The sequence below is a fragment of the Xanthomonas sp. NCPPB 2933 genome (assembly GCF_056725225.1).
In genome coordinates, this window is sequence record NZ_CM161518.1 from 4,900,001 (window position 1) to 4,956,893 (window position 56,893).

A 56,893-nucleotide genomic window follows, 5' to 3' on the forward strand; every position below is an offset into this window, starting at 1 on the left:
TGCTCCTCATAGGTATGCGCGTTGGCCAGCACGTCTTCGCGGCTGAGCGGCTTGCGGGTGACGTTCTTGCCGCTGGGGTCGCCGATCATTCCGGTGAAGTCGCCGATCAGGAAGATCACCTGGTGCCCGAGCTGCTGGAACTGCCGCATCTTGTTGAGCAGCACGGTGTGGCCCAGATGCAGATCCGGCGCGGTGGGATCGAACCCGGCCTTTACTCGCAGTGGCACGCCCGACTTCAGGCGCGCTTCGAGCTGATCGAGCTTGAGGATCTCTTCGGCGCCGCGGCCGATGAGTGCGAGGGATTCTTCGATAGTGGCCAACCACAGACTCCAGCGGCGCTTGCCGTCAAAAACGTGAACGATGTTAAACGCGGGTTAATTCCGCGCCAAATGAAAATGTTGAACAGGCTCAATGGTTTGACGCGCTGTTACAGGCTGTCTATGGTACCGGCGATTGGGCTCGCACTTCGAGCCAGCGAGGAATTTGAACGATGCAGAACTCAGAGCAGGGCCGTGCACGCAAGCGGCGCTTTCAAGAACGCCTCCACGTCCTCCACGACACTGCCCTGCATCGCAAGCTCAAGGCCCATCTTCCGGCCGCGTTCAACGATCAATGGACGCGCCGTCACTGGATCCACGCCAGCCTGTTCGCCACCATCGGTGCGCTGGTGGCCACGATCGTGCCGGGCTTCTCCAATGCCATCGATACGCCGCTGTCCAGCCATTCCACACTGGCTTTGCCGCTGCCGCCGTTGGTGCCGAGCCGCAAGCAGCTGGCGCCGAGTACCGATTGGGAAATCGTGCAGGTCAAGTCGGGCCAGACGCTGAGCACCCTGTTCGGCGAGTTGGGAATCCCGACCACGGTGATGTACCAGGTGCTGGCGCATCCGGGCACCAAGGAGGCGCTGACCAAGCTGCGCCCGGGCGCCGAGATCGCCTTCGATATGCCCACGCCAGGCGAGCTGCGCGCATTGCGCTTCGACCGCGACGACAGCCACCGTGTGGAGCTGCGTCTGCTGGGCGACAGCGTGCGCGAGAACGTCACCGAGCGAGCGACGACCACGCGCACAGTGGTGGCAAGCGGGGAGATCAGCAGCTCGCTGTACGCCTCGGCCGGCAAGTCGGGCCTGTCGCCGGCGGCAGTGGCGATCATGACCGACGAGATCTTCAAATACGACATCGACTTCGACAAGGATCTGCAGCCGGGCGATCGCTTCAGCGTGGTGATGGACGAGACCTGGCGCGAGGGCGAGCGGATCAACACCGGCGACATCCTGGCGGCGACCTTTACCACCGGCGGCAAGACCTACACCGGCTTCCGCTTCGAGCGTGCTGGCAAGCCGGCCGAGTATTTCGACATCACCGGCCGGCCGCTCAAAAAGAGCTTCATTCGTATGCCGGTGGCTTACAGCCGCATCAGTTCGACCTTCGGCGCACGCAGGCATCCGGTGCTGGGCACGATGCGCATGCATAAAGGTGTGGATTACGCGGCAGCGTCGGGGACGCCGATCATGGCGGCCGGCGATGCGCGGGTGGTGTTTGTCGGCACCCAGCGCGGCTACGGCAATGTGGTGATCCTGGATCACGGCAGGAATTTCAGCACGCTGTACGGGCACATGTCGCGCTTCGGCAAGGTCAAGGCGGGGCAGCGCATCAACCAGGGCACGGTGATCGGCTATGTCGGCATGACCGGTCTTGCGACCGGCCCGCATCTGCATTACGAATTCCGCGTAGCCGGGCAGCAGCGCAACCCGATGTCGGTGACCATGCCGCCGCCGGAACCGTTGCAAGGCGCCGAGCTGGCCGCATTCCGTGCGCAGACGGCGCCGGCGCTGGCGCGTATCGAAGGCATGGAGAAGTTGATCTACGCCGACGCCGCCAAGCCTGCCAAGGGCAAGCCGCGCGGTTGAGTGGGTGCGGGGCCGGTTGACGGCCCCTGCCCCGGCTGCACAAGCTGCTGGATCGCTGCGCAACTGGCTCTGGCATGTCTGCTCTGGAACACCTGGAATCCCCGCTTTACCTGGGCCTGATGTCGGGCACCAGTGCCGACGGCATCGATGCCGCGCTGGTGCGCTTCGAAGACGACAGCCACCGCCGCTGCGAACTGGTTGCCGGCACGACGGTGGCCTGGGAGCCGCAGCTGCGCGAGACGCTGGTGATGCTGGGCCAGGGCGCCGAAGTGATCGCCATCGATGCGCTTGGGCAACTGGATGCGCAGGTGGGGCTGGCGTTTGCGGCCGCCGCCAATCAATTGATCCGCCAGAGCGGTATTGCGCGTGGGCGTATTCGGGCGATCGGCTCGCATGGGCAGACCATTCGGCATCGACCCAAGGCCGATCCGGCCTTCACCTGGCAGATTGGCGATGCCAGCCGGATTGCCGAGCACACCGGCATTACCACGGTGGCCGATTTCCGCCGTCGCGATGTGGCTGCCGGTGGTCAGGGCGCGCCGTTGATGCCGGCGTTTCATCTGGCCATGCTGGGCGTGGGCGACGAAGACCGTGCAGTGCTCAATCTGGGCGGCATCGGCAACCTGACATTGATCCCGCGCAATGGCGCGGTGCTGGGCTTCGATACCGGCCCGGCTAACGCGTTGCTGGATAGCTGGTGCCAGCAGCAGCACGGCACGCCGTTCGATGCCGATGGGGTATTTGCTGCCAGTGGGCAGGTCGATGCCGCGCTGCTGCAGGCGTTGTTGGCCGACCCGTGGTTTGCGCTGGCGCCGCCCAAGAGCACTGGGCGCGAGCAGTTTCATCTGGCCTGGGCGTTGCAGGCGATGCAGTCCTTAGGAAACGTGGCGCTGGCTGCGGCCGATGTGCAGGCGACGCTGCTCGAACTCACTGCGGCCAGCATCGCCGATGCGTTGTTGCGGCTGCAGCCCGACACCCGCCGGGTGCTGGTGTGCGGTGGCGGGGTGCGCAATCCGGTGTTGATGGCGCGATTGGCGGCACGGTTGCCGGGCGTGGTGGTGGAATCCAGCGCGCAGCATGGGCTGGATCCGGATTATCTGGAGGCGATGGGGTTTGCGTGGTTGGCGGCGGAGCTGATCGCGGGGCGTGCGGCAAATCTACCGTCGGTAACCGGGGCGGCGGGGCCGCGATTGTTGGGGGCGATTTATCCGGCGTAAGCGGCTTGCATCGGCTCGATCCGGATGCCACCGGCCTCGCTTCTTTAAATGCTCTCCCTTGCGTCTGGCGACTCTCATCAGCGCTCAACTAATCAGGTGTGGCGATGATGTGTGCGGTCTAGCCGGCGAGTGCGCCGTAGCCTGAGCCCTTCTCGGCAATGTGCATGGCTTTTGACCGAGCCATCCGCACTTGCACACCATCGTCGATCGTCGCTCCGGGTGGATTCACACGCGAGGCAGCGCTGGCGGAGCGACGTGCAGCGCTAGGGATGATTTCCCGCCGGCAGCGCCTTGAGGGCAGCGATCGCTTCGGCCAGGGCATCGACTTCCGGGTGTTGCAGGCCGCCGGTGACTTCGTATTCGCTGGCGAACAGGCCTTGTTCGAGCAGATGCATCACGGCCTGGTGCTGGGTCCAGCCGCGTGCAACGGAGATGCGACGGATCCTGTCTACCAGCAATGGATCGATGTCACGTAATACCAGATCGGTCATGCCTTGCCTCGCACATTGCGCTGCCCCGCGGGCATCATCGGAAACCTTGGCGGACGTTTCAATCCGGCCGCCCATCGTGCGCCAGCAGGCGCGGCCACAGCCAGGCCAGTAGTGCCAGGGTGGGGATCACGGTCAGGGCGCTGAGAATGAAAAAGGTGCTGTACGAGGTTGCCTCGACCAGAAAACCGGAAACGCCACCGGCGAACTTGCCCGGCAGGTTTGCCAGCGAGACCAGCAAGGCGTACTGGGTAGCGGTGAAGTTGCGGTCGGTCAGCGAGGACATGAAAGCCACCAGCACGGTGGCGGCGAAGCCCTGAAACAGATTGTCTGCGCTGAGCGCGGCATAGAACGCCCACAGCTTGCCGGGATTGTGCGCCATCAGCAGGAAGGCCAGGTTGGAAAGCGCCACGCCCAAGGCCGCGACCAGCAGCATGCGACGGAAACCGAACGCAGCCAACGCCGCACCGCCGGCGAAGGCGCCGACAATACCCATCCAGACGCCGAACAGTTTGGAGACGGTGGCAATATCGGCCTTGGTGAAACCCGAGTCCAAATAGAACGGCCCGGCCATCACGCCGATGACTTGGTCGGGGAACTTGTACAAGCCCACGAACAGCAGCAGCACGATCCCAAGCGTCAGGCCATTGCTGGAAAAGAAACTGGAAATCGGCTGCCAGAACGCACCGGCGACATCGACGCGGCGCACCACCGTGGCCTCGGGGTGGTCGGGCTCACGGCACAGCAAGGTGGTGGCGATCGGCAGCAGCATCAGCGCCGCCATGCCTACGTACGCCCATGTCCAACCGAGATATTCGGCCATGTACAGCGCGCCCGCGCCGCCGAGGATCAGGCCGATGCGATAGCCCAGCGTGTAGGTTGCCGCGAGCGCGGCTTGCGCAGCATCCGGGGCGATTTCGATGCGGTAGGCATCCACGACCGAGTCCTGGGTGGCACCCCAGAACGAGGCGAACAAGACCCAGCCAATCAGACCAGTCACGCTCAGGTCCGGGCGCGAGAATGCCAGCGCAAACAGGCCAATGGTGACGCCGATCTGCGCCACCAGCAGCCAGGAGCGACGACGCCCCAGAAACGCGGTGAGCGGGAACGCATAGCGGTCGATCAACGGAGCCCACAGGAATTTGAGCAAGTAGAAGAAGCTGGCCAGACTGATCAGGCCGATGCTGCCCAGGTCCAGGCCAACATCGCGCAGTCGGGTCGAGAGGGTCTGCGAGGCGATCAACAAAAACGGCAAGCCGCTGCCGAAACCGAGCAGCGCCATGGTCGCCGCCGATGGCGTGGCGAAGGCGTGCCGGATGCCACGCCAGCCTTTGTAATTGGATGCAGACTTGGTCATGGGTGCAGGCCCGGAGCGGTGCCGGCGAGACGCCGGCCTTGCCTTTCGGAAGCCAATGTTGGTTTCTGGCTCACTCCGCGTAATCCACGATGTAAGGGGCGTGGTCGGAGAAGCGCTGTTCGCGGTAGATCGCGCAGCGTTGCAGCTTGTCGCGCATCCAGGGGGTGACCAGCTGGTAGTCGATGCGCCACCCGACGTTGTTGGCGCGCGCGGCGCCGCGGTTGCTCCACCAAGTGTAATCCTCGCCTTGGGGGTGCAGCACGCGGTACGTGTCGACCCAGCCGCGGCCGTTGGCGGCGTTGGCTTCTTCCGGGGCGTCGGCGCACAGGCCATTGAGCCAGTCGCGCTCGGGAGGCAGGCAGCCGGAATTCTTCTGGTTGGACTTCCAGTTCTTGATGTCCAAAGCGGTGCGCACAATGTTCCAGTCGCCGCACAGCACGTACTGCCTGCCGCTGGCCAGCCACTCGTCCAGGATCGGCCGCAGCCATTCCATCACCTGGAACTTGTAGCCCTGGCGCAACTCGCCCGACGAACCGGACGGAATATAGAAGGACACCACGCTGAGGTTGCCGAAGCGGGCCTCAATATAGCGGCCTTCTTCGTCGAACTCGGGCCAGCCCAGCGCGGTGCGCACTTCGTCGGGCTCATGCCTGCTGTAGATCGCCACGCCGCTGTAGCCCTTCTTGGTGCTGGCGTCGCGGAACCAGGCCTTGTAGCCGGTGGGCAGGAATTTCGGCCCGGCCAGCTGATGCTCCTGAGCCTTGGTCTCCTGCACGCATAGCACGTCGGCGTCCTGGGTGGCGAACCACTCGAAGAAGCCCTTGGTCGTGGCCGAGCGCAGGCCGTTGGCGTTGAAACTGATGATGCGCATAGATGAAGAGCCGGGATTCGGGAATGGACATTGGAGATGCGTGAAAGCGTACCGCATCAGCGGATGATGCAAGGTAGGACCCGCTATGCTTTCCAATCCCGAATTGCCAGTCCCCAATCTCCTAACCATGACCGACCACCGCACCCGTTTCCTGCAGCTGGCCTTGGGCGCCGATGCCCTGCGCTTTGGCGAGTTCACGCTCAAGTCCGGGCGGCTCAGCCCGTATTTCTTCAATGCCGGTCGCTTCGATTCGGGCGCCAAGACTGCGCAGCTGGCGCAGTGCTATGCCGATGCGATCGATGCGGCCGGGGTGGGATTCGATCTGTTGTTCGGGCCGGCCTACAAGGGCATCCCGTTGGCGACCGCGCTCGCCTGCGCCTATGCCGGGCGCGGGCGCGATCTGCCGATGGCGTTCAACCGCAAGGAAGCCAAGGCGCATGGCGAGGGCGGCAGCCTGATCGGTGCGCCGCTTGAGGGGCGCAAGGTCTTGATCGTCGACGATGTGATCACCGCCGGCACCGCAATCCGTGAGGCCTTGGGCATCATCCGCGGCGCGGGCGGCACTCCGTCCGGGATCGTGGTGGCGCTGGACCGGCAGGAGATCGCCTCCGAACAGGATCGCCGCTCGGCCGCACAGGCGGTGGCAGCCGAGGCCGGCATCCCGGTGATTGCGGTGGCCAACCTGGGCGACTTGCTTGCTTTTGCGGCAGGAAACGCCGACCTTGTGGGCTTCCGGGAACCGCTGCTGGCCTATCGTGGCCGCTACGGCACCGACACCACAGGCTGACGGCAGGCGACAGGGGGCTGCGATGATGCCGATACACATCCGTTTGGCGTTACTCGCCGCTGCGGCGGCAGCTGTCGTTGCGACAACGATCGCCGCCGCGCCCGCCAGTGCGCAGGACAAACCGGCCGCGAAAAAGCTGTATTGCTGGAACCAGAACGGCGCCCGCGTATGCAGCGACACGCTGCCGCCGGAGGCGGTGAACCAGGCGCGCGACGAATTCAACGTCAAGAGCGGCATGCGCAGCGCCGAGGTGCAGCGCGCGATGAGCAGCGACGAGCGTGCCGCCGCCGCGGCCAGCGAGCAGCAACGCCAGGCCGATCTGGCCGCCGAGCAGATGCGCCAGCGTACCGATCAGGCGATGTTGATGTCTTACCAAAACGAGGACGACCTGCGCCGTGTCTTCAATGAGCGCATCGCCATCGTGGACAACAACATCCACACCGCGCGCTTCAATGTGACCAGCCTGCGCGAGGGGCTGGCCAGCATGCTGCGCACTGCCGGTGATCGCGAACTGGCCGGTCAAGCCGTTGCCGACAAGCTGGCCGGCGATATCCAGCAGCGCCATCGCGAGCTGATGGCGCAATTGCGGTTGCAGACCAGCTTCGAGCAGCAACGGGTGGCACTGGACGGCGAAATCGCCGACATCCTGCTGCGCTACCGGGCCATGAAGGAGCCGCCGGCCGGCACTTCGCCGAGCGGCTGACTGGCGCAGCCGTCATTCCCGCCGGTGCGGCGCGCTGCTGCGGGCGGCATTTCCCGATCCGACGCCCTGCCCGCATAATGGCCGGTCTTACTCCTTGCCCACGAGGCTCTCCCGCATGGCCCGGATCATCGCCATTGCCAACCAGAAAGGCGGCGTCGGCAAGACCACGACGGCAGTCAATCTGGCGGCCGGCCTGGCGCGCGCGCCCAAGCGTGTGTTGCTGGTGGATCTGGACTCGCAGGGCAATGCCACCATGGGAAGCGGCATCGACAAGCGCGATGTGGCCGCCTCGACCTGCGACCTGCTGCTGGGCGAAAACACCGCTGCCGAGATCCGGGTGACCGCGCCGGAAGGCTTCGACCTGCTGCCGGGCAACATCGACCTGACCGCCGCCGAGATCCAGCTGATGGATCAGAGCGAGCGCGAACAGCGGCTCAAGCGCGCCCTGGCGCCGATCCGCGACGAGTACGACTTCATCCTGATCGACTGCCCGCCGGCGTTGTCGCTGCTCACGCTCAATGCGTTGACCGCCGCCGACTCGATCATCGTGCCGATGCAGTGCGAGTACTACGCGCTGGAAGGACTCACTGCCTTGCTGGAAACCATCGAGGCGCTGCGCGCCAACCTCAATCCGGCGCTGGAAATCGAAGGCGTGCTGCGCACGATGTTCGACATCCGCAACAACCTAGCCAATGCGGTGTCGGCCGAGTTGACCCAGCATTTCGGCGACAAGGTGTTCCGCACCATCGTGCCGCGCAACGTGCGCCTGGCCGAGGCGCCCAGCCATGGCCAGAGCATCCTCGGGTACGACCGCACCTCGCGCGGTGGCGTGGCGTACCTGGGGCTGGCCGGCGAGATCGTGCGCCGCCAGAACGATCGCAACAAGGCCTACCGGCCCGTGGAGACCGTTTGATGAGCAAGCCGATCCCCGCAAAGAAGCGTGGTCTGGGCCGCGGCCTGGAAGCGCTGTTGGGACCGAAGGGCGCAGCAGCCGCAGCGGCGCCGAGCGCAGCCAGCGAAGACGCCTTGCAGCCGGGCGACAGCTTGCGACAGTTGCCGGTCACCCAGTTGCAGCCGGGCAAGTACCAGCCGCGTAAGGAGATGGACGAGGTCAAGCTGGCCGAGCTGGCCGAATCGATCAAGGCCCAGGGCGTGATCCAGCCGATCGTGGCGCGCGAGCTGGCGCCGGGGCAGTTCGAGATCGTGGCCGGCGAACGCCGCTGGCGCGCCTCGCAACTGGCCGGGCTGACCGAGGTGCCGGTGGTGGTGCGCGAGCTGGACGACCGCACCGTCATCGCGATGGCGCTGATCGAGAACATCCAGCGCGAAGATCTCAACCCGCTGGAAGAAGCGCAGGCGCTGCAGCGGCTGATCGACGAATTTTCGCTGACCCATGCCGAGGCCGCCGGTGCGGTGGGCCGCTCGCGTGCGTCTGTGTCCAACCTGCTGCGGTTGCTGGAATTGCCGGTGGCGATCCGGGTGCTGCTGGAAACCCGCCGTCTGGAAATGGGCCATGCGCGTGCGCTGCTCACCCTGGCGCCGGAACTGGCCAGCAAGCTGGCGCAGGAAGCAGCCGACCAGGGGTGGTCGGTGCGTGAGGTGGAACACCGTGCGCAGCAGTTCGCCGCCGGCAAGGTGCCCGGATCGTTGCGCAAGGGCAAACCAGCAGCCGCCGCACCGCAGGCCGACATCGCCTCGCTGGAAACCGAGCTGTCCGAGTCGCTGGGCACCAAGGTGGTGTTCAACCACGGCCGCGGCGGCAAGGGCAAGCTGGTGATCCACTACACCGACCTGGACACGCTGGATGGCGTGCTGGAACGTTTACGCGCCCAGCGCAGCTGAGTTCCTGCGCCCGCGCAAGAGGATCATTCCGGCTATGCATCCCGCCAAGGTCGATCGCAATCATCTGCTGTGTCTGACCGACCTGCCGAACGTCGGGCCGGCCTGCGAAAAGGATCTGCGTCTGATCGGCATCCGTGTGCCCGCGCAGCTGCGCGGCCGCGATGCCTACGACATGTACGCGCAGCTATGCCTGCGCACCGGTGTGCTGCACGATCCGTGCGTGATCGATGTGTTCCTGTCGATCGTGCGTTTCATGGAAGGCGAGGCACCGGGCCCGTGGTGGTCGTTCAGTGCCGAACGCAAAGCCAAACTGGCCAGCGAAGCACCGCTCAGCATGGGGTGAGTGCGATGGGTGAGCGAACGTCGCCAGGAAGCGCTTCAGAGTGGTCTAGCGTCGCCTTTCGCCTCCCTTTTGCCACTAAAAATCTCCAGGACAACTTCCATGACCATTCTCGTGACCGGCGCTGCCGGTTTCATCGGTGCCTACACCTGCCGCGCGCTGGCTGCGCGTGGTGAGACGGTGGTGGGCCTGGACAACTACAACAGCTACTACGACCCGCAGCTCAAGCGCGACCGGGTGGCGGTGCTGTGCCCGGACATCGACATCCGCACGCGGGATCTGACCGACCGTGATGGCTTGGCCGCGTTGTTCGATGAGATCCAGCCCACGCGCGTGGTGCATCTGGCCGCGCAGGCCGGGGTGCGTTACTCGCTGGAAAATCCATCCGCCTACGTCGACAGCAACCTGGTCGGTTTCGTCAACATGCTGGAGCTGTGCCGGCATCGGGGCGTGCAGCATCTGGTGTATGCGTCGAGCAGCTCGGTGTATGGCGACTCGGCGACCCCGCCGTTCTCCGAAGACCAGCGCGTGGACCAGCCACGCTCGCTGTATGCGGCGACCAAGGCCGCCAATGAGCTGATGGGCTACACCTACGCGCAGTTGTACGGCCTGCGCGCGACGGGCCTGCGCTTCTTCACCGTGTATGGGCCGTGGGGCCGGCCCGACATGGCGCCGCTGATCTTCAGCCGCGCGGTGCTGGCGGGGCGGCCGATCGAGGTGTTCAACCACGGCAAGATGCAGCGCGATTTCACCTTCGTCGACGACATCGTGGCCGGCGTGCTGGGCGCCCTGGACACGCCCAGCGGCGAGCCGGTGCCGCACCGGGTGTTCAACCTGGGCAACCACACCCCGGTGGAGCTGGAATACTTTATCGACGTGATCGCGCAGGCGGCCGGCCGCCCGGCCGAGAAGGTCTACCGGCCGATGCAGCCGGGCGACATGGTCCGCACCATGGCCGATACGCAGCGCGCGCAGGCCGCGTTCGGCTTCGAGCCGGCCACCCCGGTGGAGCGCGGCTTGCCGCAGGTGGTGGACTGGTGCCGCCGCTATTTCGGCGATCGCGCTTAGCATCCAACACGCTACAGGCCGCTTTCCATTCGCTCCACCGCGCACAACGCACGTTCGCTTCATGCCTGACTCAGACAGTCAGGGCACAATGCGCGATCTTTTTCGCTCAGCCTTCATCTGGCCACCACGAATCCATGAGCCAACCTCAGCTTTCCGTTGTCGTCCCGGTGTTCAATGAGCGCGATAACGTCGCCGCGCTGGTTGGCGAAATCGTCGCTGCGTTGCGCGGGCTGGTGGCGTTCGAAATCGTCTATGTCGACGACCACTCGCGCGACGATACGCTGGCGGTGCTGCAAGGCCTGAAGACCACCACGCCGGAACTGCGCGTGCTGCATCACGTCACCCAGAGCGGCCAGAGCACGGCGGTGCGCAACGGCGTCAAGGCGGCGCGCGCAAGCTGGATCGCCACGCTCGATGGCGACGGCCAGAACGACCCGGCCGACATTCCCAAACTGCTGACCGCGCGTGCCAGCGCCGAGACACAGGTGAAGCTGTTCGCCGGCTGGCGGGTCAATCGCCAGGATTCGGGGTCCAAGCGCTGGGCCAGCAAGTGGGCCAATGCGATCCGCTCGCGCATGCTGCACGACAACACCCCCGACACCGGCTGCGGCATCAAGCTGTTCGAGCGCGAGACGTTTCTGGACCTGCCCTACTTCGACCATATGCACCGCTATCTGCCTGCGCTGATGCAGCGCGCCGGCTGGCGCACGGTGAGCGTGCCGGTGCATCACCGCCATCGCACTGCCGGCGTGTCCAAGTACAACAACCTCAATCGCGCGCTGGTCGGCATCCGCGACCTGCGCGGCGTGGCCTGGTTGATCACCCGCAGCAAGCGCACCGTGGTGCAGGAGCGCTGATGGAACTGCATTGGCTGGACCAACCGCTGACCTGGCTGTACTGGACCGGGCTGCATGTCACCGGCTGGAAGCTGATCGGCTATGTGGGCGCGCTGATGTTCGGCGGCCGCTGGCTGGTGCAGTTCGTCGCCTCCAAGCGCGCCGGCAAGCCGGTGATTCCGCGCATGTTCTGGTACATGAGCGTGGTCGGCAGCCTGATGACGCTGAGCTACTTCGTGTTCTCGGCCAAGCAGGATTCGGTGGGCGTGCTGCAGAACCTGTTTCCGGCGTTTACCGCGTTTTACAGCCTGTATCTGGATGTGAAGCATCGCGGCTGGAAGCGGGATCGGGCGGTGCATTGAGCGGGGATTGGGGAGTCGGGATTGGGAGTCGCTAGTGCGGCACTGGTGCTCCAGTCTTCAGGCGTTTGAGGTGATGCTGGCTGCGCAACTGAGCTGATGGAGCATGCTGCATCGGCTTTACTCTGCAGTGGATAATGCCAGGCGCGCGATATCCGAGAGTCAATGCGTTTGTTCGTACATCGCGCTGCGATGGTTACCGACCTGAGATGACGCGCATCGCCGATGCCGCTCCGCTAACGCCATCGGCATGCTTGGGGTCATGTCCAGCGCCTTGCTTCATCGCCCCGTCTCCATGCCAGCGCCCACTGCGGCGCATTGGCATCTGCGTTTGCAGACGCATCAACAGGTTCCGCTGTTTGCGGACTGGCGCTGCGCGCGTGCGGCGGCGGCGAGCCTTGCGATGGCCGGTCACTGGCATGGTGCGCGCCTGCTGTGCTGGGTGCTGCTGCCGGACAGTTGGTGCGCCTTGCTGCAGGCACCGGGCAAGGCTGCGCTGCTGCAGATGGCTGTTGTCGCGCGACAGGCGGCTGGCCAGGCGGTCAATCGCGCGCGTGGCCGTGGCGGAACGGTGTGGCAGCCGCAGATGCAGGCGTCGGCACTTCCGCTGCAGGCCGATCACCGCCAGTTCGCGCGCTCGCTGGTCGCGTTGCCGTTGCGTGCGGGACTGGCCGAGCAGATCGGTGGGTATCCGTATTGGGACGCGATCTGGTTGTTGCACGACGACGCCGGGAACGACGCCGCCATTCCGGCGCCGGATGATCGCTTATGCATGGCAGGTTTAGGAGGCGCGTGATCGTGATCGCTTGGGTCTGCAGGGCTCGAGCACGACGTACAAGTGATCCTCTACACCTGTCAGCGTCGAGCGCAACGGGATCGGCAACTGCTGCTCACCACCTGCTCTGCCGCCATGCCGGCAGAGCAATCGCCTATCACTCACCCGTCGATTAAAACGCCAACGGATGCTCTGGCAGCAAGGCCTGCAATTCGCTGCGGAACAACGCACGGATCCGGTTCAATGCAGCCTCGGTGTCGGCTTCGAACCGCAGCACCAGGATCGGCGTGGTGTTGGAGGCACGCACCAGGCCCCAGCCGTCGGTAAAGTCCGCACGCAATCCGTCGATCGTGGAGAGCCGCGCCGATTCGAACGGCGATTCTTCGCTGGCCTGCGCGCGCTCGACAAAGCGCGCCACCAGCGCATGCGCATCGCCGTCGACCGGCACCTTGATCTCCGGCGTGGATACGCTTTCGGGCAACGCGTTCAGTACTTCGGACGGGGTTTCCTCGCGCTGGGCCAGGATTTCCAGCAGGCGCGCGGCGGCATAGATGCCGTCGTCGAAGCCGTACCAGCGTTCCTTGAAGAAGAAGTGTCCGCTCATCTCGCCGGCCAGTTCGGCGTCGGTCTCGCGCATCTTGGACTTGATCAGCGAGTGCCCGGTCTTCCACATCAACGGGCTGCCGCCATTGCGCAACACGTAGTCGGACAGCTTGCCGGTGCATTTGACGTCGTAGATCACCAGCGCGCCGGGGTTGCGCTGCAGCACGTCGGCGGCGAACAGCATCAGCAGGCGGTCGGGAAACACGATGGCGCCATCCTTGGTGACCACGCCCAGACGGTCGGCATCGCCATCGAAGGCCACGCCGATATCCGCATCGAAGCGCTGCACCATGTTCACCAGATCGTCGAGATTGTGCGGCTCGCTCGGGTCGGGGTGATGATTGGGAAAGGTGCCATCGACATCGCAGTACAGCGGAATGACTTCGGCGCCGATCGCCTCCAGCAGTCGCGGTGCGATATCGCCGGCCACGCCGTTGCCGGCATCCACCACCACCTTGATCGGGCGGTCCAGCTGCACGTCGTCGGCGATGCGCTGGATATAGGCATCGCTGATGTCGCGCTGTTCCAGTTCGCCGGGCACCGCTACGGTGTGCAGGCGGCCTTCGTTGATGCGCTGGTGCAGGTCGGTGATCGCCGCGCCCGACAGGGTCTCGCCGCCGATCACGATCTTGAAGCCGTTGTAGTCGGGCGGATTGTGGCTGCCGGTCACCGCCACGCAGCTGCCGGCGCGCAGTTCGTAGGCGCCGAAATACACCACTGGCGTCGGTGCCAGACCGATGTCGATCACGCTGCAGCCGGCGCGGCGCAGGCCTTCGATCAGGCCGTTGGCAAGCTCCGGGCCCGACAGGCGCCCGTCGCGGCCGACCACCACCTCGCGCAGGCCCTGCGCCTGCATCACGCTGCCGATGGCCTGACCGATCAGCGCGGCAACGCCAGGATTCAAGTCCTTGCCGACCACGCCGCGGATGTCATAGGCGCGGAACATCTCGGTGGCGATCTGCACCGCCGGCACCAGGGCGGGCGGCGCGGATGCGGCGGCGTCCTGGTCCAGCGCGCGTGCCTGGCTGGCGACGCTGGCATCGTGTTGCAGGCTTTGCCCGAAGGTAGGTTCGTCGGCAGTCGATTCGCTTGCCACGCGGCGGCGCGGCAAGGCGACGCGGCCACGGCTGGCGAGTACCAACAGCACGGCGATGACGAGCAACAGCGACGCCACGATCGCGCAGCCAACTGCGCCAAGACCCAACGGGCCGCTGTCGCTCTGTCGCACGGCGGCGGCAACGCGCAGACCGCTGTCGCCCAGCGGCCTGGCCAGCGTTTCGGCGGCGTCGGCCAGCCCGGTATCGCCCTGCTCGGCGACGTTGTAGCTGCCCTGGCGCAATGCCAGATAGGCGCTGCCGGGCACTGCGATCGCATCCAGCGGACCGGTCAACCGCAACAGCGGCAGGCGCGCATACGCCACGGCCGGCTGCGTACCTAAAGTCACCGCTGCCGCCACGCCGAGGCGGACCTGCTTGGCGTCGCGCACCACATGCACCTGCGCACGTTTGCCGACCAGCGCCGACTCGAGCAGGCTCAGCCGCGCATAGCCGAAGTCCTTGGGATTTTCATAGGCAGCGGTGAGATCGCCAGACAGTACCTGCACGTCTTCGGCGCCCTTGAAGCGCTCGCGGATGGCCGAAGCGGCGGCGAGCGCATCGCCATTGGCCAACGCGGTGATGACCTGCGGCTGCTTGAGCACGGCGTCGAGCTGGCTGGCCTGCTTGGCCATGGCCTGGCTGACGTCCTGCACGGCGCGGTCGCGCGCCTGCTCGAGGTCCTGCGTCATCGCATCTTCGCGCCATTGCGCGTAGCCGCTCCAGCCGAACCAGGCTGCCAGCAGCAACAACACGCCCCCCAACACCGGACCACTCGTGCGCATGCCGGACGCGGCCTGGCTGCGCTCGCTCGCTTTGCTCATATGACGCCCCCGTCAGCGCACGCCGGTGTGGCCGAATCCACCCGCTCCCCGCGCGCTGTCGACGAAAGTATCCACCACTTGCAAGCCCACGCGCACGATCGGCAGGATCACCAGCTGCGCGATGCGGTCGCCCGGCTCGATGGTGAAGGCGGCACGGCCGCGATTCCAGGTGCTGATCAGCAGCGGCCCTTGGTAATCGGCATCGATCAGGCCGGTGCCATTGCCGAGCACGATGCCGTGGCGATGACCCAGGCCCGAACGCGGCAGAATCACCGCACATAGCTGCGGGTCGGCCAGATGGATCGCGATGCCGCTGGGGATCAGCGCCGCATCTCCCGGTTCCAGCGTCATCGGCGCTTCCAGCGCAGCGCGCAGGTCCATGCCTGCGCTGGCTTCGGTGGCATAGGCCGGCAACGGCCACATGTCGCCGAAGCGCGGGTCGAGCAACTTCACTTGCACGGACTGGGTTGGGTGGCTCATGCCTGCAATCTCTCCGCGATCAGGGCCAGCAGTTGCTCGGCCAATTCGGTTTTGCTGCTGCTGGGGAAGGCGCGTTCGCCGCCCTGCCAATAGGCGATGGCAGCGTTGTTGTCGCTTTCGAAGCCGCCGCCTTCGATCCCCACCTGATTGGCGATGATCAGGTCCAGCCGTTTGGCGGCGAGCTTGCCACGCGCATAGTGCTCCACGTCGTGCGTTTCGGCCGCAAAACCGACCACCAGCTTCAGTGCGCCGGTCTGCGCGGCGACTTCGGCCAGGATGTCCGGGGTGCGCACCAGTTCCAGGGTCAGCGTTTCGCCGGTCTTCTTGATCTTCTGCGCGACCACCCGTTTGGGGGTGTAGTCGGCCACTGCGGCGGCACCGATGTAGATGTCGGCCGGAAACGCGCCCAGCACCGCATCGCGCATCTGCGCGGCTGAGCGTACGTCGATCCGTTGCACGCCGGCCGGAGTGGTCTGATGCACCGGGCCGCTGACCAGCACCACCTCGGCGCCCTGGTAGGCAGCCGCGGCGGCCAGGGCATAGCCCATCTTGCCGCTGCTGCGGTTGCCGACGTAGCGCACCGGGTCCAGGTCCTCGAAGGTCGGGCCGGCGCTGATCACGATGCGCAAGCCGTCCAGCTGCGCGCTGCCGGGCACGAAGGCCGGCGCAGCTACGCTCCTGGAGGCCGCAGGCGCGGCGGTGCCGACCAGCGCAGCGATGATCGCCGCCGGCTCGGCCAACCGGCCGGGGCCGGATTCGCCTTCGGCCAACGGGCCGTCGTCCGGGCCGATCACGCTCACGCCACGTGTGCGCAGGGTCGCCACGTTGGCCTGGGTGGCCGGATGCAGCCACATGCGGTGGTTCATCGCCGGAGCCACGGTCAGCGGCGCGGTGGTGGCCAGGCACAGCGTGGTGACCAGGTCGTCGGCCAGGCCATGCGCCAGACGCGCCAGCAGGTCGGCGGTGGCCGGGGCGACGATCACCTGATCGGCCCAGCGCGCCAGTTCGATATGTCCCATCGCCTGCTCGGCGGCGCTGTCCCACAAGGTGGTGCGGGTGGGCTGCCCGGACAGCGCCTGGAAGCTGAGCGGGGTGACAAATTGTTGTGCGCCGCTGGTCATGGCGACCTGCACCTGCGCGCCGGCGTCGCGCAGGCGACGGACCAGTTCGAGCGATTTGTAAGCGGCAATGCCTCCGCCGACGCACAGCAGCAAGCGCTGTCCGTCCAGGGGGCGGGCCTGAGTGGAGCCGATCACGTCGGAGTCGTCCTACGGTTACAAGGACAACTAGATTAGCCGATGCCCCCGCCTGGCCTGATAGGCGTGAGCGATGAGCACCGGCAATCTCGCCATATGCACATTCACGACTGGCCCACCGACGAACGCCCGCGCGAGAAACTTCTGGCGCGCGGGGCGACTGCGTTATCCGATGCCGAGCTGCTGGCGATCTTTGTCGGTTCCGGTCTGCGCGGCCAGGACGCGGTGCGCACTGCGCGCGATCTGCTGCTTCGCCACGGCCCGCTGCGCGTGCTGCTGGATCGCCCGGCCCCGGCCCTGGCGCGCCTTCCCGGCCTTGGGCCCGCCTCGGCCTGCAAGCTCAACGCGGCGCTGGAACTGGCACACCGTCACCTGATGAGCGAGCTGGAGCGCGGCGAAGCGCTCAGCGACCCACCCAGCGTCGGCCGCTATTTTTCGCAGCGACTACGTGCAAAGGCGTACGAGGTGTTCGCGGTGCTGTACCTGGATACCAAACATCACGCCATCGCCTTCGAGGAATTGTTCACCGGCACGCTTGATGGCGCCGACATCCATACGCGCGAAGTGGTGCGACGGGCGCTACTGCACAATGCAGCGGCCGTGATCGTCGGGCACAACCATCCGTCCGGCAACCCGGAGCCCTCCGAGGCCGACCGCGCGGTTACCAAACGTCTGCTGGAGGCACTGGATCTGGTGGAGATCCGCCTGCTCGACCACTTCGTGATCGGCGACGGCCGCCCGGTGTCGCTGGCCGAGCGCGGCTGGCTGGAATGACAACGCGGCGGTGACCTGAACCGTCTGCCGGACCCGGGGGCGCGCGGTCGGGTAAAATCGGTGGTTTCGTTCCAAGCAGATCCCACGTGAAAGCCCAACTCCGCGCACTGATCGGCCAAGGCATTGAAGCCTTGCGCGCCAACGGCACCCTGCCTGCCGACACCCTGCCGCCGGATTTTGTGGTCGAGCGGCCCAAGACGCGCGAACACGGCGACTTCGCCACCAATGCCGCGATGCTGCTGGCCAAGCCCGCGCGCAGCAATCCGCGTGCACTGGCCCAGGCACTGGTCGCCGCGTTGCCGGCCAGTGACGACGTGGCCAAGGTGGAGATCGCCGGCCCGGGCTTCATCAATTTCCACCTGACACCCTCCGCCTACCAGCGCGAAGTGGCGCATGTGATCAAGCAGGGCCCCGACTACGGCCGCGGGCTGGCCGGCAATGGCCGCTCGGTGGGCGTGGAGTACGTCTCGGCCAACCCGACCGGCCCGCTGCATGTCGGCCACGGCCGCGCGGCGGCGATCGGCGACAGCCTGGCGCGCGTGCTCGATGCCAACGGCTGGAACGTCAAGCGCGAGTTCTATTACAACGATGCCGGCGTGCAGATCGAGAACCTGGCGTTGTCGGTGCAAGCGCGCGCGCAAGGGCTCACCCCCGACAGCGACGGCTGGCCGGAGAACGGCTACCGCGGCGACTACATCGCCGATGTGGCCAACGCCTACCTGGCCGGCGACACCGTCGACCTGGAAGGCCATCTGGTCACCGGCGGCAAGGACCCTGCCGATTTCGACGCGATCCGCCGCTTCGCGGTGGCCTATCTGCGTAACGAGCAGAACCACGACCTGGCCGCGTTCCGCGTCGATTTCGATATCTATTTCCTGGAAAGCTCGCTGTACAAGGACGGCAAGGTCGAAGAGGCCGTGCAGAAGCTGATCGCCTCCGGCCACACCTACGAGGAAGGCGGCGCGTTGTGGTTGAAGTCCACCGACTTCGGCGACGACAAGGACCGGGTGATGCGCAAGTCCGACGGCACCTACACCTACTTCGTACCGGACGTGGCCTATCACCTGACCAAGTGGCAGCGCGGCTACGAGCGCGCGATCACCGAGCTCGGCGCTGACCACCACGGCTCGCTGACGCGCGTGCGCGCCGGCCTGCAGGCACTGGAACTGGGCATCCCGCAGGGCTGGCCGGAATACGTGCTGCACCAGATGGTCACGGTGATGCGCGGCGGCGAAGAGGTGAAGCTATCCAAGCGTGCCGGCAGCTACGTCACCCTGCGCGATCTGATCGAAGAAACCAGCGCCGATGCGGTGCGCTGGTTCCTGATCGCGCGCAAGCCCGATTCGCAGCTCACCTTCGATATCGACCTGGCCCGTCAGCAGAGCAACGACAACCCGGTGTTCTATGTGCAGTACGCGCATGCCCGTGTGTGCAGCGTGCTGCGTCAGGCGCTGGAAAAAGGCTACAAGTACGAGCAGGCGCATGGGTTGGCCGAGCTGGCGCGTCTGGATGACGAGCATTCGCTCAACGTCATGGTCGAGCTGTCGCGCTATGCGGAAGTGGTCGAAATCGCCGGCCAGACGCTGGAGCCGTATCAGATTGCGCAGTACCTGCGTGAATTGGCGCACGCCTTCCACACGTGGTATCACAACACCAAACTGCTGGTGGACGATGCCGCAGAGCGCGACGCCAAACTCACCCTCGCCGTCGCCACGCAACAGGTGCTCGCCAACGGCCTGGAACTGCTTGGCGTCAGCGCCCCAGAAAAGATGTAAGTCGGGCCACACGGCCCGCAACGACGTGATTCGGAGAAGTGGTAGATGGCAGCACGACGCGGTAAGAGTCAGGCGCGACGCAACACCAGCAATGGCACCCCCGGTTGGGTGTGGTTGGTGGCGGGCGCCGCGATTGCGGCAGTGATCTTTCTGGCAGCGCCCAACCTGTTCAAGAAGGACGGCGACGGCTTCCTGCGTGTGGGCCCGCGCGCCAATCCCGATGCGCAGCCCGAGCCGGTGGCAGATGCCGACGTGGATACGCCGGCCGACCTGCCCAAGCCCAGCGCACAACCGCCCAAGCCGCAAGCCAAACCCGGCGATGCGCAGACGCAGTACGACTTCTACACCTTGCTGCCCGGCAAGGAAGTGCAGATGTCCGATGCCGAACTGGCGGCCAGTGCGCGTGCCGAAGAAGCCGCGCGTGCGCGTGCGGCACTGGAAGGCAAGCCGGTTGCGCCCGCACCGGGTGCAGCAGCACGTGTTGCTGCAGCCACGCCGGCCGCCAGCGTGCCGGTGCCATTGAACGAAACCGCCGCCAGCGCGCCCAAGCCGTTGGCGGAAACTGCGCCTGCGCGTCCGGCGGCCACACCGGCGCCGGCCAGCACCGCAGGGCTCACCACGCCGGCTGCCGCCGCACCTGCAACTGCAGCGCCGAAACCTGCTGCGACGGCCGCAGCGGCAACGACGGCGGCTGCACCTGCAGTGACAGACAACACCCGCTACATCCTGCAGGCCGGCTCGTTCGGCGCCTCTGGCGATGCCGAATCGACCAAGGCCAAGCTGGCGATGATGGGCCTGGCCGCACGCGTGGAATCGGCTGAAATCAGCGGCAAAACCGTCTACCGCGTGCGCATGGGGCCGTATGGCAGCGCCGGCGAACTGGCCGAAGCCAAGCAGAAACTGACCGGCAGCGGATTGCCTGCCATCGCCATCAAGGCGCAGTAGCGACAGTGCTGCAGCGCGCTTGCGGCCTGTTGCTACGACGTCGTTGCGCGCAAGCCGCTCGGTGCGGCCGGGCTGCACGCACGCCGTGCAGCGGCACGCGCATCCGGCACGGTCGCCACACCTGATTGCTTCGTCTGATCCCCCTTCGCAGGAGTTATCCCCATGTCCAAGACCGTTCTGATCACTGGCGCCACCTCCGGATTCGGCAGCGCCGCCGTGCGCCGTTTTGCTGCTGCCGGCTGGAAGATCATCGCCACCGGCCGGCGCGCCGAGCGCCTGGAGGCGCTGGCCGCCGAACTGCCCGCCGGCCAGGTGCACACCGCCGCGTTCGACATGCGCGATGCGCAGGCCTTGTCGGCAGCGATCGATGCATTGCCGGCTGACTTCGCCGACATCGATGTGCTGGTCAACAACGCCGGCCTGGCGCTGGGTACCGCGCCTGCACAGCAGGCGGACCTGACGCAGTGGCAGCAGATGATCGACACCAACGTCACCGCCCTGGTCACCCTCACCCACCGCCTGTTGCCGGCGCTGATCGCACGCCGCGGCGCGATCATCAACATCGCCTCGGTGGCGGCGACCTACCCGTACACCGGCGGCAATGTGTACGGCGGCACCAAGGCGTTCGTGCAGCAGTTTTCGCTGGGCCTGCGTGCGGACCTGCACGGCATCGGTGTGCGCGTGACCTCGATCGAACCGGGCATGGCAGAAACCGAATTCACCCTGGTACGCACCGGCGGCAACCAGGCCGCCTCCGACACGCTGTACCGCGGCGCCACCCCGATGACCGCCGAGGACATCGCCGAGCAGATCTTCTATGTCGCCAGCCTGCCGGCGCATCTGAATATCAATCGGCTGGAAATCATGCCGGTGACGCAGTCGTTCGCCGGTTTCCAGGTGGCGCGCGACGCGCAGTAACGATGGCCTTCAGCGCCAATGCCTCGGTCGCGCCGCGACCCGATGATGTGTTGATTGGCGCGTGCGCAGATCGCGCAGCATCCAAGCTCGGTGCGGCGCTGGAACTGGCGCACCGCCAGAGATGACGACAACGCCGCGCATTGCGCGGCGTTTTGCGATGCCCGGTCAGGCGCGATCAGCGGCAGCCAACGGCCGCGCGCCTGGCCGCAGCATCTTGTCGCGCAGCTGCAGAAACGGGCGCTCCACCGCGTAGTGCAAGACCGCACCGCCCAGCACTGCCATCAGGCCATACACCGCAAATGCCAGCACGCCACGCCCCTCCAGCGCCGGGCCGAACCAGCCCTGGGTGAGATGGAACACGGCCTTGTGGGTCAGATACAGGCTGTAGGAAATGCCCGCCAGCCACGCCGCGCCCGGCACGCGCAGGCCGCCAAGCACGCCGCGGGTGGCGGTGCCGGCCAGCACCAGCAAGGCGAGCCCCAACGACAACATCGGCCAGCCCAACGCATTGCCGATCAGGCCGGTGCGCTCGCGAAACAGCCACAACGCCAGCGCCAGAATCGCAATGCCGGCACACAGCACCGCGTTGCCGCGCTGCTGCAGCCGTTGCCACAGCGTGGGGCGGAAGATCTTGAGCACCGCCAGGACGACACCGGCCAGCAGACCGTCCAGACGGTTCCAGGTCGGGTAATAGAGGTCTTCGACAAACCAGTTGCGCTGCAGGCCGGCACCGGCGCTGTCCAGGGCGGTGTTGTGCCACCAGATGCCGGCACGCAGCGCGATACCTGCAACCACCACCAGCACGCAGAGCACGACAAAGCGCGCGGCCGAGGGCCGACGCATCAACAGCGTCGCGAGCAACGGAAACACCAGATAGAAATGTTCTTCCACGCACAGCGACCAGGCGTGCGAGAACGCGGCATCGCGGCCGTAATCGACGAACAGGTTCAGGGTGAAGCTGACGAACATCCACCACGGTGCCAACCCGGGCGACTCACGAAAATCCGGCCACGCCATGTAGATCGCCAGCACCACCAGAAACGCCGGCAGGATGCGGAACGCGCGGCGCAGATAGAACGCCTTGAAGTCCAGGCCTTGCCCGTGCGCCAGCGGCCGCAGCACCTGCGTGCCGATCAGAAAACCGCTCAACACGAAGAACAGGTCCACGCCCATCCAGCCGTAGCGGGACAACCACGCCCAGTCCGGACCCAGACCGCCGACCACGAAGGAATGGAACAGCATCACCCAGACGATGGCGATGCCACGCAGCAGATCGAGGGCGGGATAGCGCATGCGGGCGATGCAAGGCGAGGGAGCCCGATTGTGCCGCATCCCGCCGATGCAGCGATGCCGGCATTGACGTTGGCCGCAGCAACACGCCCGGCACCTCAACCGTGCCGCACTCAGAGACCTGCGGTAATGCCCAGCCGCATTGCCGCCTGCAATCCGCTATCGACGCTGTGGTTCCCCCACAGCGTCATCCATCACACGACGGTCTGTATCACGCGACGGCCTGCTGCTCGATCCGCTCGGTCGGCGCCACCGACACCGCCGGTTGCAGCAATCCCCATGCTTCCAGCTGATCCACCGCCCGGCTGATCCCGTCCTCCTCACGGATGCGCTGACCCAGCACGCGTGCTGCTGCACGCATGCTCGGCGCGCTGGCCTGGCGGATGGCATCGGCCAAGGTTTCCGGCTGCAATCCGACCCGTGCGAGTGCCGGGGGCGCGACGCCGCGCTGGGCCAGGCAATGCGCCCAGAACGGTTGGTCGTAGCCGAACGGCAGGACCACCGACGGAATCCCCGCAGCCAGCGCCGCACCGGTCGTGCCGGCACCGCCGTGATGCACCGCGACCGACACCCGCGGGAACAGCCAATCGTGCGGTGCCTGCTCCAGCTGGAAGAAGCGCTCCGCATCGTCGGACGCGTCTTCCCCAGCCGCCAGCCCGCCCCAGCCGCTGGCCAGCAACGCGCGTTGACCAGTCAGACGCACCGCCGCCTTGACGATGGCGGTGAGCTGCGCCGCATCGGTGCTGATCATGCTGCCGAAGCCGATATACAGCGGCGGCGGGCCGGCCTGCAGAAACGCTTCCAGCGCGGCCGGCGGCTGCCACTGCGGCTGCGGCAACTGCCAGAAACCGGCGACCTGGGCTCTGTCCGGCCAGTCCGGCGGACGTGGGCACAGATGCTCGCTATAGCCATACACCACGCGCTGCGCGCTGCGGTCGGGACCACTCCATGGATACGCCGGCAGCCCCAATGCCGGGCGCACGATGCCGTTGAGCGCCGGGCGCATCAGCTGCCAGCCGGCAAAGCGCACCGCATGATGCAGTGCCACACTCACCAGCCCCGGCAGACGCACGGTGGGCATCACCATCAACGGCACATGGCGCGAGGCGGTCAGCGGCTGCAGTTGCGTGAACACCACCGGCAGGCCGTAGGCCTGGCCCAGGCTATGTGCCAGCAAGCTCGCGCTGCCCACGCCGAGAATCAAACCGGCATCGGCACAGGCCGCGCGGCCCTGCTCGGCCCAGTCGCGCGCCCAGTCCATCAGTTGTGCGCGCAAGGTGCCCCAGATGCCACGCCAGCCGCCGCGCATCTCGGCGACATTCGGATGGCCCTGCAACAGCTTCTGGTGGTCGCCGCTGAGCGGAAAGAACTCCAGCCCATTGGCGCGGATCAGGGATTCGAAGTTGGCGCTGGTCAGCACCCGCACCGGATAACCGCGCTCCTGCAGGCCGCGGCCCAGCGCGATGATCGGGCGCACATCGCCATGCGTGCCCAGGGTGGCGATCAGTACCGGACGGTGAGGTGCCGGCGTCTGCAGTGACTCAGGCATATTCGGCCACCCCGTCGCTGGCGGTGGCAATGCTGCCATCGCGTTGTGTGGCTTTCGCAGTGGCCGCGTGCAGCAACGCGCTGAGCGTGGCCGAATGCGTGGACGACAGCATCGAATGATGGTCGCTGTCCAAGGTATGCAGGTGCAGATTGCGCACGTACGGGCGCCAGGCCTGCGGCCGGTAATCCACCCACACTGCATCGTCGCCGCCGGAGGTCATGCGCACGCTTGCTTCGACGAACAGCACATCCTGGTCCAGCGGCTTGGGGCGATGACGCCGCGCCAGCTGCAGGTGGTGCTGGGTCATACCGCCCATGTCGTCCAGCAGCGTGGGGCGTTGTTCGAGCAGCTGGCGCACCGCGGGCAAATCGTTCAACCCGTAGTGATCGCATAGCAGGCTGGCCAGTTCGGCCACCGTGGTCGGCATCGGCTGGCCGTGTGCCAGCGTCAGGCCCAGCGCATGCACCGATGCGCGAACGTTTTCCGATTCCGGCAACGATGCGGCCTGCTCCAGATGCGGGTAGCTGTCGAGCATTGCCAGCAACTCGACTTCTTCGCCAAGCGCATGCAACTCGGCGGTGATGGCATGGGCGATCAAGCCGCCCAGCGACCAACCGATCAGCCGATACGGCCCGTGCGGCTGCACGCTGCGCAGACGGGCCAGGTAATCGCGCGCGATCGCCTCGATGCTCTCCGGGCGATGCTGAGGGTCGCTCAATGCCGGCGACTGCAATGCATATACCGGCCACTGCGGATCGAGCTGACCGAGCAGGGTGAGATACGACCAGCCCAGACCGACCACCGGATGGATGCAGAACAGCGGCGTGGTGCCCGGCGTACCCGCACGCAACGGCAACAGCACGCCGAGCGGATCGTTCGGGGTCTGCGCGCTGCGTTTGATCACCTCGGCCAGACCGGCAATCGTCGGCGCATGGAACAGCGTGCCCAGCGGCAGTTCGACGCCGAACATCTGCGGGAAACGCGCTGCCATTTCTGCCGCGCGCAGCGAGTCGCCGCCGAGTTCGAAGAAGTTGTCTTCCACACCGACGACTTCAATGCCCAGCACGTCCTGCAACATCGCTGCCAGTTGGTGTTCGAGCGCATCGCGTGGCGCTACATGCGCGCGCTGCGGCAATGCGCCCGGTGACGGCAATGCGCGGCGATCCAGCTTGCCGTTGGGTGTCAGCGGCAGTGCCTCCAGCGGCATCCACAGCGTGGGAATCATCGACGCAGGCAAGCGTTGCTGCAGATGCGCGCGCAGCAGCTCGGTCGCCGGCATGGTTCCGTGCTTGCCCACCACATAGGCCAGCAACTGCAACGCGTTGTTGTCGCCATCGCTATGGCCAACCACCACCGCCTGGGCTACCTGCGAATGCAGCAGCAAGGCGTTTTCGATTTCGGCCGGCTCCACGCGATGGCCGCGGATCTTCAATTGCGCGTCCGCACGGCCGATGAACTCCAGCATGCCGTCGCGGCGCTGACGCACGCGGTCGCCGGTGCGGTACATGCTGCTGCCGTCATCGGCAAACGGGTCGCGCACGAAGCGCTCGCTGGTCAGCTGGCGCTTGCCGCGATAGCCCTTCGCCACACCTGCGCCGCCGATATACAACTCGCCGATCGCGCCGGTGGGCAGCGGCTGCCGCTGCGCATCCAGCACGTAGACGCGCGTATTGAGCAGCGGCCTGCCGATGGGTGGGGCTGCGGCGTCGGTCAGCTGCAACGGCATGATGGTCGACCAGATGGTGGTTTCGGTCGGCCCGTACAACTGGGTCAGGCGCCCCACCCGGCTCAGCAACTGCGTCGCCAACTCCGGCACCAAGGCCTCACCGCCGACCAGCGCGTGGATACGGTCCAGTGCCAGATCTTGGTTGGCCAACAGGATGCGCCACAACGACGGCGTGGCCTGCACCACGCTGATCTGCTCGTGCGCAATCAGGCGCGACAGGCTGCGTGGATCGTGAGTGATGCCGGCTGGTGCGATGACTACGCGTGCGCCCACCAACAACGGCAGGTACAACTCCAGCCCGGCGATATCGAAGGTGATGGTGGTGACTGCCAGCACACGATCGCGCGGGCGCAATGCCAGTTCGTGCTCCATCGCATGCAGGAAATTGAACAGATTGCGATGGCTGATTTCCACGCCCTTGGGCGCGCCGGTCGAGCCGGAGGTGTACAACACGTAGGCGGTGCCATCCGGCGTGGCGAGCGGTGCGATCGCCGCCGGCAACACGGCCGGGCGCGGGTCCAGCCACACCATGCCACCGAGCAGATAGCGCTCGCACAACGCCGGCTCGCAGACCAGCGCGATGGCGCCGGAATCGTTGAGCATCTGCCGATTGCGCGCGGCCGGGCTTTCCGGGTCCAGCGGCAGATAGGCCGCCCCGCTCCACATCACCGCCAGCAAGGCCACCAGCAATTGCTCGCTGCGCGGCAACGCGATGGCGACCACATCGCCCGGGCCCACGCCGTCGGCCACCCACTGCGCGGCAACGCGCGAGGCAAGCTCGCAGAGCGTGGCGTAATCCAGCGTGCGGTTGTCGTATTGCACCACCACCGCCGCCGGCATCAGCTCGGCACGCTGCAGCATGCCGTGCAGCAGCGTGCTCGGCTCCGGCAGCGGCGCAGCGGTGTCGTTCCAGGTGTGCAGCAGCCGCTGGCGCTCGTCGTGACCCAGCACATCGATCAGGCCGAGTGCGCACTCCGGATCTGCCAGTACCGCATCGGCCAGGTGGGTCAGGCGGCGGCAATGTTCTGCCAGCTCGTCGCTGTCGTACAACGCCGGGTTGGCATCCAGGTCGAAGCGCAACGCGGCGCCATCGCCACGCTCGTAGCAGAAGATGGTCAGATCGTCGGCCGGACCGTTGCAGAGGTTGTGCGGCACTGCATACGCCTCGCCGAAGCGCAGCGCGTAATCGAAGGCCTCGATATTCACCGCCAGCCGCGCGAACTTCTGTTCGATGCCGAACACGCCCAGGTCGCGACGCACATCCTCGAAGCGGTATTGCTGGTGCCGCAAGGCATGCTTGACCACCGAGGACACCTGCGCGAACAAGTGATGGATCGGCTGCTGCGGATCCATCTTCAAACGCAGCGAAATCACGTTGGCCACCAGCCCGGCGGTTTGCCGGTAACGCGCATTGATGCGGCCGGTCACCGGCATTGCGATCACCAGATCCTCGGCACCGGTGCAGCGGTAGTAATACGCGGCAATCAGCGAGATCAGCATCTGCGGCAGGCTGGCGCCATAGTCCTTGCCCAGCGCACGCAAACGCACCACCTGCTGCGGCGAAAACTGCCCGGTGCCACGCAACAACCCGGTGGACAGCTGATTGCCCGGCCGCGCCAAGGTGGCCGGCGGCGGCAAATCGGCCAGCTGTTGCATCCAGTAGGTGCGATCGCGCTGAAAACGATCGGACTCGCGATAGTGCTGCTCCAGTTCGTTCAACGACAGCGCACTGCCGTACTGCGCAGGTTCCGGCTCGCTATCGGTAGCGTAGGCGTTATAGAGCACCGCCATGCGTTGCATCATGATCGATGCGCAATAGCCATCCATCACCAGATGGCTCACGCACTGCACCCACATATGGTGATCTTCGCCAAGACGGAAGACCGCGCAGTGCCACAACGGCCCGTCCTGCAGGTTTTCCGGCTTGCGGATTTGTTCGTCCACCCAATGCTCGGCCGCGTTGCGCGGCGAGGGATCTTCGCTGAGATTGAAGTACGGAATGGCGGCCGTGTATTCGGGACGGATGACCTGGCCGGGCACGCCATCGTGTTCGACGATGCACAGCCGCAGTGTGTCGAACTCGCGCGTCAGCTGCATGCTGGCGCGTAGCAATAGCTGCGGATCGAGAGGGCCGAACATCTCCAACGCTTCGGACAACATCAAGGTGTTGTCGGTGTGCAACTTGCTGGCAACCCACAGGCCGCGTTGCGCTTTAGTCAGGGGAATCACGGGAGAGGCGTCAGCGTGCATTGCGTGCATCCTTCTTGTGTGGCGCGCAGTCGCCCAACGGGTCTTGCCCGCAATGCGGTCAACGAGACGCCGGATCAGCACTTGGCCTAAAAAACGTTTAGGTAGAAAACACCATCGACCACCGGCAGAGGCCGGCGATACGCAGTTGGAACACTCGATAAAGACGCACAATGGAGACGTACAACGAAGTAGCACGGAGGTAACACCAAGACGTGCAACTGCGTTTTTCTTGAAGCACTTGCTTCCCGGCAAGTTAATAAACACTAACAATCGGGCAACACAATGAACCGTGCAAAAATCACGAATTGCGCGTTTCCTGCAAATATTTTTTAATGAAGTGTGATTGCAGTTAGTGTTCTGGATACATACGTCTGTTTGGGGGTTCGGCGCTGCATGCAGCGCCACACACAAAACGCGACGCATGTCGCGTCGATGCGGCAGGTGCGCGATTGCAGGCGAAATTGCAGGCGGATTTGCGTTCTCCGCATTGCATAAAAGACCGCAATGCATAAGACCACTGCGCGCGGCAGCGTTGATATAGCTGCGCTACCAGACAAATCACTGCACGACATGCGGCATCGCTTGCGACACCTAGCGCGTGCATTCGTTCGATCATGCGTCGGTCGTTTGGATGTCATACGACTGCGGCACTCTGTAGATCAACGGCGCGGGGTCGCGCGGGTCACAGTGCGCTGTTTTATGTGGACTGCGCCGGTGCGCGTCTGCCCGAGGTCATGCGTGCGTGACTGAGCGGTGGCAAGCGGCCCTCAAGGCGCGCTGGCAGGGCGGTGCCCAACAGATTCATGCGAAGGCCGATCACCGGCCGCGTCCGCTTTACGACTGCTCACTCGTTCTATGCAGCTCTTCTACGCGGCTGTAGCGGCGCGGACTCAGTGCTGATCTTGCATCGGCACTGCCTGCGCGCCACGGCGTCGGCCGCGGCGCGCGTACTGCTTCAGCCCAACGGTTCGTCGGACAGATAGGTGTAACCGGTCAGCCCGGCTTCCAAGGCGTCGTGCAATTCCTGCGCACGCTCCGGCGACAGCTGCGCGGCGGCGATGCGCTCGGCATAGGTCGCGCGCAGCGTGTCCAGCTGATAGCCCACGTAATCCAGCATCACATCGGTGGTATCGCCACGGCGCTGCTGCGCAATGCGATAGCCATCGCCGTCCACGGCCACTTCCACCGCATCGGTATCACCGAACAGGTTATGGATATCGCCGAGAATTTCCTGGTAGGCGCCGACCAGGAAGAAGCCGATGCGATAGCTCTCGCCCGGATTCAACGTGTGCAGCGGCATCGAGCTGTCCAGGCTTTCGTTCTCGACGTAGGTCTTGACCATGCCGTCCGAATCGCAGGTCATGTCGGCGATGATGCCGCGCCGTTGCGGCGCTTCGTTCAAGCGCTCGATCGGCACGATCGGGAACACCTGATCGATCGCCCACACATCCGGAATCGATTCGAACACGCTGAAGTTGACGAAGTACTTGTCCACCAGCCGCTCGTTGAGCTCGTCCAGCACCGGGCGGTGGCTCTTTTCGTCGAAGCTCAGGCGTGCACGCACGCCATGGGCGATCGCGTAGAACAGATCGTCGATACGCGCGCGGTGGGTGAGGTCGATCTGGCCCAATGCATACGCACTCAGGCCTTCGGCATGGAAGTGCTGCGCCTCCTGGAACAGTTCCACCGCCGGGCGCACGTCTAGCTCATCGTGGATCTCGCGCAGGTGGCGAATCGCTGCCGGTTCGTCGTCGTGCGCGTCGGGCACGCGACCTTCCGGCGCCTGCTCCACTTCGGACACATTGGCGATCAGCACCGCGTGGTGCGCGGTCATCGCGCGGCCGCATTCGGTGACGATGCGCGGCGGGGTCAGGCCATGCTCTTCGCAGGCATTGGCCAGCGGCTGCACGATATTGCTGGCGTAGGAATGCAGGCCATAGTTGATCGAGCAATAACTGCGCGAACGCGTGCCTTCGTAATCGATACCCAGGCCGCCGCCGACATCCACATGGCTGATCTTGGCGCCCAGGCGCGAGAGCTCCACGAAATAGCGTGTGGCCTCGCGCATGCCGTTGGCGATGTCGCGCACGTTGGAAATCTGCGAGCCCATGTGGAAATGCAGCAACTGCAGGCAGTCGGCGTATTCGGTGTCGCGCAGCGTCTTCCACAGATCCAGCACCTGGCGCGGCGACAGCCCGAACTTGGCCTTGTCGCCACCGCTGTTCTGCCATTTGCCCGCGCCCAGCGAGGCCAGCCGCATGCGCACGCCCAGGCCCGGCTTGACCTCCAGCGCGCGCGCCTCTTCCAGCACCAGCTTCAGCTCGGAGGGCTTTTCGATGACGATGAAGGTCTGCAGGCCGAGCTTGCGCCCAATCAGTGCCAGGCGGATGTATTCGCGGTCCTTGTAGCCGTTGCAGACGATCAACCCGCCCGGGCGCGACAGTGCCAACACCGCCATCAGCTCCGGCTTGCTGCCCGCTTCCAGGCCAAAGCCCTCGCCATGGTGGCTGGCCAGCGTGCCAGCCACGCCGCGATGCTGGTTGACCTTGATCGGGTAGACGGCCGTGTAGCCGCCTGCGTAATCCCATTCGGACTGCGCCTGCGCGAACGCGGCCTGCAGCTTGCCCAGGCGCTGGCCCAGGATGTCCGGGAAGCGCACCAGCAGCGGCAGCTTGGCGCCAGCCGCGCGCGCGGCGTCCACCACCTCGGGCAGCGACACCGACGGGCCATCGGTGGTCGGCGTGACCACGATGTGTCCGGCAGCGTTCACATCGAAATACCCGTCGGCCCAATGCGGGATCGAATAGGTCTTGCGGGCTTGGTCGAGGGACCAATCGCTCATTTCGCTGACTCGGCTGGGGCAAAAAGGGCGTGAAGTGTAACGCCTGGCACGCGCAGGGTCCGTTACAATCCGCGCCGACTTGATGCCCCGCTCCTGGTTGGAGTGGGGTTGGTGAGGGTTCGGTAGTGCCGTCAGCAGCTTGGTGCATGAGGCTGCGCCCGACCCTCATCCGGCGCTTTGCGCCACCTTCTCCCGGAGGGAGAAGGAACAGCCCCCTTCCTTTTAGGATTTTGCATGAGCGCCAACGACAACTGGTACATCGAACACTTCCAGCCGACCGGCTCGGCGATCGGCTTTCGCGTCAGCGGCAAGCTGGACGAGGTGCAGTCCCCGTTCCAGAAGATCGAGATCTACCAGACCACCGACTGGGGCAAGCTGATGCTCATCGATGGCGCGGTGATGCTGACCAGCCGCGACAATTTCTTCTATCACGAGATGATCAGCCACCCGGCGCTATTCACCCACCCCGCACCCAAGCGCGTGGTGATCATCGGCGGCGGCGACTGCGGCACGCTGCGCGAGGTGCTCAAGCACCCGGGCGTGGAAAGTGCCACCCAGTGCGATATCGACGAGCAGGTCACGCGCATGTCGGAGAAGTATTTCCCCGAGCTGTGCGATTCCAACCACGATAAGCGTGCCGAGCTGCTGTTCGACGACGGCGTGGCCTACATGGCCAACTGCTCGGCCGGCAGCGTGGACATCGTGATCGTCGATTCCACCGACCCGGTCGGCCCGGCCGAAGGCCTGTTCAACAAGGCGTTCTACGACAGCTGCTTCAAGGCGCTGAAGGACGACGGCATCCTGGTGCAGCAGTCCGAATCGCCGCTGGCGCTGCTGGAGCTAATCAAGGAAATGCGCACCGAAATGGGCAAGGCCGGCTTCCAGTCGTTCAAGACCCTGCCGTTCCCGCAGCCGTGCTACCCCACCGGCTGGTGGAGCGTGACCATGGCCAGCAAGCAGGCCAACGCCGATTTCGCGTTCCGCCAAAACGATGCGCAGGCCAAGGGTTTCGAGACGCTGTACTACACCGCGCACCTGCATACCGGCGTGCTGGTTGCACCGCCGTTCGTGGCCAAGGCGCTGGGCGAGTAAGCATGTCATCGGGCCGGCGCCGCTTGCTGCGCGCCGGCCCGATTGAAAAGAACCGGCGCATCGTTCGCGTGCGCTGGTCCTGCAGATTGGGGGCGAAGACAGCACCGCTTACAGGCGTGCTGGCGATGCTCGCAGTGTCGCGTAGCATCGGCAGGGCCATGTGTGCACTACGACTCCGCTGCGCGGTACGCATCTACCTGAGGCTTGTGCGCGTAGTGCCGCCAGCCCCGTTCTTCGTTTGCCAGCCCTAGAGCCGTGCCAGCACTTCAGCCTTCTTGGCGTCGAATTCTTCCTGGGTCACCAACCCGGCATCCAGCAACTGCTTGAGCTTGCTCAGCACCTGCATCGGATCATCCGCGCCGGCCACCGTAGTCGCTGGCACTGAAGGCGCCACGCCCTGCGCTGCAGGCGCATGCACCACCACACCGCCGGCCGACGCACGCAACTTGTCGAACTCCAGCTGCTGACGTTTTTCGTGGGCCGATTCTTCCACCTGCTGGGCATAGGCGTAGACCCGCCGTGCCTGTTTCTTGGGCAGGCTGTCGATGGACAGGTAGCCGCCCTGCGTGGTGCGGCACATGATCGTTGCGCCCAGCATCTGCTCGCTCATATGCACGTCGAGCACCTCGCGCCAGGGGACATCGCGAAACGTCATCCCGAACAGCGTGGGGTGTACAACGATGAATCTGCGATTGGTCAGCACCACCGCGGCCGGCGACAAGTTCATCACCATCTTCTTTTGCACCGCGATGTACTCGACCTGCTCGTCGCGGGTCAGCAACGTTCACCTTGGGCAGGATCTTGCCCACGGCCACCGGGTCCTGCTCGTCGGTCAGAAATTGCGTAAAGACCTCCATACCTTCCTCGTCGTGATTGCTTGCGCCGCAGCGTTGTCTTGTATGACACCACATCCGTGCCTTCGTGGTGCCGATCAGAGCTCCGACAAAGCGTGCGCAGTACCGGATCACCGAGCGCTTCATATAGCCCAACGGCAACAAGGCGGATGTCGCCATCCGCCTTGCTGTGTGCACAACGCTGTTTTTCTATCGCCGGCTCAAAAGCGGACTTCGGCGCCGAAGCTCAGCACTTCGGCACGATTGATGGTGATGTCTTCGTAGTCGTCGTAGTACTCGTCGGCGTACAGGTAGTTCGTGTAGAGCGCGCTCAGACTGAAATGCTTGCCGATATCCACACCGAGGCCCGCACCCAGATATGCGCCGTAAACACGCTCGGTGTAGTCCTCGCCTTTTGCCTCGCCTCCCCAATAGCCCATGCGTACCAGAGCGAACACAGGGGTGTCGCCGAAGTTGAAGCGCGCCGTTCCACCGATGCTGCCGAAGTCCACTGTCGGAATGACGACAAAGCCATCCGCATCCTTCGAACCGTCGACCTTTCCGGTGGCCACTTCAATGCCGACCAGCGTGACCGGACCAGCACGCCAGCGGTAACCGACGTTGAAGCCCGCCATGTCCTGCTTGTTCCCCTCGAACACCTTGGCTTCGCCGCCCTGCGCGCCCAAGAACATGCCGCTCTTGAGGCGCTGTTCTTCTTCGCGCGGCGCAGGCGCAACGTAGGCAGGCACCGGTGCGGGCGGTGCCGCCGCTGCGGGCGTCTGCGCCGTCACCGTGGTGAAGCCGCCGGTCTCGCCGGCTGCGCTGTCTTGCACTGCCGTCTGTCCTGCGGCGGTACCGTCTTGCGACGGGCCGGACGGCGGCGCCGGTGCGGTGGCCCCCTGGGTGCCAGCCTGCTGTTTTTGCTGTTGCCGATAGTTGTCCCAGCCACGCGACAACGACTGCGCGGCCGCGTCGGAAACGCAGCCCAGCGCCGTGCAGGCCAACAGCCATGTTGCGGTCCTTTTCATCGCATTCCCCAATGAGTCGTACTCCATCGTCCCCGCATCCATGCGCACGCAGGCATGACCTGGCGGCGTCCGGAAGTGGCGCAGTTGCTGTCCAATTCGGGGGCTTTCCCAAAATCACAGGATCGTGCGCGTACTCGGCTTCAGGCATCGTCCGTGTGGACGTGCCGGTACTGCGCGTGATGCAGCCCCCTGACCGCAGCCGGCACAGTGGATCGAGTCTCAGCACCTGTCAAGAAGGACTGTGATCGCTGCCTGTTGGCGTGCACAGTGGCCAATCAGCGTTCCGGTGAGCGCTTGTGCCGACGGGCGCGGCACGCGATGCGGTAAATGCACGCTCGCTGCAAGCAGCGCGTCGCACAGAGATACCGACAACATTGATCGCAGCTGACTCTGCAAGCTGTTGATTCTTCGAGCCGTTCCACTCCCGGAACATTTCATTTTTTTAACAAATATAATTTCAATACTCGCAAGTTCTAAAATTCATCGGACCGATCCCCCGCGATCATCGTAAACCTGCCAGACGCGTGATTCCTCCGCGCCGCCAAGGTCCGGAGACTTGCCATGCACTACCAGCCGCTGGACACCTCCAGCCTGCAAATCGTCACGCCCGTGCTGCTCAAGCAGGGCACCCGGCTGCTCGAGCCCAACGTCTATCGCACGCATCTGGATGGGCAACTGGCGGTGGTCAAGGACTACAGCCGCTACCGCCGTACGCTGCTGGCGCCGATCGCGCGGCTGATGGTGCGGCACGAGTCCAAGATGCTGGCCCGCCTGCACGGCTGGCGGCATGCGCCGGCCCTGCTCGGCACGCTGGGCGGGCTGGCACTGGGCATGGAGTTCATTCCGGGCGACACCCTCAGCGCCAGCGCGGTGGTCGGCCAGGAGGTGTTCCAGCAGCTGCAGCATGCGCTGCGCCGTCTGCACGCAGTCGGCATCACCCACAACGATCTGCACGGCACCAATGTGGTGATCAGTGCCGGCGTGCCAGTGCTGATCGATTTCACCTCGGCCTGGCGCTTCCCGCGCTGGTTGCGACGCGGCACGCTGGCGCGTCAACTGCAGCGCAGTGACTTGGCCAATTTCCAGAAGATGCGCCAGCGCCTGGCCGGTATCGCGCCGACCGCCGACGAGGCCGCACGCAGCGCCGAGCCGCGCTGGGTACGCACCATCCGCGGCAGCTGGAAGCGGCTGTATCGGCACCTGAAGCGCGATGCGCAGCCGGTAGCGCCGAACGAAACCCGCTGACCGGCAAGTTGCCGTCACCCACCTCCCAGGTGCCACGCGGGGAGCGCGGCACCTGGGCGGTGACGCGCAATTGCGCAATGCATCCAGCACCAGCGCAGGGGAACAACGCATCTCGATCTGCGTGCCGCATGCTGATCCGGCGACGCGGGCCACGCCCACCGGGCTGCACGCCTGACCATCCCGATGACACACCAGCGGTGCGCCTATCCACCTGGCGAGCAATCGCCAGGTGGTGCGCAACTGCGCAGGGGAACCACAGTGGACAAGGGGTCCGCGTCGATGCCGCGCACCGGCGACGCCTGTCTAGTGGCTAGGCCGTCGTCCGGTCGCCGCCCCAGGTCGTCACTGCGCGTTTGCCGCTTCGGCTGTCGACTGCACGCGGTAGGCGATCAGGCGCGGCGCGTCGGCGACGAAGCGGTCCAGTACGCCATCGGCGATCTTGACCGGGCCACCGAAACGCGTGGCGCCGGGAATCGAGGGGATCGCTGCGGCTTCGGCGGCACTCTGCTTGGCATCGGTAAACGCCACTGCCGCCTGCGCATCACCGCGATTGGCGGCATCCAGGCCGCCAGCGGTTTGCTGCAACGCGCGGCCCCAACCTTGCATCGCCTCCAGCCAGGGGCGCGATTGTTCCGCAAAGCCCTTGTCGGCCACGCCTTCGCGAATGATCTGCGGCGCGGCAGCAATCTCGTCCGCCGTGCGCGCCAGCTCGGCGATGGCCTGGCTGCGCGCCGCCGCATCGCCGAGCGCGATCGTCTCGCGCACATGGTCGAGCACCGCCTTCAGCTGCGGCGCCTGTTCCTGCCACGGCTGGCTGCCGAAGGTCGGTGCCAGATGCTGGGTGTCGAAGAAGGTGAGCAGCGCGGCAGTCACCCGCGCATCGCCTCCGGCCAGATCGCGTGCGGCCGCATGCCAGGTGCGCTGCGCGTCGTAATCCTTGTCGTTCCACGCGAACGCGGTCAGCCCCATCACCGCGACGCGGCTGGGCACTTCCTGATTCATCGGATTGGAGACGATGCCAGACAATTCCGCCGACAAACCCGCTTCGCGGCGCGCGTACGGCGCCATCAGCAGACGCCCGGCCGAGGTCTCGAAATCGTTGACCGGGTAGTTGTCCCACAGCAGCGTCTTGCGGCCGAACGCCTTGGTGGCCGCGCGTGCATCGGGGATGGAAATGGCCGGCGGCACCACGTCGGTGCCGGTCCACTGCACCACGATCTTCGGGTCCAGGTGCTTGCGCAGCGCTTCCTTGTACGGACTTTCCTTGGCGTCGAAATACTCGGTCGGCACCATGATCAGTTCCGACGACGCATCGTGGCGGGCGACCAGATCGGCCTGCACCAGGTTGAGCAGATGCGACTGCGCGATGCCGGCCGCTTGCGCACCCGAATCGCCGAAGGTGGTCTTGTCGCGCTCGCAGTTCCACTTGGTGTATTCGATATCGTCCAGCGCCACATAGAAGCTGCGCACGCCCAGCGCGCGGAAGGCATCGAACTTGCGCAGCAGCGCCTTGGCGTCGGCCGGATCGGAGAAGCACACCGTCGGCCCCGGCGAGATCGCATAGACGAAGTCGACATGATTGCGTTTGGCGGTGGCCGCCAGCTTGCCCAGCGCCTTCAACGTGGCGGCCGGATACGCCTCGCGCCAGCGGTCGCGCGCGTACGGGTCGTCCTTCGGGCTGTAGATGAAGGTATTGGCCTTGGTGCGGGCAAGAAATTCCAGATGCTTGGTGCGATCGGCCATCGACCACGGTGCACCGTAGAACCCTTCGATGGTGCCGCGGATCGGCATCGCCGGATGATCCTGGATCACCAGGGTCGGGATGGCGGGGCGCTCGACCAGCTGACGCAGCGTCTGCGCCGCATGGAACAGCCCATCGTTATCGTGACCGGCCAGCGTGATCAGGCTGCCGTTGCCGAGCGCGACGCTGGCGAGCGTATAGCCCTCCTTGTGGGTGTCCTGCCCCGCCTTGCTGCGCGTCAGGGCATCGCGCACCACCGCCGCCTCGCCGGTGCCGAGCACGATATGCGGGCGGTCGAGCGTGGCAGGCAGACGCGATGCGGTGGAGATCTTGGTCACGCCAGCGGTGCCGAGGATACGGCGCACCAGCGCGACCGACGCCGGGTCCGCACCCGGCGCCACCACCAGCACGACCGACCGACCGAGCGTGACGGTGCCGCCCTCCAGCGCGATCGACGTCGGGCTCGGAAAGATCGCCGGCTGTGTGACCGGCTGCGCCAGCGCAGGGGCCGTTAGGCTTAGCGCCACCAGGACCGGAAGCAGGCGCAAGCCCGACTTGCCATCACGTCGCTTCATTCCGAACTCCGGTATTGAAATGGTATTAGCCACTAGAGTAGGCAAGTCATCGCGCGGCGACAAGCAGGGGTCGCATCAGGACGTTCTAGGTCTCTTCGACGATTGGCAGCTGGGTTACGGGCAGGCGGCCGGTACCGTTGCTTGCCTCTGGTGTCGGGGCCGATCTGCGGTATTGAAATGGTATGAGCCGGCCACGTAGCGCGGCGCGCGTTGGCGATACTTGGGCCATGCAGCCAGGCTGCTCCACCGAAGGTGGGCCCGGCTGCCAATTTCATAAACGCGTTGGTTGTCAGCTGGATGCCGCCTACGAGGGCATTGACCGACGGTGCAGACCCGGCCCCGTGGCGCTGTTTTTCTGTCATCGGTCAGTTGCCTGCGCAATGCCGGCACAGCATCGACCGAAGTCGCTTCCGGTGACGCCTTACAACGCGTCGCTATCCAGCTCGCCGGTGCGGATGCGCACCACGCTGCCCAGGTCGTAGACGAACACCTTGCCGTCGCCGATCTTGCCGGTGCCGGCCGCCGCGACGATCGCCTCGACCACACGCTCGGCCTGGTCGTCGGTCACCGCCACTTCGATCTTCACCTTGGGCAGGAAATCGACCACATACTCGGCGCCGCGATACAACTCGGTGTGGCCTTTCTGGCGCCCGAAGCCCTTGACCTCGGTCACCGTGATGCCCGCCACCCCGCAGCCGGCGAGCGCTTCGCGCACATCGTCGAGCTTGAACGGTTTGACGATGGCCATGATCATTTTCATCGGTGCAGATCCCAGGGCATGACGGTCGCGCAGCATACCGTGGACGGCCGCAACACTCATCTCATACGCATCGCCGTCACCGCGACCGACAACCGAATGGGACTATCCTTACCGCCTGCCGACTGCCTTGCCGATGTCCCGCGTGTTCCGGCCTGCACTAGGCTTCCTACGGACCTGCGGAGAACCCCATGATCGATTTCAATCAGCTCGACGACCTTGCCCGCCGCCTCAGCGACCTGGTGCCGCCGGGCCTGCGCCAATCGCGCGAAGAACTGCAGAGCACCTTCAAGGGCGCACTGCAGGCCGGCCTGGGCAAGCTGGACCTGGTCACCCGCGAAGAGTTCGACGTGCAGCGCGCGGTGCTGCTGCGCACGCGCGAAAAACTCGACGCCCTGGAACAGGCCGTCGCCGCACTGGAAGCACGCACGCCCGGCACGCCGCCCACCGCGCCACCTACCACCCCCTGACCTAAGGCCCTCCACCATGAGTCTGGCGCTGGTGCACAGCCGTGCCCGCGTGGGGGTGCATGCGCCTGAGGTTCGGGTGGAAGTGCATCTCTCCGGCGGTCTTCCCTCCACCCAGATCGTGGGCCTGCCCGAGGCCGCGGTGCGCGAGTCGCGCGAACGCGTGCGTGCCGCGCTGCTATGCGCACAGTTCGAATTCCCCGCGCGGCGCATCACCATCAATCTGGCGCCGGCCGATTTACCCAAGGAAGGCGGCCGTTTCGATCTGCCGATCGCACTCGGCATCCTGGCCGCCAGCGGGCAGATCGACCGGCAGGCCCTGGCCGAGTATGAGTTTCTCGGCGAACTGGCGCTCACTGGCGAATTGCGCGGTTTCGATGGCGTCCTGCCCGCCGCGCTGGCAGCCGCGCAGGCCGGCCGCCGCCTGATCGTGCCGCTGGCCAACGGTGCCGAGGCCGCCATCGCCGGCCACGTCGAAGCCTTTACCGCGCGCACGCTGCTGGAAGTCTGTGCCACGCTCAATGGCACCCAGAAGGCGCCCGCCGCCGAACTGGCGGTGCAGGCGCTCGGCGCGCGCGCCCTGCCCGACATGGCCGACGTGCGCGGCCAACCGCATGCCCGCCGCGCGCTGGAAATTGCCGCAGCCGGCGGTCACCATTTATTGCTGGTCGGTAGCCCTGGCTGCGGCAAGACCTTGCTCGCCTCGCGCCTGCCCGGCCTGCTGCCGGAAGCCAGCGAAGCCGAGGCGCTGGAAACCGCCGCCATTACCTCCATCAGCGGTCGCGGACTGGATCTTGTGCGCTGGCGGCAACGCCCCTATCGGGCTCCGCACCACACCGCCAGCGCGGTCGCCTTGGTTGGCGGCGGCACACATCCACGCCCCGGCGAGATCTCGCTGGCCCACAACGGCGTGTTGTTTCTGGACGAGTTGCCCGAATGGCAACGCCAAACGCTGGAAGTGCTGCGCGAGCCGCTGGAATCGGGCCTGGTCACCATCTCGCGCGCCGCGCGCAGTGTGGATTTCCCGGCCAGGTTCCAACTGGTCGCTGCGATGAATCCCTGTCCGTGCGGGTGGGCCGGCGATAGCAGTGGGCGTTGCCGTTGCAGCAGCGACACCATCGGCCGTTATCGCAGCCGGATCTCCGGGCCGCTGCTGGACCGGATCGATCTGCATGTGGAGGTCCCGCGCCTGCCGCCGCAGGTCCTGCGCAGCGGCAACGTTGGCGAGGACAGCGCGAGCGTGCGCACCCGCGTGGTCGCGGCGCGCGCGCGGCAACTTGCACGTGCCGGCGTGCCCAACGCACAACTGGACCAGGCACAAACCGATCATCACTGCCGCCTGCAAAATGACGATCAGCTGTTGCTGGAACGCGCCATCGAACACCTGCAGCTCTCCGCGCGCTCGATGCATCGCATCCTGCGCGTGGCACGCACCATCGCCGATCTCGACGACAGCGCGGTCATTGCCACGCGCCATCTCACCGAAGCGATCGGCTACCGCAAACTGGATCGCGCGGTGGGCACGGCAAGCGCAGCCTAATGGCTGCGCTCCAGCGGCATCAGCATCCCAACATGCATTTCATGACGATGCACGTACAACATCTGCCATTCCACTACGCAGAGGCCGCCATGAGCCGACTTCCCGAACTCCTCACCGTCCCGTCCCTGGATCTGAATCGTTATCTGGGCACCTGGTACGAGATCGCGCGGCTGCCGATCCGCTTCGAGGATGCCGATTGCACCGATGTGTCGGCGCACTATTCGCTGCAGGACGATGGCACGGTGCGTGTGCAGAACCGCTGCCTGACTGCCGAAGGCGCATTGGAAGAAGCAATCGGTGAGGCGCGCGCCATCGACGACAGCAACGCGCGCCTGGAGGTCACCTTTCTGCCCGAAGGCCTGCGCTGGATTCCCTTCACCAAAGGCGATTACTGGGTGATGCGCATCGATGCGGACTACACCGCCGCGCTGGTCGGTGGCCCCGACCGCAAGTATCTGTGGCTGCTGGCACGGCTGCCGCAGCTGGACGAGAACATCACTCAGGCCTATCTGGCGCATGCGCTCGAGCAGGGCTTCGATCTGGCCCCGCTGATCCACACCCCGCATACTGGGCGGCTGACCGAGCAGCCGCTCTCCTGATCAGGGCTTAGGATTTTCAGTAAAGCAATCTGCAACTGCCCAGAGGGCACTGCACCTTACGACTAGCCAAGTTTCTGCCAGTTGTAGAGCGGGTGATCTTCGGCTTGGCTGCAGGGCCCTTGCCCGCCCACCATCGCGGGACACGCCGCAAGTACGTCCATGTAGGCTCTTACGCGGCATCCATGCCGCGTAAGGTCCCGCGACGGTGGGCGGGCAAGGACCAGTCGAAATGGTCGTGTGCATGGTGCAAGCAAGGCATGTCGCGCGTTGTTTGGATAACTGCGCGTTTGATCAGCTTCGCAACGCAACGCGATCAACAGGCAGACTTTCAACAAAGCAACCGCCAACTTTCTGGTGCGGTGTCCTCGCCGATTGCGGGACCGTGTGGCGGCATGGATGCCGCCACCGAGCCCCCAGGGATGGGTTTACGGCGTGTCCCGCGAGCGGCGAGGGCACCGCGCCCTCGCCTACCCCGCACTCGACCAACTACCTCGGATCTAAAGCACGCCCTCAACCGTTGAGTGTGCTCAGATCCTTGGCCGCAGCCTGCGCACCTTCCAGGCTGTCGAAGGCCACGCCGGTGTCGCCGACCACGTATTTGGTGAGTTCGCCGTCGCGCGTGGTTTCCTGCATCTTGAAGATCGGCACGGCATCGGTGCCGCCGACACGTTCTTTCTGGGTTGTCATGGGTGATTCCTCCTCGGAAAGCGTCTTGCGTGGGACCGGATTATCCCGCTGCTCCCAGACGGGAGGGCAGACCTTTCGACCCTAGCGCGCCATCGCGTGCAGGCGTGTGAACCTATTGACAAGCCCGCTTGCCACTCTGCGGTGCATGCGCATCGGCAGAAAATCACATCCGCTTCGCTCCGAGGACGCGCGCAATGCACGCGCGTGTCGTACATTCGCGACGTGCAGCCTCATCAGTCCATGTCTCCTGTCGTCACCATGCGCGCATCGGGCCTCCGTGTGCGCGGCGCATTCACTGTGCCGGTGGCTCGGCAATGCGCATCTGCCGCGCACTGTCCAGGGTGCACTGCGTGAGCTGGCCGCCATGCAGATGCGGGGGATGAGGTGAAGCGACAACGCATCATCAGTGTGACCGTGTTGCTGGTGGTGCTGTGCGCAACCCTTCCGATCAGCCTGTCCTATTACCTGGCGTGGCGGCTGGCGCTGGATCGCGAGCAGAGCAGGCTCAGCCAGCTGGCCGCGCTGTCGATCCGGCGCACCGAAGCCGCCTTCGACGAAGCGCACGGCGCGCTGGTGAACATGGCTGGCTCGCAGCTGCCGCGCTGTTCTCCTGAGCATCTGGCGCAGATGCGCGCATTGGTGCTGACCAGTCATTACATCGTGGAGCTGGGGCATTTTCAGCAGCGCCGTTTGCGCTGCACCTCATGGGGGCCGTTGCCAGAGGCGATTCCACAGTCCACCCCGGATTTCGTGGTCAAGCGCGGCATTGCGGTGACCACCCGCCTGCGTCCGCTGGCCAATCCGCAGCACCCGCTGATGGCGCTGCAGCTGGACGACTACAACGTGTTGATCAATCCGGCCACCCTCACCGACATCAATATCCCGCCCGGCCTGCAACTGGCGATCGGCACCCCGACCGGGCAGATCCTGAGCAGTACCGATATCGCCGCCGAGCAATTGTTGATCGAGCCGTTGCCCGATACATCCAGCGCAGACGCAACGCAGACGCAGGTCTTGTCCGGCCGCGACCGCCGTGGCGACTGGGCTGCGGTGGTCACCGAACCAGCCGCTTACCTGCGTGGTCCACTGGCGGCGGCACGCTTGCAGACGGTGCCGGTGGGCATCGCATTGGCGCTGCTGCTGGTCAGCCTGGTGATCTGGGTTTCACGGCGGCGGCTGTCGCCCTTGGCACGGCTGGAAAGCGCGGTGCAGCGCGGGGAATTCATCGTGCACTACCAGCCGATCATCGCGCTCGATAGCGGCGCCTGCGTCGGTGCCGAGGCGCTGGTGCGCTGGCAGCAATCCGATGGCGTGCTAATCCCGCCCGACGCCTTCATTCCGCTGGCCGAAGAGAGCGGTCTAATCCTACCGATCACCGACATGGTGGTGGCCGAAGTCATCCGCGAACTCGGCCCGACCCTGGCGGCGATTCCGTCCCTGCATGTGGCCATCAACGTCTCGGCCGGCGACATCAAGAGTGGCCGCGTGCAGACCGTGCTGGCGCAAGCACTGCGCGGCACCGGCGTGGACAGCGGACAGCTGTGGGTGGAGGCCACCGAGCGCAGCCTGATGGATATCGATGCGGCACGCGCCACCATCACCCACCTGCGCGGCGCCGGCCACACGGTGTCGATCGACGACTTCGGCACCGGCTATTCGAGCCTGCAGTACCTGCAAGGGCTGCCGCTGGATGCATTGAAGATCGACAAGTCGTTCGTGGATACCATTGGCACCCACTCGGCCACCAGTGCGGTGACCTCGCACATCATCGACATGGCCAAGACGCTGAAGTTGCGCACCATTGCCGAAGGCGTGGAGCGCCAGGAGCAGCTGGATTATCTGCGCGCCCACGGCGTGGATCTGGCGCAGGGCTGGCTGTTCTCGCGCGCGCTGCCGGCTACTGGTTTCATCGCGTATCACGCGCTGATGCGCGGCGCCGCGCACTGACCGGGGGCGGTGCGCCGCCACACCCTGACCTGAGCCGGCACTACGCGCCGCCGACCCACCGAGCACAGCGCTGGTCAGTGTGCGCAAACGGCAGGCTCGACTCGCAGCGGAGGGGTTCACCGCTGCCACATGTAACGACCGCGCCCGCGCAACGATGCGCAACGTCGTATGGCGACCACTTCGCTGACCCAACAAAAAGGGCCGCCGATGGCGACCCCTTTTTGATCATGTTGATCAAGCGCTTTGCCTGATCAGGCGCTCTGCAAGGCGCCTTCGCGTTGGCGGCGTACCGGCTTGGGCCGGCTCGGGAAGGCATGGCGCACGATCCGCCACATCACCTGACCGAACTGACGCGGCAGCGAGCCGGTGTTGTAGTGCTGGCCGTAACGCGCGCAGATCTGCTTCACTTCCACGGCAATCTGCGCATAGCGATTGGCCGGCAGGTCCGGGTAGAAGTGATGCTCGATCTGGTGGCTCAAATTGCCCGACAGCACGTTCATCAGCTTGCCGCCGGTCAGATTCGACGAGCCACGCAGCTGACGCAGATACCAATGGCCGCGCGACTCGTTGCGGATCGATTCCTTCGGGAACACTTCCGCATCGGCGGTGAAGTGGCCACAGAAGATGATCACGAAGGTCCAGATGCTGCGCAGCACGTTGGCGGCGAGATTGCCCAGCAGCACGGTCAGGAAGAACGGGCCGGCCAACAGCGGGAACACGATGTAATCCTTGAGCATCTGGCGGCCCATCTTGCGGCCCACCGGAAGAAACGAAGCGCGCAGCTCTGCGGCTTTCATCTTGCCGGCAAACCAGCGGCCCAGACGCAGGTCCTGGATCGCCACGCCCCATTCGAACAACAGCGCAAAGAACACCGCCACGAACGGCTGCAGCAGGTAGAACGGGCGCCAGCGCTGCTCGGGAAAGATACGCAGCAGGCCGTAGCCGATGTCGTCGTCCATGCCGCGCACGTTGGTGTAGGTGTGGTGCTTGAAGTTGTGCGTCTTGCGCCAGTTGTCGCCGGTGGCAACGATGTCCCACTCGTAGGTGTTGCCGTTGAGCTGCGGGTCGCCCATCCAGTCGTACTGGCCGTGCATGACGTTATGGCCCAGCTCCATGTTCTCCAGGATCTTGGACAGGGTCAGCAGCACCACGCCTGCAATCCACGCCGGAATCAGCACGCTATGCACGAACGCGCCCAGGAACAGCAGCGCGCGACCAGCCACGCCGGTCCAGCGCACCGCCGCCACGATGCGGCGAATGTAGCGCGCATCGGCGGCGCCGACCTGGGCCTGCACGCGGGCGCGAATGGCATCGAGTTCGTCGCCAAACGACTGCAGTTCGGCAGCGGACAGGGAACGGTTATGGACTCGGCTCATGAAGATTCCTTACAGATCCAGGATCAGGTCAGTGCTCGGGGCACTGATGCACAGGCGGACCTGTGCGGTGGGTTCGTTGCTGCGCTCACCGGTCAACAGGTGGCGCGTGGTGCCGGCTTGGCGCGCGCAGGCGCAGCTGTTGCAGATGCCCATGCGGCAGCCATGCTTTGGCCGCAGGCCTTGCGCTTCCAGCCCTTCCAGCAGCGACTGGCCGCGCGGCAGGGTGAGCGTACGGCCGCTGCGTGACAGCTGCACCTGCACCTGACCGGCCTCGCCATCGTCCAGCGTCGGGACGCTGAAGGCTTCGGCCTGAAACGCGGCTACGCGCCCCTGCAAACGCTCGCGCGCAGCCTGCACAAAACCGCCCGGGCCGCAGACCATGACGTGACGGTTGGAAAGATCGGCGATCTGCTCCAACGGATAGGTATCCACACGCGCAGCCGGCGCTTCGCCTTCGCGGGTGGTCAGCAAACGCACGCGCAGGCGCGGATGCGCCGCCGCCAGCGCTTCGAATTCTTCGACAAAACAGGCTTCGTCGCGCTGGCGCACCCAGTACAGCAGGTCCACATCCATCGGCATGCCCGCCTGCGCGGCGGCCTGCAGCAGCGCGCGCATCGGGGTGATGCCCGAGCCGGCGGCCAGCAGCAATAGCGGCGTGGGCGTGGTCGGCAGCAGCATGTCGCCGAAGGCGGGCTCCAGCGAGACCACCGTGCCGATGGCCGCATCGGTTGCCAGGTAGCGACTCACCAGACCGCCCTCGATCGCCTTGACGGTGATCGCCAGGCGGCCATCGGCCAGCACGGTCGGGCTGTAGCTGCGCAGCAGGCGGCGGCCGTCGATCTCCACGCCCAGGCTCACGTGCTGGCCGGCCTGCAGGCCCTGCCAGTGGCCGTTGGGCTGCAGCACCAGGGTCACCGCATCACGGCTGGCTGCGTTGCGCGCAACCAGGCGGGCCATAGGCCGTTCTAGGGTCCACAAGGGGTTGAGCCGGGTTGCCCAGAAGTCGAACAATTGCGGCGACACCAGCCGGCGCGCCAGGCGCGTCGGCAACGGGGACTTGGACTTGGGGTCAGATGCCAGGTTCATGGATTGCACTATACGCATGCATGCACAGGCGTGTATACAGTTGTATATCGGCCGAAGGGGCTATGATTCATCCCCACGACCGGCCGCAGCCTCATGACCTCCATCGCCCTGCCTTCCCACGACGCGCCGCCGTCACGCAAGCCGGCGATTTCACGCGAGGATCTGATCGCCGCAGCGCTGTCGCTGATCGGCCCGCACCGCAGCCTGTCCACGCTGAGCCTGCGCGAGGTGGCACGCGAAGCCGGCATCGCGCCCAACAGCTTCTATCGCCAGTTCCGCGACATGGACGAGCTCGCCGTGGCCTTGATCGATCTGGCCGGGCGCTCGCTGCGCACCATCATCGGCCAGGCCCGCCAACGCGCCACCTCCACCGACCGCAGCGTCATCCGCGTCTCGGTCGAGGCGTTCATGGAACAGCTGCGCGCCGACGACAAATTGCTGCACGTACTGCTACGCGAAGGTGCAGTGGGCTCGGATGCGTTCAAGCAAGCAGTGGAGCGCGAGCTCAGCTATTTCGAAGACGAGCTGCGCGTGGACCTGATCCGCCTGGCCGCCGCCGACAACGCCAAGCTGCACGCACCGGCGCTAGTGTCCAAGGCGATCACCCGGCTGGTATTTGCGATGGGCGCAGTGGCGATGGATTCGCCGCCGGAAAAAGATCCCGAACTGGTCGAGCAGATCTCGCAGATGCTGCGCATGATCCTGACCGGCGCACGCACGCTGGGTACGCACGGCGGTTGAGTGTGCGTGTGCTGTCGCATCTAAAAACCGACGCTGCGACTCGAAATCTGGGTTGTCTTGGAGTGGTTGGATGGCGCGGATAGATCAATTGTAGAGCGGTTGATCTTTAGCTTTTCTGCAGGGCCCTTGCCGGCCTACCATCGCGGGACACGCCGCAAGTACGTCCGTGTAGGCTCTTACGCGGCATCCATGCCGCGTAAGGTCCCGCGACGGTAGGCCAGCAAGGACCAGTCGAGATGGTCGGTGTGCATTTTTTCAACAAAGCAACATGCAAGTTTCCTGGTGCGGCGTCCTCATCGCTTGCGGGACTCTTTGGCGGCATGGATGGATTCACGGCGTGTCCCGCGAGCGTTGAAGGCACCGCGCCCTCTGCCAACGCGTCTTGGAGATATCCAAGTTGTCGGCTCGAAAACTTGATTGAGGTCGTCTGTAGACGCCATTGCTGTGCATCAAGGGGAAAGTAGAAAACCCGCGCATGCACCTTAATTTCTGCGGGAAAATATTGCAGCGGTATGTCACCAACCTCATCCGCACTGCACTCGTGCACAGTTCAGGCATGTCGCGATGATGCTCACATCTACGCACACGCGTTTCACTCCTGCATGGCCATGGTGGCGCCACGTTGGCGATCTGTATCCACAGACCGCATCCACCAGACAGCCGGAGACGACATGACCAATCACGACAGCAATCTAGACAAGCTGGATAAGCAGGAACGCGCAGCAGAAGCACAGGATTCGAATCGTGACCCGATCTCCGGTGCGCCCGGATCGCATCCGGTTGGCGTGGGCGTTGGTGGCATCGCGGGCGGCGCTGCAGCAGGCGCGTTGGCCGGCACCGTGTTCGGCCCGCTGGGGACCTTGATCGGTGCGGCAGTCGGTGTTGTGGCTGGTGCTGCTGCCGGCAAGGGCGTGGCGGAACGCCTGGACCCGACCGTCGAGTCCGAATACTGGCGCCAGGAACATCAGAACCGTCCTTACTACAAGGAAGGTACCGATTACGATCGCGATTACGCAACGGTTTACGGGTTCGGTCTGCAGGCACGCGAAACGCGTCCGACCAGCACCTGGGAAGAAACCGAAGCGACCCTGGCCGGCGAGTGGCCGCGTAATCGCGGCGAATCGCGCCTGGAGTGGGACGACGCACGTCTGGCTGCACGCGATGCCTGGGAGCGCGCCGATCGCACGCACAGCGTGTATCGCGATGGCGACACGCATTACGAAGGTCGCTTCGACAGCGCAGGTTATCGCGATGCCGACTATTCGTACGACGATTATCGCCCGGCATATCGCTACGGCATGCAGGCACGCCAGCAGCACGCCGGCCGCCAGTGGGACGACCATCTGGAACGCGACCTGGGCGATGGCTGGGATCGCTTCAAGTCCAATTCGCGTCTGAGCTGGGAAAAGGCCAAGCATGCCGTGCGCGAGGCATTCGACTCCGAGCATCACGACGAAGCCGCACGTCGTAACCCGACCGATCCACGCGTGTAGTCATCTCGATCCAGCGCTTCACTGCAATGAAAGCGCGAGCGTAATAAAAAAGAACGGGCCCAGTGGCCCGTTCTTTTGCCGCGCGCTCGTGATGATCGAGCATGGCGTGATCAGCCACTGCTCCAGATCAACCGGAGGTCTTTTCCACTGCCCGGATATCGCCGAGAAACTCACGCGCGCCCTGCCCCGAAGACGACACCGCGTCGCCCTGCTCCTTGAGCAATTGCTTGCGGGCGGCCACCACTTCCTTGGCCAGCGCGATCCGACGCCCGACAACCTTTTCGGTCAACCAATCGATCAATGCGCGCGTGTAATGCTGTTGATGCTCCTTGACGCTCAAGGCATGGTCGGCGCCGGCAATCACACGCGTGCTCAGCGAGCGCGCATTGACGAAGGCATCGGCGTAATTGCGCAACACCGGGTGCGGCACGATGACATCGTTCTCTGCTTCCACCAGCAGCACATCGCCCTTGTACTGCGCGCAGGCGGCCAGGGCGATGTTGTCATCGGGCGTCAGCGTGCGCTGGCGGTAGTCCATCAACTCCGGATCGGCATTGAGGCTGACCTTGGGGTGGTCCCAGTGTTCGTCCTTGTAGAGTGCAGGCGAGCGCAATGCCAGCCATTCCACCGGGCGCTCGCGCGTCAGCAGGGCAGACAGATAACCGCCGTAGCTCAGCCCAACCACGGCGATCGATTGCGCATCCACATACGGCAGATGCGCGAGCTGATCGTAGGCGGCCTTGATGTCGTCCAGGTTCTGCGCACGGGTCACGGTCTGGCGCATCGATGCGTAGCCTTCGTGACCACGCAGGTCGAAGGTCATGCAGATGCAGCCCAGGCCCACCGCCTCGCGTGCGCGCAGCAGATTGTGGTGCTGGCTGCCACCCCAGCCGTGCACGAACAACACCGCCGGCATGCCAGACGGCGTGAGCAAGGTGCCGCTGAGTGCGTCCTGGTCGACGGGAATTTGGATGCTGGAAAGTTTGGCTTCCATTAGGTGCTGGATACCCTCCTGTATTTGTAGCGTGGACCTGGCCCGGCATGCTCGGCGCGGTAGTAGATCTGCGCATCGGCCGGCGGTTCGCCCTGATAGATCTCATGCGTGGATGCTGTCACCCATTGCAGTGCTGGCTCTTGCTGAAAGCGGGCGATTGCAGCGAGCTCGGCCGGGGTGGCGCCACCGACCCGCCAGGATTGCTCCAGCACGCCGCAGATCAGCCCAGCCTGTGCATCTTCACCGCTGACCACATCGTAATTGCGGCGCGAGATGTGCAACTCAGGATAGGCGGCGGTGATGAATCGATCGTATCTGCAGGCCTGTTCGACCACGTGTTTCTGCAATGCCGACAGCGCGGTGGCGGCCAGCGCTTCGAGCGATCCGCGATACACCTGCAGCGACGAGCCGCCATAGACCTCTTCATCTTGCGCGTTGCGCACGTTGCATTGCGTGCCGAAATAGGCGATCTGAATTCCGGCAACACACAACTCGCCAACGCTATGCGTGACTGCATGCAGGACGTTGCGCTCCAGCACGGCACCGTGCGTCGCAAGATAGCAATCAGGCAGGCTGTCCAGTGCATCTGCCAGCTGCGCGGCACTGGCGATGCGCCATTGACCATTGCCACCGACGCCGGTCGGCAACTTGAGTCGCACCCCTCCGCCTGCCAGCAATGCATCCAGCGCCTGCTCGGCATCGGCACGCGAAAACACCGTGTAGCCTGGTAGCGTGGCCGGGATCAGCGCTGTGGCTAGCGCCTGATTCCAACCAGGGATGCTGGCCGCATCGTCGGCGATCAGCGGATGACCAATCACCTTGGTCGCCAGAAACGCGTGCGGCACGATGCCGCCCAGCAGATCGCCGTTGTCGTCGATTCCCAGGCCATGCGCCTGCTCGGTGGTCAGGGTCTCGTCTGGCACATGGAAGACTGCGGCATCATCAACGGCCGCTGTTGCATCATGCGCGCCCAGCAAGCGTTCAATTTCGCTGCACACCCACGCATGCGTGATCCGCTCATGGCCGTGTTCGGGCACCAGACGCGTGACATGTCCCAGCACCTGCCGATACTGCTTGTGTGCCATGACGTTCCCCTCGCGGCGCTCGGCCGCTTGATCGTTCTGGCTCTAATCGCGCACCTGAAACCTGCAATGCGTTACCGCACGCGGGTTGCGTTAGCGTTTCACTTCAGTACCAGGTAGACCCCAAGCACAATCACAAGCACCACGACTAGGCTGATGGCGACGCGCCCGCCACGCAACTCCAACAATGCATGCCACCACACGCGTGCTTCCGATGTGCCGCTGGCGTGCTGCGGCTTGCTGCGACTACTTTCGCTGTCCTGCATCCTGGGTGCTCTCTCCATTACGTCGCTGCAGAGCTTACGGATCAGACGTTACACAGGTGTAGAGCGGTTCAGAATCTTCCGTAAAACACGGCTGTTTCTAGCGCAATTTGTCGCATTCATCTTTGCGCTGCGCTCGTTTGCGCGGCGCATCGATCCGCTCAAAGTGATACAGGCCGGTGCACGAGCCGCATGTGGTCAGTGCCGGTCGACGCTGGAATTCGCATGTAGGCCGCAGTGCATATGCAGCGTGTAGAGATCCATGAACACGCTGACCAATTAAGGCAATACGGCCGCACGAAGAGCCAATGGTCGCGTTCGATGATCATTCGTTGACATACCCGCAGTTACCCTGCACGTCAAGTTTGTTTAACCCGGACCACCCGAAGTCATGAGCAGAGACCCCTCCGTTATCGATGTACAAGCCGAAATCGCGCATTGGCAGGCGCGGCATGCCCAGGGCAACCTTGGTGCAGGCAAGTTCAGCGAGTTGTCACCGGTGGTGAAAATGGCCTGCGATATCTATTTGCAGGCACCGCGTTCAAGTGATCAGGAGCGTCTGCGATTGTTTCGCGACCGCCTGGAACATCACTTCATTTCATCCAACACCCAGTCCAATTACGAACAATTGGCCACCGATTGCTGGCAGCGTCTGGGCATGCGCAATAGTTGAGTACGTCAGTGTCAGCAGGACCCGTTATTCATTGGAGAACGTCATGAAAACCCCGTATCAAGTGCAGCAGGAGCTGGAACGATTGGAGCGGTTGGTACCGCACATCGTCAGCGACCAGGGCGACCGCGCGGAGGACATCCTTGGCTTTCATGTGGCCAGTCTGTTGGGCAGTGCGCCGGCCAGCGAACACGCGGTGATTCGCGAACGCACCGCACGCATGACGCGTATCTGTCGCAGCGCGCAGGACGCAGTGCATGCACCGGCCAGGCCGATGGGCCTCGGGTCAGTAGCCCAGACCCAGTGGGCGTGAGTGCATAACTCCCCCCGCGCATTATCGGAGCCGCACAGCGGCTCCTTTGCATTTTGCCGTCGGCACCTGCCGGCGGTTTCTTCAACGCTCAGGACGTCCATGAAATCCCTTCTTGTTGCTACCTCGTTGTTCGCCATGCTGACGCTTACCGCATGTGATCGCCCCGGCGGCGATGCCTCGCGCACCGCACCGGCGGTGTCGCCGGAACCCACTGCCGCACCGGTCAGCGGCACCGGCGCAGCCGAATTGGCCAAGGGCGATGGCGCAGTGCTGGGCGTGCTGGCGGCGCTGGATGAAAACGAAATCGCGCTGGCCAAGCAGGCCATCGCGCAGGACATGGGCGGCGCCACCGACGCATTCGCCAAGCAGATGCTGCACGACCACGAAGCCAATCTCGAAAAGTGCAAGGCCTTGGGTGCCACCGGCAGCGCGCGCGCCGATGCGATGCGCGCCAAGGGCAAGGCTTCCGCTGATGCGCTGTCGCAGACCTTGACCCTTCCCGACGGCAAGGATGCATATCGCAACGGCTTCATGCGCACCATGGTCATCGACCATGGCGACACCATCAAGATCATCGACTCCGAACTGCTGCCCGCCGCCGAAAGCGCTGCGGTCAAGCAGCATCTGGAAGAAAGCCGCCGCGTCGTGTCGGCGCACTTCGAGCGCGCCCACGCGGTGTCTTCGTCGAAGTAAGCGCCCGGCTGGTTTAGCGATCGCGCAACGCGCCGGCTGGTCCGGCGCGTTTGCGTTTGGGCTGCGCGCAGCGATCACCTCGGTGCAACACGCCGTGATCCGATCGCAGCACCGGCAAGGCATCGACTTCACTCCGCTGCCGTCCACCCTGGCCTATCGTGCCGCATCGCCTTGGCCCAGGAATCTCCACCATGCAGTTGCTCATCACCGGCGGCACCGGCTTTATCGGCCAGGCACTGTGCACGGCATTGCTGCGCGCCGGGCATCAGGTCAGCGTACTGACGCGCGATCCCCGCCGCGCCAACCGCACCCTGCCCGGCATCACTGCCGTGGAGACGCTGGACGGCGTGCAAGCCGATGCCGTCATCAACCTGGCCGGCGAGCCGCTGGCGGCCGGCCGCTGGACCGAGGCACGCAAGCAGCAATTTCGCGCATCGCGGCTGGGCATCACCCGGCAACTGCAGGCCTGGATCGCGCAGCAACCGGCCGAGCAGCGCCCGTCCGTGCTGATCTCCGGCTCGGCGGTGGGCTATTACGGCGAACGTGGCGACACCGCGCTGACCGAAGCCGACAGCGCCGGCGACGATTTTTCCGCCGTGTTGTGTCGCGACTGGGAGGCCGAAGCGGCCAAGATCGCCGCGCTGGGCCCGCGCGTGAGCTGGGTGCGCACCGGCATCGTGCTCGACCGCGATGGCGGCGCGCTGGCGCGCATGCTGCCGGCGTTCCGCTTTGGCGGCGGCGGCCCGTTCGGCGATGGCCGCCACTGGATGAGCTGGATCCACCGCGCCGACATGATCGCGCTGCTGCTGTGGCTGCTCGAGCACGGCGAAGCCGGCGCCTACAACGCCACCGCACCGACCCCGGTCACCAACGCCGAGTTCGCGCGCACGCTGGCCCGGGTACTGCACCGCCCGGCGCTGCTGGCGCTGCCCGCCGGCCTGCTGCGGCTGGGCTTCGGCGAAATGGCCGAGCTGCTGCTGATCAGCCAGCGGGTGCTGCCACAGCGTGCGCTCGCAGCCGGCTTCCGCTTCCAGTACCCAGGCCTGGAAGCGGCGTTGCGCGCCATCCTGCAGCGCTGAGCTGCGCCACCGGCCCGGTGACTTCGGCCACCGGGACAACGCCGCTGGCCGCGCTGGAATGCGCGCCTGGGCCATGCACTAATATTTGCCTAATGGCGACCTCCGACAGTGGCGCGCATCTCGGACTGGCCCCGTGCCCGGCGGAACCTCTATGCACCTGCTCCTCGTCGAAGACGACACCATGCTGGCCAACGCGATCTGCGCCGGCGTGCGCCAGCAGTCCTGGACCATCGACCATGTCGGTAGTGCCAACGCCGCCAAGACCGTGCTGGTGGACCATCGCTACACGGCAGTGCTGCTGGATATCGGCTTGCCCGGCGAGTCCGGGCTGACCGTGATCCGCTTCATGCGCGGCCAGTACGACGCCACCCCGGTGATCGCTCTGACGGCGCGCGGCCAGCTCACCGACCGCATCCGCGGCCTGGATGCCGGTGCCGACGATTACCTGGTGAAACCCTTCCAGTTCGATGAGCTGATGGCGCGGCTGCGCGCAATCACCCGGCGCAGCCAGGGCCGCGTGGTGCCGCTGCTCACTCAGGGCGATGTCTGCGTGGACCCGAGCAGCCGCAAGGTCACCAGGGACGGCAAGTGGGTCGCACTGAGCGCGCACGAATACCGCCTGCTGCTCGCGTTGATGGAACGCGCCGGGCGCGTGGTCACCAAGGATCAGCTGGAAGAAGGCGTCTACGGCGGCCCGTCCGAAGGCGGCAGCAACATGATCGCGGTGTATGTGCACCAGTTGCGCCGCAAGCTGGGCGACGAACTCATCTCCACCATTTATGGCCAGGGCTACATGGTCGGCAAGGCGCCCGAATGAAATCGCTGCAGGCGCGCATGCTGGCGGCGCTGGCCGCAATCGTGTTGCTGAGCTGGTCCACCTCGCTGTGGATCCTGGTCGCACTGGTCACCCAGGGCCATCACAGCGTGTTCGAGCAGGAGCTCAACACGTTTGGCGATCAATTGATCGCCGTGTTGCCGGACACGCTGGAGCATCGCTTCGATACCCCAGACCCTCCGGATGTGGCAGACATCCAGACCCCGATGGGCAACGCGTCCTCGCGCATCAGCCTGAAGCAGACGCTCACTGCCATCGTGTTGAATACCTCACAGCTAGCGATCCTGGGCCTGTTGATGTGGTGGGCGGTGCGCACCTCGCTCGGGCCGCTGCGCGCCGTTTCGCTCGCCATTGCGCAACGCACCGGGCTGGATACCGAACCGGTGCCGCTGGACCAGGTGCCGGATGAAATCCGTCCGCTGATCGGCTCCTTCAACACCTTGCTGGCGCGGGTGGAAAAAACCGTGCAGGCCGAACGCGATTTCGTTGCCGATGCCGCACACGAATTGCGCACCCCGCTGTCGGCGCTGCATGCCTATGCCGAAGTCGCGCTGCGTGCGCCCACGCTGGAAGCCAAGGACGCGGCGCTGCAACAGCTGCTGGAAACCGCGCGCCGCAGCAACCGTCTGGCCGAGCAATTACTGGACCTGGCGCGGCTGGATGCAGGCATCACATCGGCGGCGTATCAGCAGGTCGATATGGGCGACTTGATCACCCATGTGCTGGACGAATTCAGCGTGCAGGCCGATGCGCGCCACATCACCCTGCAGCTGGAAGCCGCACCGTGCACCCTGCGTTGCGATGTGGACGCAGTGGGGATCCTGATCCGCAATCTGGTCGACAACGCCATCCGCTACGGCCGCACCCATGGCACGGTTGAAGTGAGTTGCGGCTATTGCCTGCGCGCCGATGTGCTGCACCCGTTCGTGCAGGTCAGCGATGACGGCCCCGGCGTGCCGGAGAGCGCACGCGCGTCCATCTTCGAACGCTTTTACCGGGTTGCCGACAGCGAGGTGCAAGGCAGCGGTATCGGGCTGTCGTTGGTGGCCGGCATCGCACGGCTGCACGAAGCCACCATCGAAACCTGCGAAGGCAACGAGGGGCGTGGCCTGTGCGTGCGCGTGGTGTTTGCCAGCGACAGTGCGCGCATTAGCGGCTGACTGCAGTCCGCGCACCGCAATGGCGCGCCGACGATACCAATAAGTTTCCAAAACCGCTTGCCTAGAGTGCACTCACCGCACGCGTCCAGGATGCATGGTGATGTTCCACTCGATCCGTTCCACCCATCTCGCTCCGGCCACCGTCTCGCTGCTGGCACCGCACATCGCCGCCAACGACAGCGTCACGACCGCTGTCAATGCTGCGACGCCTGCGCCGGAATTCCGCTGCGGCCGCACCGGCACGCGCAATCGCGACATCTGGAGCGCGTTGCCGGATATCCGCAGCGCGCGCGATGCACGCCGACTGCAGCACTGGGCAAAAAGCAGTGTGTTGTTCGTTGCCGCAGCGGTGGTCTTTGCGCTGGCCTTGGCCAGTTTCTTGATGCATTGAGCGCTGGCCATCGGCTGTGTGCTGTTGCAACGCCATTTCCTCTTCTTCTTCAGGTACTTTTTCATGTCGCACTCTTTTTCTGTCCGTTGCTGCGCGCTCGTGATGGTTAGCGTGACGCTGATCGGCTGCGCCAGCACGCGTCCGATGCCGTATAGCCAACTGCCGTCTGCCAGTTATCTGCGCCCGCACGACGGCAGCCGCGGCGACCGCATGCCGTATTCCTACAAGAGCGAAGTGGACTGGACCCGCTACCGTGCCGCGCTGATCGAGCCGGTGAGCATCTATCGCGGCCCGGACGCGCAATTCGAAGACGTGCCCGAGCAGGACAAACGCATGTTGGCCGACTACATGCAGCAGGAGTTCGGCAATGCGATCGGGCAGCGCTGGCAGCGCGCGACCACGGCAGAGAGCGACAGCTTACGTGTGCGCATCACATTGACCGGTGCCAAGCCCAGCAAGCGCGTACTCGGCACCTTAATGAAGGTGGATATCGGCGGCGGTTCCTACAACGCAGTGCAGGCCGCGCGCGGCAAGGAGGGCGCGTTCTCCGGCTCGGTCAGCTACGCGGTGGAAATCTTCGATGCACAGAGCAATCGCCTACTCGCTGCCTATGTCGAAAAGCAGTATCCGAGCGCGATGAACATCAAGGCCAGCCTGGGTGCATACGACGCGGCAAAAGCCGGCATTCGCAAGGGTGCCGAGCAGTTGGTGAAGGGCATGGAGTAGCTTGGAGTTGCGAACTGAGAATTGAGAGTTGGAAAGCGGTGGCGTTCAGTTCCCTTCTCCCATCGGGAGAAGGTGGCGCGTAGCGCCGGATGAGGGTACGTGCGAAGCCTCGTGCAGTTGGAACGACACGAGGGCTTCGCCCCGTACCCTCACCCCAACCCCTCTCCCGAAGGGAGAGGGGCTTGATGTCCCGCGCTTGGCGAGGGGTGCTAGCCAACTGCCCGATATCGCCTCATTAGCGATCAACCCATGCAAAAGGCCGACGCTGTACAAACGGCGCCGGCCTCTATCAGTTTGCAACACCCACCCGTTGTCAGCGTGCAGCGCCCTCTCGGCGCTGCTGCATCAGCGCGTCACGCGCTTGGCCACTTTCTTGCCGACGGCCTTGCGGGCGGCGGTGGTCTTGGCCACTGCGCGCGTTGCCGGGGTCTTGGTCACCTTGGCGGCCTTCTTCAAGGCGGTTTTGGTCACCGCCTTCTTGATCGGCGCCTTCTTCACGGCTGCCTGTTTGGTCGCGGTCTGCTTGGCCACTGGCGCTTTCTTGGCCGTGGTCTTGGCAACCGGCTTCTTGACCGCAGCCGACTTGGCCGCAGCCTTCTTCG

The 56,893-nt window shown here is 65.1% G+C and carries 51 protein-coding genes and 1 pseudogene (2 of these 52 cut by a window edge); 31 read left to right on the forward strand and 21 right to left on the reverse strand.

Annotated elements, in window-relative coordinates:
* A protein-coding gene (gene tyrS / locus AC1PLU_RS20680) for a tyrosine--tRNA ligase (RefSeq protein WP_481107114.1) crosses the window boundary here: on the reverse strand, nt 1–320 show its 5' portion. It extends 892 nt beyond the left edge of the window; 320 of the gene's 1,212 nt are visible here — the first part of the coding sequence; it begins with the start codon at nt 318–320; its stop codon lies off the left edge, out of view.
* A gap of 170 nt (nt 321–490) precedes the next feature.
* Here tyrS and AC1PLU_RS20685 point away from each other — a divergent pair, with 170 nt between their 5' ends.
* Nucleotides 491–1,909, forward strand: coding sequence for a M23 family metallopeptidase (locus AC1PLU_RS20685; RefSeq protein ID WP_168959548.1), 1,419 nt, complete (start codon nt 491–493; stop codon nt 1,907–1,909).
* 74 nt (nt 1,910–1,983) lie between these two features.
* Nucleotides 1,984–3,126, forward strand: a complete 1,143-nt coding sequence (locus AC1PLU_RS20690) for an anhydro-N-acetylmuramic acid kinase (protein WP_481107115.1) — start codon at nt 1,984–1,986, stop codon at nt 3,124–3,126.
* Nucleotides 3,127–3,389: 263 nt separating this feature from the next.
* On the opposite strand, the gene AC1PLU_RS20695 is transcribed toward AC1PLU_RS20690, so the two are convergent.
* The 3 genes from AC1PLU_RS20695 to AC1PLU_RS20705 all read right to left on the reverse strand — a co-directional run bounded on the left by AC1PLU_RS20695 (nt 3,390) and on the right by AC1PLU_RS20705 (nt 5,842).
* Nucleotides 3,390–3,617 (reverse strand): hypothetical protein, encoded by a 228-nt coding sequence (locus tag AC1PLU_RS20695; RefSeq protein ID WP_023905456.1) that lies wholly within the window; start codon nt 3,615–3,617, stop codon nt 3,390–3,392.
* A gap of 58 nt (nt 3,618–3,675) precedes the next feature.
* On the reverse strand, nt 3,676–4,971 hold the full coding sequence (locus AC1PLU_RS20700) for an AmpG family muropeptide MFS transporter (RefSeq protein ID WP_481107116.1): 1,296 nt from the start codon (nt 4,969–4,971) through the stop codon (nt 3,676–3,678).
* 70 nt (nt 4,972–5,041) lie between these two features.
* A complete protein-coding gene (locus tag AC1PLU_RS20705; RefSeq protein ID WP_006448970.1) occupies nt 5,042–5,842 on the reverse strand; it encodes an exodeoxyribonuclease III in 801 nt (266 codons plus the stop codon).
* A gap of 127 nt (nt 5,843–5,969) precedes the next feature.
* Between AC1PLU_RS20705 and pyrE the strand changes: the two genes are divergently transcribed.
* The 9 genes from pyrE (at nt 5,970) to AC1PLU_RS20750 (ending at nt 12,573) form a co-directional block, all read left to right on the forward strand.
* Entirely contained in the window at nt 5,970–6,629 is a 660-nt protein-coding gene (pyrE, locus tag AC1PLU_RS20710) for an orotate phosphoribosyltransferase (protein WP_481107117.1), read from the forward strand.
* A 22-nt stretch (nt 6,630–6,651) separates the two neighbouring features.
* Nucleotides 6,652–7,332, forward strand: a complete 681-nt coding sequence (locus tag AC1PLU_RS20715; protein ID WP_023905460.1) for a hypothetical protein — start codon at nt 6,652–6,654, stop codon at nt 7,330–7,332.
* A 115-nt stretch (nt 7,333–7,447) separates the two neighbouring features.
* Nucleotides 7,448–8,245 (forward strand): ParA family protein, encoded by a 798-nt coding sequence (locus tag AC1PLU_RS20720; protein ID WP_023905461.1) that lies wholly within the window; start codon nt 7,448–7,450, stop codon nt 8,243–8,245.
* Nucleotides 8,245–9,174 (forward strand): ParB/RepB/Spo0J family partition protein, encoded by a 930-nt coding sequence (locus tag AC1PLU_RS20725; RefSeq protein WP_023905462.1) that lies wholly within the window; start codon nt 8,245–8,247, stop codon nt 9,172–9,174. The genes AC1PLU_RS20720 and AC1PLU_RS20725 overlap by 1 nt, the downstream gene beginning before the upstream one ends.
* Before the next feature lie 34 nt (nt 9,175–9,208).
* Nucleotides 9,209–9,517, forward strand: a complete 309-nt coding sequence (locus AC1PLU_RS20730; RefSeq protein WP_043907425.1) for a helix-hairpin-helix domain-containing protein — start codon at nt 9,209–9,211, stop codon at nt 9,515–9,517.
* A gap of 99 nt (nt 9,518–9,616) precedes the next feature.
* Complete coding sequence (locus AC1PLU_RS20735) at nt 9,617–10,582, forward strand: NAD-dependent epimerase/dehydratase family protein (RefSeq protein WP_481107118.1); 966 nt, start codon at nt 9,617–9,619, stop codon at nt 10,580–10,582.
* 134 nt (nt 10,583–10,716) lie between these two features.
* Nucleotides 10,717–11,439: a glycosyltransferase family 2 protein gene (locus AC1PLU_RS20740; protein ID WP_481107119.1), complete on the forward strand. Its 723-nt coding sequence runs from the start codon at nt 10,717–10,719 to the stop codon at nt 11,437–11,439.
* Nucleotides 11,439–11,780 (forward strand): lipid-A-disaccharide synthase N-terminal domain-containing protein, encoded by a 342-nt coding sequence (locus AC1PLU_RS20745; protein ID WP_039816706.1) that lies wholly within the window; start codon nt 11,439–11,441, stop codon nt 11,778–11,780. The genes AC1PLU_RS20740 and AC1PLU_RS20745 overlap by 1 nt, the downstream gene beginning before the upstream one ends.
* Nucleotides 11,781–12,039: 259 nt before the next feature.
* Nucleotides 12,040–12,573, forward strand: coding sequence for a transposase (locus AC1PLU_RS20750; RefSeq protein ID WP_481107120.1), 534 nt, complete (start codon nt 12,040–12,042; stop codon nt 12,571–12,573).
* Nucleotides 12,574–12,724: 151 nt separating this feature from the next.
* Here AC1PLU_RS20750 and AC1PLU_RS20755 read toward each other — a convergent pair whose 3' ends face one another.
* From AC1PLU_RS20755 to coaBC, 3 genes are read right to left on the reverse strand one after another with little or no spacing between them, the layout of a single operon-like run.
* A complete protein-coding gene (locus tag AC1PLU_RS20755; protein WP_481107121.1) occupies nt 12,725–15,073 on the reverse strand; it encodes a phosphomannomutase/phosphoglucomutase in 2,349 nt (782 codons plus the stop codon).
* 12 nt (nt 15,074–15,085) lie between these two features.
* A complete protein-coding gene (dut, locus tag AC1PLU_RS20760; protein WP_481107122.1) occupies nt 15,086–15,553 on the reverse strand; it encodes a dUTP diphosphatase in 468 nt (155 codons plus the stop codon).
* Entirely contained in the window at nt 15,550–16,809 is a 1,260-nt protein-coding gene (coaBC, locus tag AC1PLU_RS20765) for a bifunctional phosphopantothenoylcysteine decarboxylase/phosphopantothenate--cysteine ligase CoaBC (RefSeq protein WP_481107123.1), read from the reverse strand. Before coaBC ends, dut begins: the two co-directional genes overlap by 4 nt.
* 96 nt (nt 16,810–16,905) lie before the next feature.
* Between coaBC and radC the strand changes: the two genes are divergently transcribed.
* The 4 genes from radC (at nt 16,906) to AC1PLU_RS20785 (ending at nt 21,221) form a co-directional block, all read left to right on the forward strand.
* A complete protein-coding gene (radC, locus tag AC1PLU_RS20770) occupies nt 16,906–17,583 on the forward strand; it encodes a RadC family protein (protein ID WP_006448983.1) in 678 nt (225 codons plus the stop codon).
* An 86-nt stretch (nt 17,584–17,669) separates the two neighbouring features.
* Entirely contained in the window at nt 17,670–19,358 is a 1,689-nt protein-coding gene (gene argS / locus AC1PLU_RS20775) for an arginine--tRNA ligase (RefSeq protein ID WP_074056503.1), read from the forward strand.
* 45 nt (nt 19,359–19,403) lie between these two features.
* Nucleotides 19,404–20,303, forward strand: coding sequence for an SPOR domain-containing protein (locus AC1PLU_RS20780; RefSeq protein ID WP_481107124.1), 900 nt, complete (start codon nt 19,404–19,406; stop codon nt 20,301–20,303).
* Between the two features lie 162 nt (nt 20,304–20,465).
* Nucleotides 20,466–21,221 (forward strand): SDR family NAD(P)-dependent oxidoreductase, encoded by a 756-nt coding sequence (locus tag AC1PLU_RS20785; RefSeq protein ID WP_481107125.1) that lies wholly within the window; start codon nt 20,466–20,468, stop codon nt 21,219–21,221.
* 165 nt (nt 21,222–21,386) lie between these two features.
* On the opposite strand, the gene AC1PLU_RS20790 is transcribed toward AC1PLU_RS20785, so the two are convergent.
* The 4 genes from AC1PLU_RS20790 to speA all read right to left on the reverse strand — a co-directional run bounded on the left by AC1PLU_RS20790 (nt 21,387) and on the right by speA (nt 30,878).
* Complete coding sequence (locus AC1PLU_RS20790; RefSeq protein WP_481107126.1) at nt 21,387–22,514, reverse strand: acyltransferase family protein; 1,128 nt, start codon at nt 22,512–22,514, stop codon at nt 21,387–21,389.
* Nucleotides 22,515–22,722: 208 nt separating this feature from the next.
* Entirely contained in the window at nt 22,723–24,060 is a 1,338-nt protein-coding gene (locus AC1PLU_RS20795) for a glycosyltransferase (protein WP_481107127.1), read from the reverse strand.
* Complete coding sequence (locus AC1PLU_RS20800; RefSeq protein ID WP_481107128.1) at nt 24,053–28,036, reverse strand: amino acid adenylation domain-containing protein; 3,984 nt, start codon at nt 28,034–28,036, stop codon at nt 24,053–24,055. Before AC1PLU_RS20800 ends, AC1PLU_RS20795 begins: the two co-directional genes overlap by 8 nt.
* 955 nt (nt 28,037–28,991) lie before the next feature.
* Nucleotides 28,992–30,878 (reverse strand): arginine decarboxylase, encoded by a 1,887-nt coding sequence (gene speA / locus AC1PLU_RS20805; protein WP_023905478.1) that lies wholly within the window; start codon nt 30,876–30,878, stop codon nt 28,992–28,994.
* Between the two features lie 234 nt (nt 30,879–31,112).
* Between speA and speE the strand changes: the two genes are divergently transcribed.
* Nucleotides 31,113–31,970, forward strand: a complete 858-nt coding sequence (gene speE, locus AC1PLU_RS20810; RefSeq protein WP_481094242.1) for a polyamine aminopropyltransferase — start codon at nt 31,113–31,115, stop codon at nt 31,968–31,970.
* A 247-nt stretch (nt 31,971–32,217) separates the two neighbouring features.
* On the opposite strand, the pseudogene AC1PLU_RS20815 reads toward speE, so the two are convergent.
* Nucleotides 32,218–32,827 (reverse strand): annotated as a pseudogene (locus tag AC1PLU_RS20815) (PH domain-containing protein).
* Nucleotides 32,828–33,024: 197 nt separating this feature from the next.
* Complete coding sequence (locus AC1PLU_RS20820) at nt 33,025–33,831, reverse strand: hypothetical protein (RefSeq protein ID WP_481107129.1); 807 nt, start codon at nt 33,829–33,831, stop codon at nt 33,025–33,027.
* Between the two features lie 561 nt (nt 33,832–34,392).
* On the opposite strand from AC1PLU_RS20820, the gene AC1PLU_RS20825 reads away from it, so the two are divergent.
* Complete coding sequence (locus tag AC1PLU_RS20825; protein WP_481107130.1) at nt 34,393–35,076, forward strand: RIO1 family regulatory kinase/ATPase domain-containing protein; 684 nt, start codon at nt 34,393–34,395, stop codon at nt 35,074–35,076.
* A 342-nt stretch (nt 35,077–35,418) separates the two neighbouring features.
* On the opposite strand, the gene AC1PLU_RS20830 is transcribed toward AC1PLU_RS20825, so the two are convergent.
* Complete coding sequence (locus AC1PLU_RS20830) at nt 35,419–37,392, reverse strand: glycoside hydrolase family 84 protein (protein WP_481107131.1); 1,974 nt, start codon at nt 37,390–37,392, stop codon at nt 35,419–35,421.
* A 421-nt stretch (nt 37,393–37,813) separates the two neighbouring features.
* Nucleotides 37,814–38,188, reverse strand: coding sequence for a P-II family nitrogen regulator (locus tag AC1PLU_RS20835; protein ID WP_197970279.1), 375 nt, complete (start codon nt 38,186–38,188; stop codon nt 37,814–37,816).
* Between the two features lie 152 nt (nt 38,189–38,340).
* Here AC1PLU_RS20835 and ubiK point away from each other — a divergent pair, with 152 nt between their 5' ends.
* The 3 genes from ubiK to AC1PLU_RS20850 all read left to right on the forward strand — a co-directional run bounded on the left by ubiK (nt 38,341) and on the right by AC1PLU_RS20850 (nt 40,755).
* Nucleotides 38,341–38,619 carry a ubiquinone biosynthesis accessory factor UbiK gene (gene ubiK, locus AC1PLU_RS20840; protein ID WP_481107132.1) on the forward strand — a complete coding sequence of 93 codons (279 nt, stop codon included), beginning with the start codon at nt 38,341–38,343 and terminating at the stop codon, nt 38,617–38,619.
* Between the two features lie 16 nt (nt 38,620–38,635).
* Complete coding sequence (locus AC1PLU_RS20845; RefSeq protein WP_481107133.1) at nt 38,636–40,156, forward strand: YifB family Mg chelatase-like AAA ATPase; 1,521 nt, start codon at nt 38,636–38,638, stop codon at nt 40,154–40,156.
* Between the two features lie 89 nt (nt 40,157–40,245).
* Nucleotides 40,246–40,755: a lipocalin family protein gene (locus AC1PLU_RS20850; RefSeq protein ID WP_481107134.1), complete on the forward strand. Its 510-nt coding sequence runs from the start codon at nt 40,246–40,248 to the stop codon at nt 40,753–40,755.
* Nucleotides 40,756–41,265: 510 nt separating this feature from the next.
* Here AC1PLU_RS20850 and AC1PLU_RS20855 read toward each other — a convergent pair.
* Complete coding sequence (locus tag AC1PLU_RS20855; RefSeq protein WP_006449000.1) at nt 41,266–41,442, reverse strand: hypothetical protein; 177 nt, start codon at nt 41,440–41,442, stop codon at nt 41,266–41,268.
* A 384-nt stretch (nt 41,443–41,826) separates the two neighbouring features.
* Here AC1PLU_RS20855 and AC1PLU_RS20860 point away from each other — a divergent pair, with 384 nt between their 5' ends.
* Entirely contained in the window at nt 41,827–43,389 is a 1,563-nt protein-coding gene (locus tag AC1PLU_RS20860; RefSeq protein WP_268213050.1) for an EAL domain-containing protein, read from the forward strand.
* Nucleotides 43,390–43,640: 251 nt separating this feature from the next.
* Here AC1PLU_RS20860 and AC1PLU_RS20865 read toward each other — a convergent pair whose 3' ends face one another.
* Together AC1PLU_RS20865 and AC1PLU_RS20870 are read right to left on the reverse strand one after the other, a co-directional pair.
* On the reverse strand, nt 43,641–44,765 hold the full coding sequence (locus AC1PLU_RS20865; RefSeq protein WP_268213051.1) for a fatty acid desaturase family protein: 1,125 nt from the start codon (nt 44,763–44,765) through the stop codon (nt 43,641–43,643).
* Nucleotides 44,766–44,774: 9 nt separating this feature from the next.
* Complete coding sequence (locus AC1PLU_RS20870) at nt 44,775–45,851, reverse strand: ferredoxin reductase (protein ID WP_481107135.1); 1,077 nt, start codon at nt 45,849–45,851, stop codon at nt 44,775–44,777.
* Between the two features lie 93 nt (nt 45,852–45,944).
* Between AC1PLU_RS20870 and fabR the strand changes: the two genes are divergently transcribed.
* Nucleotides 45,945–46,592, forward strand: coding sequence for an HTH-type transcriptional repressor FabR (gene fabR, locus AC1PLU_RS20875; RefSeq protein WP_006449004.1), 648 nt, complete (start codon nt 45,945–45,947; stop codon nt 46,590–46,592).
* A gap of 671 nt (nt 46,593–47,263) precedes the next feature.
* The gene (locus AC1PLU_RS20880; RefSeq protein WP_115039477.1) at nt 47,264–48,085 is read left to right on the forward strand and encodes a hypothetical protein; all 822 of its coding nucleotides are present in this window, start codon (nt 47,264–47,266) and stop codon (nt 48,083–48,085) included.
* Between the two features lie 127 nt (nt 48,086–48,212).
* Here the strand turns inward: AC1PLU_RS20880 and AC1PLU_RS20885 are convergent, their stop codons facing one another.
* Both AC1PLU_RS20885 and AC1PLU_RS20890 read right to left on the reverse strand, forming a co-directional pair.
* Nucleotides 48,213–49,079 (reverse strand): alpha/beta hydrolase family protein, encoded by an 867-nt coding sequence (locus AC1PLU_RS20885; protein WP_023905496.1) that lies wholly within the window; start codon nt 49,077–49,079, stop codon nt 48,213–48,215.
* Entirely contained in the window at nt 49,079–50,164 is a 1,086-nt protein-coding gene (locus AC1PLU_RS20890; protein WP_481107136.1) for a DUF3182 family protein, read from the reverse strand. Before AC1PLU_RS20890 ends, AC1PLU_RS20885 begins: the two co-directional genes overlap by 1 nt.
* 651 nt (nt 50,165–50,815) lie before the next feature.
* Here AC1PLU_RS20890 and AC1PLU_RS20895 point away from each other — a divergent pair.
* From AC1PLU_RS20895 to AC1PLU_RS20930, 8 genes are all read left to right on the forward strand, one after another.
* Nucleotides 50,816–51,097 (forward strand): hypothetical protein, encoded by a 282-nt coding sequence (locus tag AC1PLU_RS20895; RefSeq protein WP_006450952.1) that lies wholly within the window; start codon nt 50,816–50,818, stop codon nt 51,095–51,097.
* 43 nt (nt 51,098–51,140) lie between these two features.
* A complete protein-coding gene (locus tag AC1PLU_RS20900) occupies nt 51,141–51,407 on the forward strand; it encodes a hypothetical protein (RefSeq protein ID WP_023905500.1) in 267 nt (88 codons plus the stop codon).
* Between the two features lie 99 nt (nt 51,408–51,506).
* Entirely contained in the window at nt 51,507–52,100 is a 594-nt protein-coding gene (locus tag AC1PLU_RS20905; protein ID WP_006450950.1) for a DUF4142 domain-containing protein, read from the forward strand.
* A gap of 191 nt (nt 52,101–52,291) precedes the next feature.
* On the forward strand, nt 52,292–53,179 hold the full coding sequence (locus AC1PLU_RS20910) for a TIGR01777 family oxidoreductase (RefSeq protein ID WP_481107137.1): 888 nt from the start codon (nt 52,292–52,294) through the stop codon (nt 53,177–53,179).
* Nucleotides 53,180–53,330: 151 nt separating this feature from the next.
* Nucleotides 53,331–53,996, forward strand: coding sequence for a response regulator transcription factor (locus AC1PLU_RS20915; RefSeq protein WP_006450948.1), 666 nt, complete (start codon nt 53,331–53,333; stop codon nt 53,994–53,996).
* Nucleotides 53,993–55,174: a sensor histidine kinase gene (locus AC1PLU_RS20920; RefSeq protein WP_481107138.1), complete on the forward strand. Its 1,182-nt coding sequence runs from the start codon at nt 53,993–53,995 to the stop codon at nt 55,172–55,174. The genes AC1PLU_RS20915 and AC1PLU_RS20920 overlap by 4 nt, the downstream gene beginning before the upstream one ends.
* A gap of 100 nt (nt 55,175–55,274) precedes the next feature.
* On the forward strand, nt 55,275–55,565 hold the full coding sequence (locus AC1PLU_RS20925; RefSeq protein WP_481094228.1) for a hypothetical protein: 291 nt from the start codon (nt 55,275–55,277) through the stop codon (nt 55,563–55,565).
* Between the two features lie 63 nt (nt 55,566–55,628).
* On the forward strand, nt 55,629–56,291 hold the full coding sequence (locus AC1PLU_RS20930; RefSeq protein WP_481107139.1) for a DUF3313 domain-containing protein: 663 nt from the start codon (nt 55,629–55,631) through the stop codon (nt 56,289–56,291).
* A gap of 345 nt (nt 56,292–56,636) precedes the next feature.
* On the opposite strand, the gene AC1PLU_RS20935 is transcribed toward AC1PLU_RS20930, so the two are convergent.
* Nucleotides 56,637–56,893 carry the 3' portion of a histidine biosynthesis protein HisIE gene (locus AC1PLU_RS20935; RefSeq protein WP_481107140.1) on the reverse strand. The gene runs 583 nt beyond the window's last position, so only the last 257 of its 840 coding nucleotides appear in the window; the start codon falls outside the window, past its right edge — the gene reads right to left on this strand; it ends in the stop codon at nt 56,637–56,639.

Coding starts and splice junctions, on each gene's coding strand:
- AC1PLU_RS20685 (WP_168959548.1), top strand. CDS start 491: ATGCAGAACTCAGAGCAGGGCCGTGCACGCAAGCGGCGCTTTCAAGAA.
- AC1PLU_RS20690 (WP_481107115.1), top strand. CDS start 1,984: ATGTCTGCTCTGGAACACCTGGAATCCCCGCTTTACCTGGGCCTGATG.
- AC1PLU_RS20695 (WP_023905456.1), bottom strand. CDS start 3,617: ATGACCGATCTGGTATTACGTGACATCGATCCATTGCTGGTAGACAGG.
- AC1PLU_RS20700 (WP_481107116.1), bottom strand. CDS start 4,971: ATGACCAAGTCTGCATCCAATTACAAAGGCTGGCGTGGCATCCGGCAC.
- AC1PLU_RS20705 (WP_006448970.1), bottom strand. CDS start 5,842: ATGCGCATCATCAGTTTCAACGCCAACGGCCTGCGCTCGGCCACGACC.
- pyrE (WP_481107117.1), top strand. CDS start 5,970: ATGACCGACCACCGCACCCGTTTCCTGCAGCTGGCCTTGGGCGCCGAT.
- AC1PLU_RS20715 (WP_023905460.1), top strand. CDS start 6,652: ATGATGCCGATACACATCCGTTTGGCGTTACTCGCCGCTGCGGCGGCA.
- AC1PLU_RS20720 (WP_023905461.1), top strand. CDS start 7,448: ATGGCCCGGATCATCGCCATTGCCAACCAGAAAGGCGGCGTCGGCAAG.
- AC1PLU_RS20725 (WP_023905462.1), top strand. CDS start 8,245: ATGAGCAAGCCGATCCCCGCAAAGAAGCGTGGTCTGGGCCGCGGCCTG.
- AC1PLU_RS20730 (WP_043907425.1), top strand. CDS start 9,209: ATGCATCCCGCCAAGGTCGATCGCAATCATCTGCTGTGTCTGACCGAC.
- AC1PLU_RS20735 (WP_481107118.1), top strand. CDS start 9,617: ATGACCATTCTCGTGACCGGCGCTGCCGGTTTCATCGGTGCCTACACC.
- AC1PLU_RS20740 (WP_481107119.1), top strand. CDS start 10,717: ATGAGCCAACCTCAGCTTTCCGTTGTCGTCCCGGTGTTCAATGAGCGC.
- AC1PLU_RS20745 (WP_039816706.1), top strand. CDS start 11,439: ATGGAACTGCATTGGCTGGACCAACCGCTGACCTGGCTGTACTGGACC.
- AC1PLU_RS20750 (WP_481107120.1), top strand. CDS start 12,040: ATGTCCAGCGCCTTGCTTCATCGCCCCGTCTCCATGCCAGCGCCCACT.
- AC1PLU_RS20755 (WP_481107121.1), bottom strand. CDS start 15,073: ATGAGCAAAGCGAGCGAGCGCAGCCAGGCCGCGTCCGGCATGCGCACG.
- dut (WP_481107122.1), bottom strand. CDS start 15,553: ATGAGCCACCCAACCCAGTCCGTGCAAGTGAAGTTGCTCGACCCGCGC.
- radC (WP_006448983.1), top strand. CDS start 16,906: ATGCACATTCACGACTGGCCCACCGACGAACGCCCGCGCGAGAAACTT.
- AC1PLU_RS20780 (WP_481107124.1), top strand. CDS start 19,404: ATGGCAGCACGACGCGGTAAGAGTCAGGCGCGACGCAACACCAGCAAT.
- AC1PLU_RS20785 (WP_481107125.1), top strand. CDS start 20,466: ATGTCCAAGACCGTTCTGATCACTGGCGCCACCTCCGGATTCGGCAGC.
- AC1PLU_RS20790 (WP_481107126.1), bottom strand. CDS start 22,514: ATGCGCTATCCCGCCCTCGATCTGCTGCGTGGCATCGCCATCGTCTGG.
- AC1PLU_RS20795 (WP_481107127.1), bottom strand. CDS start 24,060: ATGCCTGAGTCACTGCAGACGCCGGCACCTCACCGTCCGGTACTGATC.
- AC1PLU_RS20800 (WP_481107128.1), bottom strand. CDS start 28,036: ATGCACGCTGACGCCTCTCCCGTGATTCCCCTGACTAAAGCGCAACGC.
- speA (WP_023905478.1), bottom strand. CDS start 30,878: ATGAGCGATTGGTCCCTCGACCAAGCCCGCAAGACCTATTCGATCCCG.
- speE (WP_481094242.1), top strand. CDS start 31,113: ATGAGCGCCAACGACAACTGGTACATCGAACACTTCCAGCCGACCGGC.
- AC1PLU_RS20820 (WP_481107129.1), bottom strand. CDS start 33,831: ATGAAAAGGACCGCAACATGGCTGTTGGCCTGCACGGCGCTGGGCTGC.
- AC1PLU_RS20825 (WP_481107130.1), top strand. CDS start 34,393: ATGCACTACCAGCCGCTGGACACCTCCAGCCTGCAAATCGTCACGCCC.
- AC1PLU_RS20830 (WP_481107131.1), bottom strand. CDS start 37,392: ATGAAGCGACGTGATGGCAAGTCGGGCTTGCGCCTGCTTCCGGTCCTG.
- AC1PLU_RS20835 (WP_197970279.1), bottom strand. CDS start 38,188: ATGCTGCGCGACCGTCATGCCCTGGGATCTGCACCGATGAAAATGATC.
- ubiK (WP_481107132.1), top strand. CDS start 38,341: ATGATCGATTTCAATCAGCTCGACGACCTTGCCCGCCGCCTCAGCGAC.
- AC1PLU_RS20845 (WP_481107133.1), top strand. CDS start 38,636: ATGAGTCTGGCGCTGGTGCACAGCCGTGCCCGCGTGGGGGTGCATGCG.
- AC1PLU_RS20850 (WP_481107134.1), top strand. CDS start 40,246: ATGAGCCGACTTCCCGAACTCCTCACCGTCCCGTCCCTGGATCTGAAT.
- AC1PLU_RS20855 (WP_006449000.1), bottom strand. CDS start 41,442: ATGACAACCCAGAAAGAACGTGTCGGCGGCACCGATGCCGTGCCGATC.
- AC1PLU_RS20865 (WP_268213051.1), bottom strand. CDS start 44,765: ATGAGCCGAGTCCATAACCGTTCCCTGTCCGCTGCCGAACTGCAGTCG.
- AC1PLU_RS20870 (WP_481107135.1), bottom strand. CDS start 45,851: ATGAACCTGGCATCTGACCCCAAGTCCAAGTCCCCGTTGCCGACGCGC.
- fabR (WP_006449004.1), top strand. CDS start 45,945: ATGACCTCCATCGCCCTGCCTTCCCACGACGCGCCGCCGTCACGCAAG.
- AC1PLU_RS20880 (WP_115039477.1), top strand. CDS start 47,264: ATGACCAATCACGACAGCAATCTAGACAAGCTGGATAAGCAGGAACGC.
- AC1PLU_RS20885 (WP_023905496.1), bottom strand. CDS start 49,079: ATGGAAGCCAAACTTTCCAGCATCCAAATTCCCGTCGACCAGGACGCA.
- AC1PLU_RS20890 (WP_481107136.1), bottom strand. CDS start 50,164: ATGGCACACAAGCAGTATCGGCAGGTGCTGGGACATGTCACGCGTCTG.
- AC1PLU_RS20895 (WP_006450952.1), top strand. CDS start 50,816: ATGAGCAGAGACCCCTCCGTTATCGATGTACAAGCCGAAATCGCGCAT.
- AC1PLU_RS20900 (WP_023905500.1), top strand. CDS start 51,141: ATGAAAACCCCGTATCAAGTGCAGCAGGAGCTGGAACGATTGGAGCGG.
- AC1PLU_RS20905 (WP_006450950.1), top strand. CDS start 51,507: ATGAAATCCCTTCTTGTTGCTACCTCGTTGTTCGCCATGCTGACGCTT.
- AC1PLU_RS20910 (WP_481107137.1), top strand. CDS start 52,292: ATGCAGTTGCTCATCACCGGCGGCACCGGCTTTATCGGCCAGGCACTG.
- AC1PLU_RS20915 (WP_006450948.1), top strand. CDS start 53,331: ATGCACCTGCTCCTCGTCGAAGACGACACCATGCTGGCCAACGCGATC.
- AC1PLU_RS20920 (WP_481107138.1), top strand. CDS start 53,993: ATGAAATCGCTGCAGGCGCGCATGCTGGCGGCGCTGGCCGCAATCGTG.
- AC1PLU_RS20925 (WP_481094228.1), top strand. CDS start 55,275: ATGTTCCACTCGATCCGTTCCACCCATCTCGCTCCGGCCACCGTCTCG.
- AC1PLU_RS20930 (WP_481107139.1), top strand. CDS start 55,629: ATGTCGCACTCTTTTTCTGTCCGTTGCTGCGCGCTCGTGATGGTTAGC.